The sequence below is a fragment of the Streptomyces sp. NPDC056161 genome (assembly GCF_042268025.1).
Classification (GTDB): domain Bacteria; phylum Actinomycetota; class Actinomycetes; order Streptomycetales; family Streptomycetaceae; genus Streptomyces.
Window position 1 is genome coordinate 56482 of record NZ_JBHJUV010000007.1, and the last position, 56051, is coordinate 112532.

49 protein-coding genes and 2 pseudogenes (2 of these 51 only partly in view) are annotated in these 56051 nt (G+C 73.2%); 14 read left to right on the forward strand and 37 right to left on the reverse strand.

All coding sequences use genetic code 11. The features are described from left to right. The 3 genes from ACFC09_RS08810 to ACFC09_RS08820 all read right to left on the reverse strand — a co-directional run. Window positions 1-277 carry the 5' portion of a zf-TFIIB domain-containing protein gene (locus ACFC09_RS08810; protein WP_376525130.1) on the reverse strand. 17 nt of this gene lie to the left of the window's left edge, so the window shows 277 of its 294 coding nt (coding positions 1-277); its start codon is at window positions 275-277; its stop codon lies off the left edge, out of view. A gap of 80 nt (window positions 278-357) precedes the next feature. Next, window positions 358-1329 carry a phosphotransferase gene (locus ACFC09_RS08815; protein ID WP_376525131.1) on the reverse strand — a complete coding sequence of 324 codons (972 nt, stop codon included), beginning with the start codon at window positions 1327-1329 and terminating at the stop codon, window positions 358-360. A gap of 322 nt (window positions 1330-1651) precedes the next feature. Next, entirely contained in the window at window positions 1652-1849 is a 198-nt protein-coding gene (locus ACFC09_RS08820) for a hypothetical protein (RefSeq protein WP_376525133.1), read from the reverse strand. 640 nt (window positions 1850-2489) lie between these two features. On the opposite strand from ACFC09_RS08820, the gene ACFC09_RS08825 reads away from it, so the two are divergent. Then, window positions 2490-3899 carry a protein kinase gene (locus ACFC09_RS08825; RefSeq protein ID WP_376525371.1) on the forward strand — a complete coding sequence of 470 codons (1410 nt, stop codon included), beginning with the start codon at window positions 2490-2492 and terminating at the stop codon, window positions 3897-3899. 106 nt (window positions 3900-4005) lie between these two features. On the opposite strand, the gene ACFC09_RS08830 is transcribed toward ACFC09_RS08825, so the two are convergent. The 8 genes from ACFC09_RS08830 to ACFC09_RS08865 all read right to left on the reverse strand — a co-directional run bounded on the left by ACFC09_RS08830 (window position 4006) and on the right by ACFC09_RS08865 (window position 15711). After that, window positions 4006-4824, reverse strand: a complete 819-nt coding sequence (locus ACFC09_RS08830) for a TrmH family RNA methyltransferase (protein WP_376525135.1) — start codon at window positions 4822-4824, stop codon at window positions 4006-4008. A 149-nt stretch (window positions 4825-4973) separates the two neighbouring features. Beyond that, entirely contained in the window at window positions 4974-6218 is a 1245-nt protein-coding gene (gene cobA / locus ACFC09_RS08835; protein WP_376525137.1) for a uroporphyrinogen-III C-methyltransferase, read from the reverse strand. Window positions 6219-6359: 141 nt separating this feature from the next. Further along, a complete protein-coding gene (cobT, locus tag ACFC09_RS08840; RefSeq protein ID WP_376525138.1) occupies window positions 6360-10442 on the reverse strand; it encodes a nicotinate-nucleotide--dimethylbenzimidazole phosphoribosyltransferase in 4083 nt (1360 codons plus the stop codon). 395 nt (window positions 10443-10837) lie between these two features. Beyond that, window positions 10838-12055 carry a precorrin-6y C5,15-methyltransferase (decarboxylating) subunit CbiE gene (cbiE, locus tag ACFC09_RS08845; RefSeq protein WP_376525140.1) on the reverse strand — a complete coding sequence of 406 codons (1218 nt, stop codon included), beginning with the start codon at window positions 12053-12055 and terminating at the stop codon, window positions 10838-10840. A gap of 157 nt (window positions 12056-12212) precedes the next feature. Beyond that, window positions 12213-12851 carry a GNAT family N-acetyltransferase gene (locus ACFC09_RS08850; protein WP_376525142.1) on the reverse strand — a complete coding sequence of 213 codons (639 nt, stop codon included), beginning with the start codon at window positions 12849-12851 and terminating at the stop codon, window positions 12213-12215. Between the two features lie 175 nt (window positions 12852-13026). Further along, a complete protein-coding gene (locus ACFC09_RS08855) occupies window positions 13027-13854 on the reverse strand; it encodes a MetQ/NlpA family ABC transporter substrate-binding protein (RefSeq protein WP_376525143.1) in 828 nt (275 codons plus the stop codon). A 91-nt stretch (window positions 13855-13945) separates the two neighbouring features. Continuing rightward, window positions 13946-14671 (reverse strand): methionine ABC transporter permease, encoded by a 726-nt coding sequence (locus tag ACFC09_RS08860; protein ID WP_376525145.1) that lies wholly within the window; start codon window positions 14669-14671, stop codon window positions 13946-13948. Continuing rightward, window positions 14668-15711, reverse strand: a complete 1044-nt coding sequence (locus ACFC09_RS08865) for a methionine ABC transporter ATP-binding protein (protein WP_376525147.1) — start codon at window positions 15709-15711, stop codon at window positions 14668-14670. The genes ACFC09_RS08860 and ACFC09_RS08865 overlap by 4 nt, the downstream gene beginning before the upstream one ends. Window positions 15712-16307: 596 nt before the next feature. Between ACFC09_RS08865 and ACFC09_RS08870 the strand changes: the two genes are divergently transcribed. Further along, window positions 16308-16667 carry a hypothetical protein gene (locus ACFC09_RS08870; protein WP_376525149.1) on the forward strand — a complete coding sequence of 120 codons (360 nt, stop codon included), beginning with the start codon at window positions 16308-16310 and terminating at the stop codon, window positions 16665-16667. Then, complete coding sequence (locus ACFC09_RS08875) at window positions 16648-17094, forward strand: hypothetical protein (RefSeq protein WP_376525151.1); 447 nt, start codon at window positions 16648-16650, stop codon at window positions 17092-17094. Before ACFC09_RS08870 ends, ACFC09_RS08875 begins: the two co-directional genes overlap by 20 nt. Here ACFC09_RS08875 and ACFC09_RS08880 read toward each other — a convergent pair. The 3 genes from ACFC09_RS08880 to ACFC09_RS08890 form a co-directional block, all read right to left on the reverse strand. Beyond that, window positions 17084-17581 carry a GNAT family N-acetyltransferase gene (locus tag ACFC09_RS08880; protein ID WP_376525152.1) on the reverse strand — a complete coding sequence of 166 codons (498 nt, stop codon included), beginning with the start codon at window positions 17579-17581 and terminating at the stop codon, window positions 17084-17086. The genes ACFC09_RS08875 and ACFC09_RS08880 overlap by 11 nt on opposite strands. A gap of 57 nt (window positions 17582-17638) precedes the next feature. Next, complete coding sequence (locus ACFC09_RS08885) at window positions 17639-18133, reverse strand: sigma-70 family RNA polymerase sigma factor (protein WP_376525154.1); 495 nt, start codon at window positions 18131-18133, stop codon at window positions 17639-17641. 74 nt (window positions 18134-18207) lie between these two features. Next, on the reverse strand, window positions 18208-19380 hold the full coding sequence (locus ACFC09_RS08890) for a glycerophosphodiester phosphodiesterase (protein WP_376525155.1): 1173 nt from the start codon (window positions 19378-19380) through the stop codon (window positions 18208-18210). A gap of 400 nt (window positions 19381-19780) precedes the next feature. On the opposite strand from ACFC09_RS08890, the gene ACFC09_RS08895 reads away from it, so the two are divergent. Continuing rightward, a complete protein-coding gene (locus tag ACFC09_RS08895) occupies window positions 19781-20452 on the forward strand; it encodes a lysophospholipid acyltransferase family protein (protein ID WP_376525157.1) in 672 nt (223 codons plus the stop codon). Between the two features lie 249 nt (window positions 20453-20701). Here ACFC09_RS08895 and ACFC09_RS08900 read toward each other — a convergent pair whose 3' ends face one another. The 5 genes from ACFC09_RS08900 to ACFC09_RS08920 all read right to left on the reverse strand — a co-directional run bounded on the left by ACFC09_RS08900 (window position 20702) and on the right by ACFC09_RS08920 (window position 26729). Continuing rightward, window positions 20702-22225 (reverse strand): MFS transporter, encoded by a 1524-nt coding sequence (locus ACFC09_RS08900; protein ID WP_376525158.1) that lies wholly within the window; start codon window positions 22223-22225, stop codon window positions 20702-20704. Further along, complete coding sequence (locus ACFC09_RS08905; protein ID WP_376525160.1) at window positions 22222-22773, reverse strand: TetR/AcrR family transcriptional regulator; 552 nt, start codon at window positions 22771-22773, stop codon at window positions 22222-22224. Before ACFC09_RS08905 ends, ACFC09_RS08900 begins: the two co-directional genes overlap by 4 nt. A 78-nt stretch (window positions 22774-22851) precedes the next feature. Beyond that, window positions 22852-23823 carry an aldo/keto reductase gene (locus tag ACFC09_RS08910; protein WP_376525162.1) on the reverse strand — a complete coding sequence of 324 codons (972 nt, stop codon included), beginning with the start codon at window positions 23821-23823 and terminating at the stop codon, window positions 22852-22854. A 151-nt stretch (window positions 23824-23974) separates the two neighbouring features. After that, on the reverse strand, window positions 23975-25408 hold the full coding sequence (argH, locus tag ACFC09_RS08915) for an argininosuccinate lyase (protein WP_376525164.1): 1434 nt from the start codon (window positions 25406-25408) through the stop codon (window positions 23975-23977). Window positions 25409-25535: 127 nt separating this feature from the next. Then, on the reverse strand, window positions 25536-26729 hold the full coding sequence (locus tag ACFC09_RS08920; protein ID WP_376525165.1) for an argininosuccinate synthase: 1194 nt from the start codon (window positions 26727-26729) through the stop codon (window positions 25536-25538). Window positions 26730-27010: 281 nt separating this feature from the next. Here ACFC09_RS08920 and ACFC09_RS08925 point away from each other — a divergent pair, with 281 nt between their 5' ends. Both ACFC09_RS08925 and ACFC09_RS08930 read left to right on the forward strand, forming a co-directional pair. Further along, window positions 27011-27598, forward strand: coding sequence for a pyridoxamine 5'-phosphate oxidase family protein (locus ACFC09_RS08925; protein WP_376525167.1), 588 nt, complete (start codon window positions 27011-27013; stop codon window positions 27596-27598). Between the two features lie 3 nt (window positions 27599-27601). Then, a pseudogene (locus ACFC09_RS08930) lies at window positions 27602-28316 on the forward strand (L,D-transpeptidase). A gap of 444 nt (window positions 28317-28760) precedes the next feature. Here ACFC09_RS08930 and ACFC09_RS08935 read toward each other — a convergent pair. Both ACFC09_RS08935 and ACFC09_RS08940 read right to left on the reverse strand, forming a co-directional pair. Continuing rightward, window positions 28761-30224: pseudogene (locus tag ACFC09_RS08935) on the reverse strand (sensor histidine kinase); the annotation flags it as partial. 29 nt (window positions 30225-30253) lie between these two features. Beyond that, window positions 30254-30994, reverse strand: a complete 741-nt coding sequence (locus ACFC09_RS08940; RefSeq protein WP_376525168.1) for a response regulator transcription factor — start codon at window positions 30992-30994, stop codon at window positions 30254-30256. A 171-nt stretch (window positions 30995-31165) separates the two neighbouring features. On the opposite strand from ACFC09_RS08940, the gene ACFC09_RS08945 reads away from it, so the two are divergent. The 3 genes from ACFC09_RS08945 (at window position 31166) to ACFC09_RS08955 (ending at window position 33914) form a co-directional block, all read left to right on the forward strand. After that, the gene (locus ACFC09_RS08945) at window positions 31166-32518 is read left to right on the forward strand and encodes a ferric reductase-like transmembrane domain-containing protein (protein WP_376525169.1); all 1353 of its coding nucleotides are present in this window, start codon (window positions 31166-31168) and stop codon (window positions 32516-32518) included. A 120-nt stretch (window positions 32519-32638) separates the two neighbouring features. Further along, on the forward strand, window positions 32639-33121 hold the full coding sequence (locus ACFC09_RS08950; protein WP_376525170.1) for an FMN-binding protein: 483 nt from the start codon (window positions 32639-32641) through the stop codon (window positions 33119-33121). Further along, a complete protein-coding gene (locus ACFC09_RS08955) occupies window positions 33114-33914 on the forward strand; it encodes an FAD:protein FMN transferase (protein ID WP_376525172.1) in 801 nt (266 codons plus the stop codon). Before ACFC09_RS08950 ends, ACFC09_RS08955 begins: the two co-directional genes overlap by 8 nt. 231 nt (window positions 33915-34145) lie before the next feature. On the opposite strand, the gene ACFC09_RS08960 is transcribed toward ACFC09_RS08955, so the two are convergent. From ACFC09_RS08960 to ACFC09_RS08995, 8 genes are read right to left on the reverse strand one after another with little or no spacing between them, the layout of a single operon-like run. Further along, window positions 34146-34715: an arginine repressor gene (locus ACFC09_RS08960; protein ID WP_376525174.1), complete on the reverse strand. Its 570-nt coding sequence runs from the start codon at window positions 34713-34715 to the stop codon at window positions 34146-34148. Window positions 34716-34722: 7 nt separating this feature from the next. Further along, window positions 34723-35922 (reverse strand): acetylornithine transaminase, encoded by a 1200-nt coding sequence (locus ACFC09_RS08965; RefSeq protein ID WP_376525175.1) that lies wholly within the window; start codon window positions 35920-35922, stop codon window positions 34723-34725. Then, a complete protein-coding gene (gene argB / locus ACFC09_RS08970) occupies window positions 35919-36833 on the reverse strand; it encodes an acetylglutamate kinase (RefSeq protein ID WP_376525176.1) in 915 nt (304 codons plus the stop codon). Before argB ends, ACFC09_RS08965 begins: the two co-directional genes overlap by 4 nt. Continuing rightward, window positions 36830-37981, reverse strand: coding sequence for a bifunctional glutamate N-acetyltransferase/amino-acid acetyltransferase ArgJ (gene argJ, locus ACFC09_RS08975; RefSeq protein WP_376525178.1), 1152 nt, complete (start codon window positions 37979-37981; stop codon window positions 36830-36832). Before argJ ends, argB begins: the two co-directional genes overlap by 4 nt. Beyond that, the gene (argC, locus tag ACFC09_RS08980) at window positions 37978-39006 is read right to left on the reverse strand and encodes an N-acetyl-gamma-glutamyl-phosphate reductase (protein WP_376525180.1); all 1029 of its coding nucleotides are present in this window, start codon (window positions 39004-39006) and stop codon (window positions 37978-37980) included. Before argC ends, argJ begins: the two co-directional genes overlap by 4 nt. 54 nt (window positions 39007-39060) lie before the next feature. After that, window positions 39061-39519 carry a GtrA family protein gene (locus tag ACFC09_RS08985; RefSeq protein ID WP_376525181.1) on the reverse strand — a complete coding sequence of 153 codons (459 nt, stop codon included), beginning with the start codon at window positions 39517-39519 and terminating at the stop codon, window positions 39061-39063. Continuing rightward, window positions 39519-40469 (reverse strand): glycosyltransferase family 2 protein, encoded by a 951-nt coding sequence (locus ACFC09_RS08990; protein ID WP_376525183.1) that lies wholly within the window; start codon window positions 40467-40469, stop codon window positions 39519-39521. The genes ACFC09_RS08985 and ACFC09_RS08990 overlap by 1 nt, the downstream gene beginning before the upstream one ends. A 23-nt stretch (window positions 40470-40492) precedes the next feature. Further along, the gene (locus ACFC09_RS08995) at window positions 40493-43132 is read right to left on the reverse strand and encodes a YfhO family protein (RefSeq protein ID WP_376525184.1); all 2640 of its coding nucleotides are present in this window, start codon (window positions 43130-43132) and stop codon (window positions 40493-40495) included. Between the two features lie 535 nt (window positions 43133-43667). Between ACFC09_RS08995 and ACFC09_RS09000 the strand changes: the two genes are divergently transcribed. Next, entirely contained in the window at window positions 43668-44141 is a 474-nt protein-coding gene (locus tag ACFC09_RS09000) for a DUF6314 family protein (RefSeq protein ID WP_376525186.1), read from the forward strand. On the opposite strand, the gene ACFC09_RS09005 is transcribed toward ACFC09_RS09000, so the two are convergent. From ACFC09_RS09005 to ACFC09_RS09015, 3 genes are all read right to left on the reverse strand, one after another. Then, complete coding sequence (locus ACFC09_RS09005) at window positions 44123-44716, reverse strand: histidine phosphatase family protein (RefSeq protein ID WP_376525187.1); 594 nt, start codon at window positions 44714-44716, stop codon at window positions 44123-44125. The genes ACFC09_RS09000 and ACFC09_RS09005 overlap by 19 nt on opposite strands. Before the next feature lie 73 nt (window positions 44717-44789). Beyond that, window positions 44790-45227 carry a GNAT family N-acetyltransferase gene (locus ACFC09_RS09010; protein WP_376525188.1) on the reverse strand — a complete coding sequence of 146 codons (438 nt, stop codon included), beginning with the start codon at window positions 45225-45227 and terminating at the stop codon, window positions 44790-44792. A 109-nt stretch (window positions 45228-45336) separates the two neighbouring features. Then, window positions 45337-46770, reverse strand: a complete 1434-nt coding sequence (locus ACFC09_RS09015; RefSeq protein ID WP_376525190.1) for a PLP-dependent aminotransferase family protein — start codon at window positions 46768-46770, stop codon at window positions 45337-45339. Here ACFC09_RS09015 and ACFC09_RS09020 point away from each other — a divergent pair. Further along, entirely contained in the window at window positions 46769-47716 is a 948-nt protein-coding gene (locus ACFC09_RS09020; RefSeq protein ID WP_376525191.1) for a DMT family transporter, read from the forward strand. The two genes, ACFC09_RS09015 and ACFC09_RS09020, sit on opposite strands and share 2 nt — an antisense overlap. A gap of 12 nt (window positions 47717-47728) precedes the next feature. After that, on the forward strand, window positions 47729-47932 hold the full coding sequence (locus ACFC09_RS09025) for a DUF1918 domain-containing protein (RefSeq protein ID WP_376525193.1): 204 nt from the start codon (window positions 47729-47731) through the stop codon (window positions 47930-47932). A gap of 1 nt (window position 47933) precedes the next feature. Here ACFC09_RS09025 and ACFC09_RS09030 read toward each other — a convergent pair whose 3' ends face one another. Next, window positions 47934-49199, reverse strand: coding sequence for a glycoside hydrolase family 10 protein (locus tag ACFC09_RS09030; protein ID WP_376525194.1), 1266 nt, complete (start codon window positions 49197-49199; stop codon window positions 47934-47936). Window positions 49200-49369: 170 nt separating this feature from the next. Between ACFC09_RS09030 and ACFC09_RS09035 the strand changes: the two genes are divergently transcribed. Together ACFC09_RS09035 and ACFC09_RS09040 are read left to right on the forward strand one after the other, a co-directional pair. Further along, entirely contained in the window at window positions 49370-50239 is an 870-nt protein-coding gene (locus ACFC09_RS09035) for a 3-hydroxybutyryl-CoA dehydrogenase (protein WP_376525196.1), read from the forward strand. Window positions 50240-50432: 193 nt separating this feature from the next. Further along, entirely contained in the window at window positions 50433-50690 is a 258-nt protein-coding gene (locus ACFC09_RS09040) for a hypothetical protein (protein ID WP_376525197.1), read from the forward strand. Window positions 50691-50789: 99 nt separating this feature from the next. On the opposite strand, the gene ACFC09_RS09045 is transcribed toward ACFC09_RS09040, so the two are convergent. The 4 genes from ACFC09_RS09045 to pheT form a co-directional block, all read right to left on the reverse strand. Further along, window positions 50790-51326: an NUDIX hydrolase gene (locus ACFC09_RS09045; protein ID WP_376525198.1), complete on the reverse strand. Its 537-nt coding sequence runs from the start codon at window positions 51324-51326 to the stop codon at window positions 50790-50792. Between the two features lie 57 nt (window positions 51327-51383). Then, window positions 51384-52724 carry a transcriptional regulator gene (locus ACFC09_RS09050; RefSeq protein ID WP_376525200.1) on the reverse strand — a complete coding sequence of 447 codons (1341 nt, stop codon included), beginning with the start codon at window positions 52722-52724 and terminating at the stop codon, window positions 51384-51386. Window positions 52725-52918: 194 nt separating this feature from the next. After that, window positions 52919-54025, reverse strand: coding sequence for a PP2C family protein-serine/threonine phosphatase (locus tag ACFC09_RS09055; RefSeq protein WP_376525201.1), 1107 nt, complete (start codon window positions 54023-54025; stop codon window positions 52919-52921). A gap of 320 nt (window positions 54026-54345) precedes the next feature. Continuing rightward, window positions 54346-56051: the 3' portion of a phenylalanine--tRNA ligase subunit beta gene (gene pheT / locus ACFC09_RS09060; protein WP_376525202.1), read on the reverse strand. It continues 850 nt past the right edge of the window; the window shows 1706 of its 2556 coding nt (coding positions 851-2556); its start codon lies off the right edge, out of view; its stop codon occupies window positions 54346-54348.

Sequence of the window (56051 nt, forward strand, 5' to 3'; positions counted from 1 at the left end):
TGTGGGCGAAGCCCTTGCTGCGGTGGTGGCCGTAGTGACCGCCGTGGCCGCCGTGGTGGCCGCCCGGAGCGCCCCAGGCGGGAGCGGGCGGGGCGGGGTACGCCTGCGGGGCGGGCGGAGGCGGCGGGGCCGGCTGGGACCACTGCGCCTCCATACGGGTCAGCGCCTCCAGCTCGCCGTAGTCGAGGAAGATGCCCCGGCAGCCGCTGCACTGCTCGATCTGGACGCCATTGCGGTTGTAGGTGTGCATCGGCGCATGGCACTTCGGACACTGCATGGTCGGCTCAACTCCTCGCCGGTCGGACCTGCTTCGCGGTACGCCAGGACAGACTCCGCCCGGCCCCGCTCGGTTGCAGCCTACTTCGGGATTCCGGGCGTCAACTCCGCAGGTGCGCAATCCATTCGGGCACAGGCGTCGACGAGTGCCCGCTCCACCTCGTCCAGCGGGCGGTCCGCGGCCAGCGCCTTGGTGATCGCCCGAGCGGCGGTCTGCACGGTGAGGGCGCGGGCAGGGACGTCCAGGGCGGGCCAGGGGTCCGCCCCGGCGGGGACGGCGGGCCCGCCCGCGGCGTGGTAGGCGCTCAGGAAGCGGGTCCACTCGTCGGGGGCGAGGAGCCCGCAGGCGTACCAGGCCGCGGGGCGTGCGAGATCCCAGGCCGGGACACCCACCCCCAGGTCGTCCACGTCTATGAGCCGCCATGGGCCGTCCGGCGCGGGGTACCGCACCAGCTGGCCGAGATGCAGGTCACCGTGGCAGAGGAACGCGGGGCCTGGCATGGGGGCGGCGCCACGCGCCCAGGCGGGCAGGGCGGCCCAGGCCCGCAGGACCGGGGGTGCGGCAGCACTGTCGGCGGTGGTGAGGGCGGTGCGCAGGCGGGTGATCGCGCCGGCTGCCTTGCGCGGTCCGCGCATCGGCGGTGGTGCGGGGGCCGGGCACGGGGGCGCGGGGGCGGCGGGCGCCGGGGTCCGGTGGAGACGGGCGAGGAGGGCGCCGGCCGCCTCCCACGGCGCGGCGTCCGGGGTGTCCGGGTCCACCGGAGTGCCGTACGGCCAGAGGGTGGCGAGGCGGTCGCCGAGCGTGGTCGGTGCCGTACCGAGGGGTGGGACGAAGACGTCGGGGAGGCGGGCGGCGGTGGCCAGCCGGAAGGCCAGTCCGGCCGGGTCGGTGTCGGGGGCGTGGGCCTTCGCCACCACGCCCGCGTGCCGCAGGACGGTGGCGTCGGGGCGCTCGGCGAGCGTGACGGCCGCTCCGCAGACGCACGGCGTTCCGCCCGGGTGGGCGGCTTCCCTGAGCCTCGCGGCCAACTGCGGCCGGACGGGTGCGGTCACGAGGGTTCCTGTGGACGGGTGGCCATTGCGGTGAGCCTACGCGGGCCGTCGGGGCGGAACAGGCCGTATCCCGGCGTCGGGTCCGGGGCTCGGGGCGGGGCGGCCCGGGAGCACGAGCAGGCTCGCGGGAGCACGACCGGGCAGGGGCCGGGTTTCGGCTCGGCGGGCGAGGCGCGGGCCGTCGGGTGTACGGGGAAAAGCAATGCCGGCGCAGCTCCCCAGCTGCGCCGGCATTTGTGCCGTCCGCCGCACCCCCGTCCCCACGGGGTTTCATGGGTGGATGTCCCCGCCCGGACCGCTCTTCCGGGCCTGGGGTCGCCGCTCAGCGCCCCAGCATCACGCCCACGGACGACGCCTGTGTGGCCACTGTCTCCCAGCCGTCGAAGACGACGAGGAGCAGGACCGCCAGGGGAAGGGCCATGAGCGTCGCCACCACGGGGTGGCGACGGCCCCGACGGCGGGTGCGGAACGGGGTGCGTCCCTGCGTGCGGAGCAGCGTCCGCGAAGCCGTGTGGGCCATGGTCCCTCTCCTGACCGTTCTCCGTAGTCCTTGGCAGCGGCGGGTGTCTGACCTCGGGGGACGAGTGCTGCACCCGCCGCTTGACCTCAAATCTAGGCGGGCGACGCCCCCTGGACGTCATGCCGTCGTATCGATTCACGGGCCTACGGGAGGATGAGCCATCGCCCGCTGAGTACTCCCCTGGGTGGAGACGGAGACCTAGGTCTCGGGGTCTTCCCGGAGGGGTCGCCCGGAGTGTGCGTGCTTTTCCCGGATGTCCGCGCGGGCCCTGCGAGTTCCCCGTGGTACGAGGGCGTGGCGGGGCACCGGGTGACTTCGCTCACTTCCGCCGTCCGCGGAGCGCCATCGCATCCGTCCGGTGGCCCGGCCGGCGGGCCGCCGTCCCGTGGGTACGTGTCGTGTCCCCGGCGTTCGTGGCCCGCCCGGCGCGGTCGGCCCGTGCGGAGCCAATCCCCGCTCCGTGAAGGCGGGTTGGCGCCGGTGTGCGGGCAAGGGCACTGCGGCGGCAGGGGCGCTGACCGACTTTCGGCTTCCCCCCGCCCGGCACTGACAATCCGTCGGAGCGAGAGGGCGCGGCCTCTGCGCGCGGGCGGCCCGGTAAACGTAAGCTGTGCCACGTCACACGGACCGGGCAGCGGGGATGAACATGGCGATGATGCGCCTGAGGCGCGAGGACCCGCGTGTCGTCGGCTCGTTCAGGCTTCACCGGCGGCTCGGCGCGGGCGGGATGGGCGTCGTCTACCTCGGTTCCGACAAGAAGGGGCAACGGGTCGCGCTGAAGGTGATCCGGCCCGATCTGGCGGAGGACCAGGAGTTCCGGTCGCGGTTCGCACGTGAGGTCTCGGCGGCGCGGCGGATCCGGGGCGGCTGCACGGCTCGGCTCGTCGCGGCGGACCTGGAGGCCGACCGACCGTGGTTCGCCACGCAGTACGTGCCGGGCCCCTCGCTGCACGACAAGGTCGCCGACGAGGGGCCGCTCGGCGCCGCCGAGGCCGCCGCCGTCGGTGCGGCCCTGTCCGAGGGCCTGGTCGCCGTGCACGAGGCCGGTGTGGTGCACCGGGACCTGAAGCCGTCCAACATCCTGCTGTCCCCGAAGGGGCCGCGGATCATCGACTTCGGTATCGCCTGGGCGACGGGCGCCTCCACGCTCACGCACGTCGGTACGGCGGTCGGCTCCCCGGGGTTCCTCGCGCCGGAGCAGGTGCGCGGCGCCGCGGTCACCCCGGCCACGGACGTGTTCTCGCTGGGGGCGACGCTGGCGTACGCGTCGACCGGTGACTCGCCGTTCGGGCACGGCAGTTCCGAGGTGATGCTGTACCGCGTGGTGCACGAGGAGCCGAAGCTGAGCGGGGTGCCGGACGCGCTCGCGCCGCTGGTGCGGGCCTGCTTGGCGAAGGACCCCGAGGAGCGGCCCAGCACGCTCCAACTGTCGCTCCGGCTCAAGGAGATCGCGGCCCGCGAGGCGCACGGCCTGCCCGAGGTACGGCCGCCCGCGCCGCGCGCCGCCGAGGCGGACCGGCCCACCGGACGGCTCACCGAGCCCTACCTGGAACAGCAGCGCACCCTGCGTCGTCCGCAGCCCGCGCCGGGCGGTACCCCGGCGCCGCGCGGCGGCGCTCCCGTGCGCGGCGGCGGCTCGCCCTCGCGCGGGAACGGCGCCGCGCGCGGCGGCGGGGCCCCCGCGCGGTCCGGCGGCGCGCGGCCGACGCCCGCGCCGCGCAGTACGACCCGGTCCGGCAGTGGGAGCAGGCCCGCGCCGCGCTCCGGCGCCGGTCGCCCGCAGCCGCGTCCCACGGGTACCGGGCGGCGGCCCGCCAATCCGCGGCTGCTGCGGCAGCGGCTGTTCGTGTTCGTCGTGGTGACCCTGCTGGTCGCCCTCGGCATCGCGGTGGCCCAGGGCTGTCAGGGGCCCGCGCACGGCCTGGGCCGCGTCGGGGGCGTCGTCGGCACGCGGGAGCGGCAGGTGCCGCCGCACGCCGGGGATCGGGACACCGCGCCGGCCCGGGGCGGCGTGGACGCCCCGGACATCGTGCCGCCGCGGCCGAGCTGACCGGTCCGCCGGGCGGGTCGGGGCTCCGAGCGGGCCACGACGCGCCGTGTCCGGCAGCGGCGGCGTCGTGGTCGGCGGCGCGGTGCCCGCCCTCCTTCGGGGCTGCTCAGTCGCGGGGACGTCCGGTGGCCACCGCGTAGAAGGCGACCGCCGCCGCGGCGCCGACGTTGAGCGAGTCGACCCCGTGGGACATGGGGATGCGGACCCAGGCGTCGGCGGCGACCAGGGCCTGGGTGGACAGTCCGTCGCCCTCGGCGCCGAGCATCAGCGCCACCCGCGCCATCCGGTGCGGCGCCGCCTCGTCCAGGGACTCGGCCTTCTCGTCCGGGGTCAGCGCCAGCAGGGTGAAGCCGGCCTCGCGGACCGACTCCAGGCTCTTGGGCCAGGTGTCCAGACGGGCGTACGGCACGGAGAACACCGCACCCATGGAGACCTTGACGCTGCGACGGTAAAGGGGGTCGGCGCAGTCCGGGGAGAGCAGCACCGCGTCCATGCCCAGGGCGGCGGCCGAGCGGAAGATCGCGCCGATGTTGGTGTGGTCGTTGACCGACTCCATGACCACCACCCGGCGGGCGGAGCGCAGCAGTTCGGCCGCCGTGGGCAGCGGCTTGCGCTGCATGGAGGCGAGGGCGCCGCGGTGCACGTGGTAGCCGGTGACCTGTTCCGCGAGTTCCGGGCTGACCGCGTAGACGGGAGCGGGCAGTTCGTCGATCACGTCGCGCATGACGTCGATCCACTTGGCCGAAAGGAGCATCGAGCGCATCTCGTAGCCCGCTTCCTTGGCCCGTCTGATGACCTTCTCGCCCTCGGCGATGAACAGTCCTTCGGCCGGTTCGCGCTTGCGGCGCAGTTCGACGTCGGTCAGGCCCGTGTAGTCGCTCAGGCGGGGGTCTTCGGGGTCCTCAACGGTGATGAGATCGGCCACAGAGAGATACTGCCTTGTCCTGGGTGCGGTGCCAACGGCTCGGGAAAGGTTGTGTTACCCGCGGTTACTCAGCGCTCGCGGTCACGGGGAGCAAGCGGTCGCCCGGAGCGCGCGGTCACCGGAAGCGAGCAGTCCCCGGGGAGGCGCGTTCACCGGGCGGGCTCGGCGGCCGAGCGCGGGCCGACGGCGACGACCTCGCCGATGACGACGACCGCGGGCGGCCTCACGTCCTGGGCGCGGACGGTCTCGGCGACCGTCGCGAGGGTCGCGTCGACCCGGCGCTGGGCGGCCGTCGTACCCTCCTGGACCAGGGCGACCGGGGTGTCCGGGGACTTGCCGTGGGCGACCAGTGTCTCGGCGATCCGTCCGATCTTGTCGACGCCCATGAGGACCACGAGGGTGCCGGTGAGTGAGGCCAGCGCCGCCCAGTCGACCAGGGACCGCTCGTCGTCCGGGGCGACGTGGCCGCTGACCACGGTGAACTCATGGGCGACGCCCCGGTGGGTGACCGGGATGCCGGCCACGCCGGGCACCGAGATCGAGCTGGAGATGCCGGGGACGACCGTGCACGGTATGCCGGCCTCGGCAAGCGCCTGGACCTCCTCCATGCCGCGGCCGAAGACGAACGGGTCACCGCCCTTGAGGCGGACCACCGACTTGCCCTGCCGGGCGTGCTCGACGAGCGCCCGGTTGATCGCCTCCTGGGCCATGGCGCGGCCGTAGGGGATCTTCGCCGCGTCGATCACCTCGACGTGCGGCGGGAGTTCGGCGAGCAGGTCGCGCGGTCCGAGCCGGTCGGCGACGACCACGTCCGCCTCGGCGAGCAGCCGGCGCCCGCGCACCGTGATCAGGTCGGGGTCGCCGGGTCCGCCGCCGACCAGGGCCACGCCCGGGGTGCGGGTGCGGTGGTGCGGGGCGACCAGCGTCCCGTCGCGCAGTCCCTCGACGACCGCGTCGCGGACGGCGGCGGTGTGCCGGGGGTCGCGGCCCCGCGCGTCGGTGGTGAGGACGGCGACCGTGACGCCCGCGCTGTGGCCGGTGGCGGGGGTCCAGGCGGTGGCCGCGTCCGCGTCGTCGGCGCGGACGCACCAGACGCGGTGCCGCTCCGCCTCGGCGGAGGCGGCGGCGTTCGCCACCGGGTCACTGGTGGCGATGAGCGCGTACCAGGCGTCCGCGAGGTCGCCGTCCTCGTACCGCCGCCGCACCCAGGTGATCTCCCCGGCGTCCGCCATCGCCTCGACCGAGGGGGTCGCCCCGGGGGACACGAGGAGGATCTGCGCGCCGGCCGCGGCGAGCGCCGGGAGGCGGCGCTGGGCGACCTGGCCGCCGCCGAGGACGACCACACGGCGGCCGGCGAGGCGGAGACCTACGGGGTAGGCGGGATGTACGGCCATGGCGGACGGCTCCTCGGGCGGGCGGTGCGGTGGGCACGCTGCGGCTCCGGAGCGGCCCTGACGTGCGGATTTTAAGGCGTCGGCGGGACGTACGGCACGGGTGGTCCGGCTGCCGGGCGCCGGACCACCGCGCGGGTGCGCCTACTTCTCAGTTACGCCCGCCGAGTCGAACGTCGCCACCTCGTGCATCGCCCGTGCGGTGCTCTGCACCAACGGCAGCGCCAGCAGGGCGCCGGTACCCTCGCCAAGCCGCAGATCGAGGTCGACCAGGGGACGCAGGCCCAGCTTGTTCAGGGCGGCCACATGACCGGGCTCGGCGCTGCGGTGGCCCGCGATGCAGGCCGCCAGCACCTCGGGGGCGATGGCGCGGGCCACCAGGGCGGCGGCACCCGCGCTGACCCCGTCCAGGATCACCGGCGTACGCAGCGAGGCGCCACCGAGGAGCAGGCCGACGATGGCCGCGTGCTCCAGGCCGCCGACCGCGGCGAGGACCCCGATCGGGTCGGCCGGGTCCGGCTGGTGCATGTCCAGGGCGCGGCGGACGACCTCGGTCTTGCGGGCCAGCGTCTCGTCGTTGATGCCGGTGCCGCGGCCGGTGACCTCGGCCGGGTCGGCGCCGGTGAAGACGGCGATCAGGGCGGCCGAGGCCGTGGTGTTGGCGATCCCCATCTCACCCGTGAGCAGGGCCTTGTTGCCCGCCGCGACCAGGTCGCGGGCGGTCTCGATGCCGACCTCGATGGCCTGCTTGACCTCCTCGCGGGTCATCGCCGGACCGGTGGTCATGTCGGCCGTGCCGGCGCGCACCTTGCGGGGCAGCAGGCCGGGCGTGGCCGGCAGGTCGGTGGCGACGCCGACGTCGACCACGCAGACCTCGGCGCCCACCTGGCCGGCGAACGCGTTGCAGACCGCTCCCCCGCCCAGGAAGTTGGCCACCATCTGCGCGGTGACCTCCTGCGGCCAGGGCGTGACGCCCTGCGCGTGCACGCCGTGGTCACCGGCGAAGACCGCGACGGCGGCGGGCTCCGGGATCGGCGGCGGGCACTGCCGGGACAGGCCGGCCAGCTGCGCGGAGATGATCTCCAGCATGCCGAGCGCGCCCGCGGGCTTGGTCATCCGCTTCTGGCGCTCCCATGCCTCGCCGAGCGCCTTGGCGTCCAGCGGGCGGATCCCGGCGACGGTCTCGGCGAGCAGGTCGTGCGGGTCCTCGCCGGGCAGCGCGCGGCGGCCGTACGTCTCCTCGTGCACGACCCAGGACAGCGGGCGGCGCTTGGACCAGCCGGCCTGGGCCAGCTCGGGTTCGTCCGGGAACTCGTCGACGTAGCCCACGCACAGGTAGGCCACGACCTCCAGGTGCTCGGGCAGGCCGAGGGCGCGGACCATCTCGCGCTCGTCGAAGAAGCTGACCCAGCCGACGCCGAGGCCCTCGGCCCGCGCGGCGAGCCACAGGTTCTCCACGGCGAGCGCGGAGGAGTACGGCGCCATCTGCGGCTGGGTGTGCCGGCCGAGGGTGTGCCGGCCGCCGCGGGTGGGGTCGGCGGTGACGACGATGTTCACCGGGGTGTCGAGGATGGCCTCGATCTTCAGTTCCTTGAACTGCTTCGCCCGGCCCTTGGGCAACGACTTGGCGTAGGCGTCGCGCTGACGCATCGCCAGCTCGTGCATGGTGCGGCGGGTCTCGGCGGACCGGATGACGACGAAATCCCAGGGCTGCGAGTGGCCGACGGAGGGCGCTGTGTGGGCGGCCTCCAGGACGCGCAGCAGCACCTCGTGCGGGATGGGGTCGGCGCGGAAGCCGTTGCGGATGTCGCGGCGCTCGCGCATGACCTTGAGGACGGCCTCGCGCTCGGCGTCCGCGTAGCCGGGGGCGGCCGGTCCGGCGGGCGGACGGGCCGCTTCCGTGACGGTGTCCTCCTCCTGGTCGGCGGCCCTGGTCTCCAGGTCCGCCGCCTGCTGGACGACGTCGGGGGCGTCCGGCGCGGACTGCGCGGCGGCGGGTTCGGCCTCGCGGGGTCCGGGGACCGAGGCGACCGGCTCCGGCGGGGCCGCCGGGACCGGCTGCGGTTCGCCCTGTTCCTGTGCGGGCAGGACGACGGGCTGCGGCGGCGTGGGCGCGAGGTGCGGGGTCGTCGGCACGGTGCCGTCGACCGGCACGAACTGTCCCGGGGTGTGCTCCGCGTCCGGCTCGGCCGCGGCGCCCGGCGGGGGCGTCGGCTCGCCGGACGACTCGCCGCCGGAGAGGTCGGCGGGAGCCCCGGCCGGGGTCTCGGCGGCGGGTTCGTCGGGAGCGGGCTCGGTGGGGACGGCCTCGGTGGGGACGGCCTCGGCGGGGACGGCCTCGGCGGGCGTGGGCGCCGCTGCGGTGCCGGGCTCGGCCTGCGCGGGTGGCTGGAGCTGCGCGCCGGGCGCGGTCTGCGGGCCCGGTACGGTCTGCGGCTCGGCGGTCTCGGGCGCCGGGGGCGCGGCCTGCGGTCCGGTGCCCTCGTGCGCCGGGGCGGCCGGAGCCGACGGGGTGGCCGCAGTCGGGTCCTCGGGTGCCGTGGGCACCGATCCGGCGGGGGCCGCGCCGTGCGGGTCCGCCGCGGCGGCCTGCTGCGGCGGCTGTGACGGCTGCGGTTCCTGCCCCGGCAGCCCCTGGGGTCCGTCGGTCGCCTGCTCCGGTACGGGTGCGCCGGGCGGCGCCTGCTCGGGATGCGGCCCCTCGGCCGGCGCGGGGGCGTCTGACTCGGCCTGCTGCGGGGCGCCGGGCACGGGGACGCCGGCCGCGGGCGTCGGCGTACCGAGGGCGGCGGTCGGAGTGCCGACCGCCGGTGTCGGCGTACCGAGGCCCGCCGTCGGAATGCCGGCCGCCGGTGTCGGCGTACCGAGAGCCGCCGTCGGAATGCCGACGACGGGTGTCCGGGGCGCGTCGCCGGTGGGCGCCAGCGGCGCGGGGCCGGTGGCGGGCGGCACGGGCACGACGCCGGGCTGTCCGGCGGTGGTGGCCTGTGCGTCCGGAGCGACGTGCGGGGCGGCCTCGGGGGCGAACACGTCCGGGGCGGCGTGCGGAGCCTGGGCGGCCGGGGTCCGGGCACCGTCCTCAGGACGGGCCTGCGCACCGTGGGCGGCGGCCGGATCCTGCGGGGCGGTCTCCTGGGGCACCGCGGCCTGGGCCGTCCCCGGGGCCGGAGCCGCCTCGGAACGCGACGCGTCGGGTGCCACGAGGACGGTCTGCCCACCCTGGGTGCCGTCCGGACCCGGTGCGGGGGCCGCGGACGGCGCCACGTCCAGACGGGCACCGCCGTCCGGGCCGTACCCGCTCCCGGGGCCGGCCGGCGCGGCCACCGGACCCTGCGCACCCACGGGTGCCGGGCCGTGCGCGCCCTCGGGTGCCGGGCCGTCGGTGACGGCGTGCGTCCCGTCGTGGGCGGGCCCCCGGCCGTGCCCTGGCGCGTGGGCGGTCCTGAGGTCCAAAGGTCCTTGCGGTTCGGGGCCGCTTCCCGGTGCCTCGACGGTCGCCAGGGCGGGCCCGGCCGGCTGGGTCGGGTGGGCCGCCACAGCGGTGCGACCCGCCACGACCGCTCCCGGCGCGAGCCTGGGCACGGTCGGCTGGGCGACACCGGAGAGGCCGGGTCCCGGAAGGTCGACCGGAGCAACCGTTTCCGCGACCGACGCCCTGGTGTTCGTCTGGGCCAGGGGTGCCTGCGGCGCGCTCCACGGGGCGGCGCTCTGCGGGGCCAGGTCGCGCAGCGGCTGGCCGTCGAGGTACTCGGGTCCCGCCGCGGGCACGCCCTGCTGCCGTACCGGCGCGTCCGCGGGGCCGCGGTCGGCCAGGGAGCGGACCGGGCTCGTGGAGGCGTCCGGGGTCGGCGGGCCGAGGTGCAGCGGACGGCGCGAGGCCGCGGCCTGGTCGTGCGGGGACGGCGGCGCCGACAGGACGGGGGACGCCGCGGCGGACACCGCCGCGGGGTCCGGCAGGCGCACGCCGCCGAGGTCGACGGAGCCGGTGTCCCGGCCGGCCGTCTCGTGCGGCCCCGGCTCGTGGACGGCCTCGACGACGGGCTCCGGGGCGGGCGGTGGCACTTCGTTGCCCCAGGCGCCCTGGGCGCCCGGCAGCAGCAGCTCGTCGTCCTCGGCGGGAGCACCGGAGAGGTAGTGGTACGCACCGTGCGCGGGGACGCCCGGCTGTTCCACCATGCCTGCGCTCTCCGGCAGCCCCTCGCCCGGGACCTGGCCGGTGTCGGTCATGCGTATCCCTCGCCCATCGGTTAGTGCTCCCTACGACCAGCTCACCCGGAGCGGCGCACCGACCGCTCACAGTGAAGAACGAGCGTGCGTGCCCAGCGGCACGAACGACCGCCCGGAAAAGGCGACAAAGCCATTCGATGGCATTGTCCCGGCTGTTCCACCGTCGCGACAGCATGATCCGCGACAGTCCGCTGTGGACTGCGCCACGTTGCGCGCCCTCCGGATCCGCCCTACCACACTTGCCCCCAAAACCGGCGCGTTTTCCGGACATTGACGAACGAATTTCCGGGCCACCGAGTGCGGTACAACGATCGGCCAGCCTACCGCGCGCAGTACGACAACAGGATCACGGGCCGCGGTGCGGACGGGGTCGTCCGGCGTCCGCCCACCGCTTCTCAGCGGGGCGTTTCACGCGCCGGCAGCTCTCCGGTGAGCAGGAACACGACGCTCCGCTCCGTCTCCGTCCAGGCCCTGGTGTCGAGTTCGACGGACTGGAGCAGGGCGCACTCGACCCGGTATCCGTGCTCGGTCAGGTCACGGCCGACGAGTTCGGCCGCGTCCCGGGTCGCGGCGTGCGTGACGATGCGCTGCGGGCGGCGGTCGGCGACCGCCGACACCACGGCCGCTCCGCCGCCGCCGACCCGGACGACGTCCGGCTCGGGCAGGTTCTCCAGGGCCAGCGGGGCGGTGCCGTGCACGAGCTGGAGCTGCACGCCGAAGGCGCGGGCGGCGGCCTCGGTGCGGGCGCACGCCCCGGAGCTGCGGTCCACGGCGATGACGGCGGCGCCGGCCCGCGCGGCCTCGGTGGCGAACGCCCCGCTGCCGCAGCCGATGTCCCACACCAGGTCGCCGACGCGCGGGCCGAGGCGGGCCAGTTGGGCGGACCGCAGCAGTTCCGTCTCGCCTTCGCCGAGTCCGCCGCCGTACGCCTCGTCGGGCTGGACCCAGCCGCGCCGGCCCTGGCCCGGATCGCGCCCGGCGATCCAACCACCGCTGTCCGCGGCGCCGGCCGGGCCGCCGATGACGATGACGATGTTGGGGTCGCGCCAGGCGTGGTCGGCGGCGTTGTCGGAGGTGACGACGGTGACCCGCTCGCGTTCGGTGCCCAGTTCCTCGCAGATGACGAAGGTGCGGTGCACCCCTTCCAGCAGCAGCCCGAGTTCGGCGGGCCCGGCACCGGGTGAGGTGAGCACGGCGACCTTGGTGTGGGCGCGGCACACGTTCACCGCGCGGCGCAGGGTGCGCCGGTGTGCGACCACCACCTGGGCGTCGTCCCAGGGCATCCCGGCGCGGGCGAAGGCCGCGGCCACGGCGGAGACCGCCGGGACGACTTCCACCTCCAGCCCGAACTCGGGTGCGCGCAGGCTCCGTACGACCCCGAAGAACCCCGGGTCGCCGTCGGCGAGCACCACCGCGGTGCCGCGGTGGGCGGCGATGCGGCGGGCGGCCAGGGCGACGCTGCCGAGGCGGATGCGCTCGGCGCCGGGGGGTACCTCGGGCAGGGCCAAGTGGTGGGCGGCGCCCGCGACGAGGGTCGCGGCGCCCAGCGCGGAGCGCGCGGCTGCGGTCAGCGGCGAGCCGTCCCAGCCGATCACCGTGACCCGGTCGGCCATGTCCACTGTCTCCCGTGTTGTCGCAGGTTGTTCTTGCAGGCCGGCAAGGAGCGGGCGTCCGCACGCGGGCTTGGTGAGAGTACCTGGCGGACCGGCCGGGCGCGCGGCGGGGCGGTGCCGGGGTCAGGTCCGGTCGGGCGCGGTCGCTGAAGCCGGGTCAGTTCCAGTCGGGGAACCTGGTGAAACCGCCCGTATCGGCGAGCTGCTCGCCCGCGCCCTCCAGGTCCTCCGGGAGGAGGCTCCACACGATGAAATCGGTGCGCAGGTCGGTCCAGGTGCCGTCCTCGGCGCGGACTCGGGCTATGCAGGCGTTGCGCAGCACGCCCTCGCTGATGCAGCCGATCTTCTGGGCGACCTGCTGGGACGCGGTGTTGCCCGCGGCGGTGCGCAGTTCGACGCGCTCGAACTTCTGGTCGTTGAACAGCCATCGGGCGGTGGCCAGGGCGGCCTCGGCGGCGTAGCCCTCGCCGCGGGCCCAGGGGGCGATGACGTACGTCAGTTCGACGGAACGGATGCGCCAGTCGGCCTTGGTCAGCTGGACGATGCCGACCAGGCGCTGGGTGAGGAACTCGGTGACCGCGAAGTCGAGCCCGCGGCCGGCGGCCCGCTCGGCCGGCGCGTACGAGGTGATCCAGCCGCGGGCACCCTCCTCGGTGAACGGCTGCGGGACATGGGTCCAGGCCGCGACCTGCTCGTCGTTCATCATCTCGGTCAGCTCGCGCACGTCGTCCTCGTCGAGGGGCCGCAGCACCAACCGCTCCGTGCTGATGGAGATGTTGGGGAAGGTGCTAGTCATGCGCCGCTCCGTAACCGTCGGATGAGCCTTCAGGGCCTGCTGAACTGCCCAGCATGCAGCATGGGAGCACCGAACCGCACCACGGGGGTCCGCACCCGGTGCGGGTGCGGACCCCCGTGCGGGCGATACGCGGTATACGCACCCCCGTCCGCGGCCGGCCGGCGGCGGCGGCCGCTCAGAAGGACGCGATGACGGACCCCTGATACTTGTCCTCGATGAACTTCTTGACCTCGGGCGAGGTGAGGAGCCCGGCGAGCTTCACCACCCGCGGGTCCTTCTCGTTGCCCTCCTTGACCGCGAGGAAGTTGCCGTACGGGTTGTTCTTCGCGGACTCCAGGACGAGCGCGTCCTTGGCGGGGCTCAGCCCGGCGGAGATGGCGTAGTTGCCGTTGACGACCGCGGCGTCCACGTCGTCCAGGGAGCGCGGTGTCTGGGCCGCCTCGACCTCCTTGAACGTGAGGTTCCTGGGGTTCTCGGCGATGTCCCGCGGGGTGGCCTCGTTGCCGACGCCGTCCTTGAGGGTGATGAGGCCGTTCGCGGCGAGGAGTTTCAGGGCGCGGGCCTCGTTGACGGTGTCGTTCGGGACGGCGACGGTCGCGCCGGACTTCAGGGCGTCGGCGTCCTTCACCTTGTGCGAGTAGAGGCCGAGCGGTTCCAGGTGCACGGTGACGACGGGCACGATGTGGGTGCCGCGCTTCTTGTTGAAGTCGTCGAGGTAGGGCTGGTTCTGGAAGTAGTTGGCGTCCACCGAGCCGTCCTCGGTCGCCGTGTTCGGCGTGATGTAGTCGGTGAACTCCTTGACCTCCAGGTCGAGGCCCGCCTTCTTCGCCAGGTTGTCCTTGACGTAGTTCAGGATCTCGGCGTGCGGGGTGGGGCTCGCGGCGACGACCAGGGGACCGTCGGAGGAGGAGGAGTCGTCGTTGCCCGAGCCACAGCCGGTGAGCCCGAGGGTGAGGGCTCCGGCGGCGAGGAGGGCGGCGGTGATCTTTGCGGTGTTACGCACGAAAAGTGCCTTTCCTTAGGGCGATACGGCCCCGCTGTCGGGTGTGCGGGGAGATCTGGGCGGGATCGGGTGGTCGGGCGGCGGCGCCGGGTCAGGCGGCTTCGCCGTCCGCGGCCGGATCCTTGAGCAGGCGCAGCCTCGGGGCCGGTCCCGACCTGCCGCCGCGCCGGTGCAGTCCGCGGGCCGCGTAGTCGCCGGCGAACTGGATGACGGAGATGACGACCGCGAGGACGGCGACCGTGATCCACATCAGCTGGGTCTCGAAGCGCTGGTAGCCGTAGCGGATGGCGATGTCGCCGAGGCCGCCGGCGCCCACGGTGCCGGCCATGGCGGAGTAGCCGATGAGGGCGACGATCGTGGTGGTGGTGCTGGAGACCAGCGAGGGCAGGGACTCCGGCACCAGGACCTTGCGCACCACGGTCCAGGTGTTGCCGCCCATCGCCTGTACGGCCTCGACCAGTCCGTCGTCCACTTCCCGGACGGCCGTCTCGACGAGCCGGGCGAAGAACGGGATCGCGCCGACGGCGAGCGGCACGATGGCCGCCTCACGGCCGATGGTGGTGCCGGTGACCCAGCGGGTGAAGCCCATCAGCGCCACCATCAGGATGATGAACGGCATCGAGCGGGCGATGTTCACGGTCTGCCCGATCACCTTGTTGGCGACGACGTTCTGGGCCGGACCGCCGCGGTCGGTGAGGACGAGCAGGACACCGAGCGGCAGTCCCGCGACGACGGCGACGAGCGTGGACCAGCCGACCATGTAGAGCGTGTCCCAACACGCCTGGGACAGCAGCGGCTGCATCTCCGACCAGGTCATTCGGCACCGTCCTTCACCAGGGTGGACTGCTGGCCCGCGGGGCCGACGACATCGATCTGCAGGCCCTGTTCGCGCAGGAACCCGATCGGTACGACGTTGTCCTCGTAGCGGCCGGGCAGTTCGATCCGCATCCGGCCGGTCTGCAGGCCGCCGATGGTGTCGATGGCGGCGCCGAGGATCGATATGTCGATGTTGTAGGTGCGCGACAGCTGGGAGACGACCGGCTGGGTGGCGGCCTCGCCGTGGAAGGTGATGTCGAGGACGGTGCGGTCGGCACCGGAACTCTCGCCGCCCACGGGGAACAGCGCGGCGGCCAGTTCGGAGCCCGGGGTGGCGAGGATCTCGCCGACCGTGCCGGACTCGACGATGCGGCCCCGCTCCATGAGGGCGGCCGAGTCGCAGATCGACTTCACGACGTCCATCTCGTGCGTGATGAGCAGGACGGTGAGGCCGAGCTGCCGGTTCAGGTCGCGCAGCAGGTGCAGGATCGAGCGCGTGGTCTCCGGGTCGAGGGCGCTGGTGGCCTCGTCGGAGAGCAGCACGTCGGGGTCGCCGGCCAGCGCGCGGGCGATGCCGACGCGTTGCTTCTGACCGCCGGAGAGCTGGGCGGGATAGGACCGGGCCAGGTCGGCGAGACCGACCAGGTCGAGGAGTTCGAGCGCCTTGCGGGTCCGGTCCTTCCCGGACCTGCCGAGGATTTCGAGGGGCAGTTCGACGTTGCCCTGGACCGTCCGCGAGGACAGCAGGTTGAAGTGCTGGAAGACCATGCCGATCCGGCTGCGCGCCCGGCGCAGCTCGCGGTTGGCCCCGGCACCGCGACCGGCCAGCGCGGTCAGCTCCTGGCCGGCCACGGTGACCGTCCCGGACGTGGGGCGTTCCAGCAGGTTGACGCAGCGGATGAGCGAGGACTTGCCGGCGCCTGACTGGCCGATGACGCCGTACACCTCGCCCTCGCGGACGTGCAGGTCGACGCCGTCGAGGGCGGTGACCTCGCGGCCGCGGGTGCGGTAGACCTTGGTCAGGCCCGTGGTGGTGATCACGTGGGTTTCCGTCACTGTCGGGGGCGTGGGTGTGCCCTCAGGGCGCGTTCGAGCGAGGACGCGATGCGGTTCTCGCGGTGGCGCGGGGAGAGATGGACCGGGTGCGCGGGGCCGAGCCGCTGCGCGGGCCGCACGACGACGCGCGGCCGTGCCGCGCTTCGGGGCGCGGGGCTCAGGCGGTGCGGGGGTGCGCTAGCAGGCGCACATTCGACACATACAACGAGCACCGGGCGTGCTGGTCGCCTCGGTCGCAAGGGTGCGGCTGCTCGTCATGGTCATGCGGCCAGTTAATCAGACCCACGGTGCTGACAGGCCGCCGCCGTCCGTATGCCGGACGGCGGTGGGCAGCGGCGGGCGGCGGCCGGCTGAAGCCGAAGGACCCCGTTCCACGGTCGGTGACCAGCGCGGAGAGGGCCGGCGGGGGTTCGCTGCCCGGCCCGCGGCCGGCTCGTACGCGGGGCGGGTTGTGGCCAACGCCACGGTGCCGGGGCGGACCGCGCGGCCCGCCCGGACGGCACCGCCGCCGCCCCGGCTCCGCCACCGGTCGCACCGGGCCCGGACGCGGCCGGGCACCGGCACCGTAATAGGGTCACCGCATGCTCAATCCCCTGACGCTGGTGACCGGGGTCGCCGCGCTGCTGCTGGCCGCCTGGTGCGGCTGGGCGGCCTACCGTGACCAGCCGACCAAGGACTGGCACTTCATCGGGATGGCCGTGGTGTCGCTGCTGGCCGTAGTGCAGTTGGTGGCCGGGATCGTGCAGCTGGCCCGCGGCGAGCACCCCGAGCAGGGGACGACGATCTTCGTGGCCTATCTGCTGGGCGCGTTCGCGTGCATCCCGGCGGCGGGTTTCATGTCACTGACCGAACGCACTCGGTGGGGCTCGGTGACGGTCGCCGCGGGCGGCGTCGTGCTCGCCGTCCTGGAGGTACGGCTCTATGACATCTGGGGAGGCTGAGTTGACCACGACCGAGGGCAAGCCGGCGAAAGCGCGGCTGATCAGCGGGCCCGGGATGCTGCTCGTCTGGTTCTACGGCGTGATGGTCGTCGGCGCCGTCTCGCGGTCCGTCTACCAGATCGCGACCGAGTTCGACCGGGCGCCGCTCGCCTACTCGTTGTCGGCGGTGGCGGGCGTGGTCTACGGATTCATCACGTACTCGCTGGTGCGTGGCGGGGAACGGGCGCGCAGGGCGGCGCTGGTGTGCTGCGCCGCCGAACTCGCGGGTGTGCTGACCGTCGGGACCTGGACGCTGGTCGACCCGTCCGCCTTCCCGGACTCGACGGTCTGGTCCGACTACGGCATGGGGTACGTCTTCATTCCGGTGCTGCTGCCCCTGACGGCCCTGTACTGGCTGCGCCGGGCGCGGGCCGGTGTCACGCCGTAGTCGCGTAGGTCCCGGCCGGCTTCTCCAGGACGATCATCGGCACGCCGTCCGAGCCCTCGGAGGTGCCGACCCTCTGGTAGCCCACCCGCCGGTACAGCCGCAGGTTGCTCTCGCTGCGGTGGCCGGTCTGCAGCCGGAACGTGGTGGCGCCGCGTTCCTCGGCCAGCGCGGCCTCGGCGGCGCGCAGCAGCCGGGCGCCGATGCCGTGGCCCTGAAGCCGCGGGTGGACGCAGAGTTTGCCGATGGCGGCCGCGCCGTCCTCGCTGATCGTGCCGCGGACCGAGCCGACCACCTCGTCGCCGAGCCGGGCGACGAAGACGCAGTCGGCCGCGACCTCCTCACGGACCGAGTCGAGGGTCTCGACGAGCGGGTCGATGCGGTAGTTCCCGTACAGTGCCGCCTCGCTCTGAAAGCACAGGTACTGAAGCCTGAAGATCTGCTCCGTATCCCGCTCGGTCGCCGCCGAGATGGTCACGCTCATGCCCATGTGCGCACGCCTCCCGCTCACCTGATCGCCAATGGTTCCCCACTCCTATCCCCGCGCTCAGCGGCCCGCAACCTCCGCCGACAGCAATCGCCGCAGACATCCCAGACATCTGGAACGTTCCGGCCCCAGACTGCCCTGTGAGATACCCAACTCCCCCGCGATCTCCCGGTAGGTGAGGTCCTTCGGGGACAGCAGCGCCTCCAACAGCCGCGGGCAGCGGCCGGGCAGCCTGCGGACCGCCTCCCGCAGCGCGCGGTGGCGTGCCGCGGTGAGCGCCGCCTGTTCGGGCCCGTCGGCCGCGCCGTCGGCGGGCTCCGTCTCGTACGGCCGCTCCACGCGGGCCCTGCGCCTGCTGCGCCGTGCCTCCGCACGCACGGCCCGGCGCAGCCAGACCTGCGGGTCCGGCGGTGGCCCTGCGGCCTCCAGGCGTTCCAGGAGGCGCAGCCAGACCGCCTGCTCCAGATCCGCGGGTTCGGTTCCCGTGGCATGTGCTTCGGCACCGGCTTCGGCGGTGAGGAGCGGGCGCAGCGCGGCAACAAGATCGTGCGTCATATGCGCAACGACGTGGCCGCCCCGGCACCAGTTGCCGGGGCGGCCGGGGATCGACCCGAACGGGCGTCGGGCGCTCAGCCGTTGACGAAGTCCGCGCGGGCGAGCAGACCGGTGTCCGTGTTGTCGGTGAACACACCGTCGATGCCGGTCGCGAAGTACGCCTTGAACGCGCCGAACGCGTCTCCGTAGGCGTCCGCGTCGGTGCCCTTGCGGAACTCCTTCGGCAGGAAGGGGTTCTCGTTGCGCATGGTGTAGGGGTGCAGGACCAGGCCCACCTTGTGCGCGTCCGCGACGAGCGTGGTCGTCCTGTCCAGGCTGCCGTCGGCCTTCTTCGTGATGATCAGGTCCAGGGTCGGACCGATGCCCTGCGCGTAGCCGGCCAGCTCCCGCAGGCCCTTCGGGGTGATCAGGTCCGCGGTCGTGCGCGGGTCGCCCGCGTCGACGAAGTCGTAGGGGCGGCTGTCCGCCGACGAGAGCAGGACGACCAGCGGGTTGTCGACCAGCTCGTTCAGCCGCTGGATGCTGGTCGGCTCGAAGGACTGCAGGATGACCGGCGAGTTCCGCTTGTCCTTGCCGTACTTGCGCAGCAGCTTGGCGACCCGCTCCTCCAGGCCGAGGCCGAGCTTGCGGAAGTAGGTGGGGTGCTTGGTCTCCGGGTAGATCCAGACCTGCTTGCCGCGCTTGCGGGTCTGCTCGTCCTGCCACTGCAGGACCTCTTCGAACGTGGGGATCTCCCAGCGTCCGTCGTAGAGGGTGTTGTGCGGGCGGTTGGCCGGGATGCGCTCGACGGCACGCAGGGTCTTCAGCTCGGCGAGGGTGAAGTCCTCGGTGAACCAGCCGGTGGTGGAGACGCCGTCGAGGACCTTGGTGGTCTTGCGGGCGGCGAACTCGGGGTGGGCCGCGACGTCCGTGGTGCCGCCGATCTCCGGCTCGTGCCGGCACACCAGGTGGCCGTCCTTGGTGGGCACCAGGTCACCGGCCTCGACTATGTCGGCGCCGAGGTCGAGGGCCAGCTGGTAGGAGCCGAAGGTGTGCTCGGGGCGGTAGCCGCTGGCACCCCGGTGGCCGATGATCGTCGGCACGGGCAAACTCTTCAGGCCGGCGCCCTGTCCGGCGGACCGGGAGTCCGCCGCCCGAGCGGCGCCGGGCAGTCCGAGGACCGCTCCGCCCGCGCCGAGCACCGCGGCGCCGAGGAGCGCTCGCCGTCCCGTTCCCTGCGTCTGACCGTTCGACTCGTGCGTGTTCATGAACGCCTTCCTGCCATCCGCTCGGCCGCTGTGTCCGGCACCCCGCCGCGGGGCGCCCGGCCGGAATCATCGTCGGTGCGCGCCGATCGTAGGGGCGTGGACATGACGCAGGGGAGACTCCGGGCCCAACACCCGGGTGATGTCAGATGTCACCCGGGAAGCCGGGGGTGACGGGCCGTCCGGGGCGGGACGAACGGGTGTCCGGCGGACGGCCGGGCGATGTCCGTCACATCGACACGCGCGCGCCGCCCGGTCCCGTGGCACGCCACCGCAGGTAAACCCACGTCAATTGTGAGTAAGACATCGGTGAACGGGACACACGTGATGTGCGCTTCGCCCATGCCACGAGTATCGTCCTCACCTGCAAAGACTCATACCGCCCTCGACATCGGAGGACCCGTTGTCCCGCTTCGCGCTCATCAAGGCAGTGCTCGGACCGATCATGCGCCTGATGTTCCGCCCGCAGGTGGAGGGCGTGGAGCACATCCCGGCGGACGGTCCGGTCATCATGGCGGGCAACCATCTCACGTTCATCGACTCGATCGTGCTGCCGCTGGTGTCCAAACGGCAGGTGTTCTTCATCGGCAAGGACGAGTACGTCACCGGCAAGGGGTTCAAGGGCCGCCTGATGGCGTGGTTCTTCACCGGTGTCGGCATGATCCCGGTGGACCGGGACGGGGCGAGCGGGGGCGTGGCCGCGCTGATGACCGGGCGGCGGGTCCTGGAGGAGGGGAAGGTGTTCGGCATCTACCCCGAGGGCACCCGCTCCCCCGACGGGCGGCTCTACCGCGGCCGTACCGGCATCGCCCGGCTGACCCTGATGACGGGCGCGCCGGTGGTGCCGTTCGCCATGATCGGCACGGACAAGCTGCAGCCGGGCGGGCGGGGCATTCCGCGTCCGGGGCGGGTGACCGTGCGGTTCGGTGAGGCGATGGAGTTCTCCCGGTACGAGGGGATGGACCGGGACCGCTATGTGCTGCGGGCGGTGACCGATTCCGTGATGACGGAGGTCATGCGGTTGTCGGGGCAGGAGTACGTGGACATGTACGCCACCAAGGCGAAGGCCGCCTGACGGGGGCCTCCGGCGGTTGGGGCGGGTTGGGTGGCAGTGGGGACTGCGGTCCTTCAGGTGCGGGTTCGTCGTGGTTGCTCGCGCAGTTCCCCGCGCCCCTGAAGGGGGTTGCCGGTCAGGTCCGGCGGACCGGCTCGGTGAACCTGCGGGCCTTCAGATGCGGGTTCGTCGTGGTCGCTCGCGCAGTTCCCCGCGCCCCTGAAGGGGGTTGTCGTGCTGGGGTTTGCTGGTGCACAGGGTGGGTTTTTCTCAGGGGGAGTTTTCCAGTTTCTGGTTCTTCAGGAGGAACCAGGCTGCCGCCGAGGTGGCCAGGAGGACCACCGCTCCGGCGCCGGCGGCCAGGTGGAGGCCCTGTACGAAGGAGTCGCGGGCCGCGGTCAGCAGGGCCTGCGCGGTGTGGGCCGGCAGGTCCGACGCCGCCTCCACCGCGCCGCCCAGTGACTCGTGGGCCGCGGCGGGGGTGCCCGCCGGGCCGGTGAAGCCCCGGTAGACGCCCGTCACGATGGAGCCGAGCAGCGCGATGCCGAGGGCGGCGCCGAGTTCGTATGCCGTCTCGGAGACCGCGGAGGCGGCGCCCGCCTGCTCCTTGGGCACGCTGGAGAGGATCACGTCGGCGGTCACCGTGAAGGAGAAGCCCGCGCCCACGCCGACGACCAGGAGCGCGGCGCCGAGGAGCGGATAGCCGGTCGTCCGGGTCAGGGTGGTCAGCGCGGCGAGCGCCAGGCCCACCGCGGCGAGGCCGCCGGAGACCACGGCCCGCACCGAGAAGCGCCGCGCCGCCCGGCCTGCGACCAGTCCGGTCACCACCGCGCCGACGGCGGCCGGCAGCTCGGCGAGGCCCGCCTCGAACGGGCGTCTGCCCTGGACGAGTTGCAGGTACTGGGAGAGGAAGAACACCAGCCCGGACATGCCGAGCACGGTCAGCAGGTCGGCGAGGACCGCCCCGCTGAACCCGCGCCGCCAAAACAGCCGCATGTCCAGCAGCGGGACCGGCAGGGTGAACTGGCGGCGCACGAACCCGGACAGCGCCGCCACGCCCAGCAGGCCCGTGCCGAGGACGGCCGGGGAGAAGCCGTGCGAGGCGGCCTCCTTGATCGCGTAGACGACACCGATCATGCCGGCCAGTGACAGGACCACGCTCGCCAGGTCCCACGGGCCGGGGTGCGGGTTGCGGGACTCGGGCAGCGTCCTCGCGCCGACCAGGACGAGCACCGCCATCACCGGCAGGTTGATGAGGAAGACCGAACCCCACCAGAAGTGCTCCAGCAGGAATCCGCCCACGATCGGGCCGACGGCCGTACCGGCGGAGGCCATGGCGCCCCAGACGCCGACGGCAAGGCTGCGCTCGCGCGGATCGTGGAAGAGGTTGCGGATCAGCGCGAGCGTGGCGGGCATCAGGGTGGCGCCCGCGACACCGAGCAGCGCCCGCGCCAGGATCATCAGCTCGGGGGTGGTGGCGTAGGCGTTGAGCACGGAGACCGCGCCGAACGCCGTGGCACCGCCGAGCAGGATCCGCTTGCGGCCGATGCGGTCGCCGAGGCCGCCCATGGTGACGAGCAGACCGGCGATGACGAAGGAGTAGACGTCACCGATCCACAGCAGCTGGTTGCCGGAGGGCCTGAGGTCCTCGCTGATGAAGGGGGTCGCGAGGCCGAGGACGGTCGCGTCGACGGCCACCAGCAGCACGGCCAGTACAAGGACGGAGAGCGCGAGCCAGCGGCCCGGGCGCCGCTCCGTCTCCGTCGGCCGGGCAGCCCGCAGGGTGGTGCTCATGATTCCGCTCTCCGTACGGCACCGCCGAGCAGCAGCTCGACGATCATGTGGCTGAAGTCCTTGGGGGCGACCCGGCCTGCCAGGACCGCCCAGGCGCCGGAGGCCAGCAGGCCGTACAGCGCCTCGGTGAGCCAGGCTGGGGTCAGATCGATACGGAACTCCCCTTCCGCCTGGCCCCTGCGGAACAGGGCCGCGATCCGCTCGTCGATCCGGGCCCAGCCCTGGTTCTGGTCCTCGCCCTCGAACAGCTGGCTCTCGGAGTAGAGGAAGGCCAGCAGGCCCGCGGCGGGCTCGATCTCCCGCACCAGCCGGCGTACCGCGTCGCTCGCCGGGCCCTCGTCCGGGCGGGCCGCGTCCAGCGCGGCCCGGCACTCCTCGATGCCGAGCGTTTCCAGCGCCCGCACCAGTGCGTCACGCCCGGCGAAGTGACGGTGCAGGGTGGCCCGGCTGATCCCGGCGGCCTTGGCGACCTCGTCCATGGTCGCGGTGGATCTGCGGGTCAGCAGGGCGGCTGCGCTGCGCAGCACACGGTCGCGGTCCAGAGCCATGAGACGAGGGTAAGTCATGTGAGACGTAAATGTCTCATCGCAGGCATGGCGGTATCAGGAGTGCGGGATCGGTGGGGTTCAGTGCCAGGGGAGCTGTCCGCGCTGCTCCCAGTAGACGGCCGGTTCCTCGGCGAGCGGGGCGAGCCGGTCCAGTTGCTCCTCGTCCAGGTCGCCGGCCGCCGCCTGGAGATTGGAGGCGAGCTGGCCGGCGGTCGCGGCGCCGGACAGGACGACGCCCGCCCAGGGCCGGCGCAGGATCACCGCGAGGGCGACGGCGTCGCACCCCAGGGACGTCTCCTCGGCCACGGCCCGCAGCACCTGCGGTGCCTGCGCGGCGGCCAGCCGCCCGTTGGCCATACCCTCCTTCACGATCACCGTGAGCCCGGCGTCGTGCGCCTCGGCGAGGGCCGGAGCGGCCGACGTCTCCAGGAGGTTGTACGTCGACTGGACGGTACGGAACAGGGGCTCGCCGTCGACCGTCACGGCGAGGGCGGCGCGGACCGCGTCCGCCTGGGCCGGGCCGCTGGTGGAGAACCCGATGGTCAGGCCGCCGGCGGCGGCCTCGGCGAGCCTCGCGTGGAGTTCCTTGTCGGCGAGGGCAGGGCTGTGGGGGGTCACCGAGTGGATCTGGTAGAGGTCGAGCCGGTCGCCGAGCAGCGCGTCCGTCTCGGCGCGCTGGCGCTCGTACGTCCGCAGGCTGTGGTCCTTGACCTCGTGCTGCGCCGCGTCGGTGGACCAGTCGGCGGTGTAGGTGTAGCCCCACTTGCTGCCGACGACGACGTCGGTGACGTCCGGACGGGCGCGCAGCCAGTCGGCGAGGAACTCCTCGGAGCGGCCGTAGGAGCGGGCGGCGTCGAAGTAGCGCACGCCCTGGGCGTAGGCGGCGTCGAGGAGTTCGTGGGTGCGCTCGCGCAGGGCGTCGACGGTGCGGTCGGCCGGGAGGTCCCGCTCCCGGCCGAGGTTGATGTACCCGGGACGTCCGACGGCGGCGAGCCCCAGGCCGATGTGGCACGTGGCCGTCGTCGCTGAGGCCAGTCGGGCGAAGGACATCGCGGGCTCCGTTCGGTCGGCTGTGACACGCGTGCACGACCAACGTAACCGCGACGGCCGGGCCGCACGCGCGCGTGGTGGCCGTGATCACGCGCGCGGGGCCGGTGAACCGTGATCACGAGCGCGGGGCGGGCCGGTGCCCGCCCCGGTGTCACTTCGCGTTCTTGGCGACGGCCCACGCGTGCTGGGCCACCACGTCCGCCTTGACCTCGGCCAACTGGACGGCGACCGCGGCCGGTGCCGTCCCGCCGCGGCCGTCGCGGGAGGCAAGGGCGCCGGGGACGTCGAGGACCGTGCGGACCTCGGGGGTGAGGTGGGCGGAGATCTTCGCGAACTGCTCGTCGGTCAGTTCGTCCAGCTCCTTGCCCTCGGCCTCGGCGGTCTTCACGCACTCGCCGGCCACCTCGTGCGCGACCCGGAAGGGCACGCCCTGCTTGACCAGCCACTCGGCGATGTCGGTGGCGAGTGAGAAACCGGCCGGGGCCAGCTCCTGCATGCGCTCGCGGTTGACCGTGAGGGTGGCCATCATGCCGGTGAAGGCCGGCAGCAGCACTTCGAGCTGGTCGCAGGAGTCGAAGACCGGCTCCTTGTCCTCCTGGAGGTCGCGGTTGTAGGCCAGCGGGAGCGCCTTGAGGGTGGCGAGGAGGCCGGTCAGGTTGCCGATCAGCCGGCCGGACTTGCCGCGGGCCAGCTCGGCGATGTCCGGGTTCTTCTTCTGCGGCATGATCGACGAGCCGGTGGAGAACGCGTCGTGCAGCGTCACGAAGGAGAACTCCTTCGTGTTCCAGATGATGACCTCCTCCGCGATCCGGGAGAGGTCGACGCCGATCATCGCGGTGATGAAGGCGAACTCGGCCACGAAGTCGCGGGAGGCCGTGCCGTCGATGGAGTTGCCCACGCTGCCGTGCTCGAAGCCCAGGTCCGCGGCCACCGCCTCCGGGTCGAGACCGAGCGAGGAGCCAGCCAGGGCCCCCGCGCCGTACGGCGACACGGCCGTCCGCTCGTCCCACTGGCGCAGCCGCTCGGCGTCCCGGGACAGGGCCTGGACGTGCGCGAGGACATGGTGGGCGAACAGCACCGGCTGGGCGTGCTGGAGGTGGGTGCGACCGGGCATCGCCACGTCGGGGTGGGCCTCGGCCAGGCCGATCAGCGCGTCCTGGAGCCCGGCGATCAGGCCGCCGATGATCCGGGCGTGGTCCCGCAGATACATCCGGAACAGCGTGGCGATCTGGTCGTTGCGCGAGCGGCCCGCGCGGAGCTTGCCGCCGAGGTCCGGGCCGAGCCGCTCCAGCAGGCCGCGTTCCAGAGCGGTGTGGACGTCCTCGTCGGCGATGGTGCCGACGAAGGAGCCGTCCGCCACGTCCGCCTCCAGCCGGTCGAGACCGGCGGTCATCCGGGTCAGCTCGTCCTCGGTGAGGAGCCCCGCCTTGTGCAGCACGCGCGCGTGGGCACGCGAACCGGCGATGTCGTAGGGGGCGAGCCGCCAGTCGAAGTGGACGGACGCGGACAGCTTCGCCAGGGCCTCGGCGGGACCGTCCGCGAACCGGCCGCCCCAGAGCCGGACGTCACCGCTGTTGCTGCTCACTTGCGTTGCTCCTAGGAGAGACCTGTGGGAGAGGTGGATGTGGATGTGGATGTGCCGCCGCCTCCCCACTCGGACACAAGTGAGGAGGCGGGTGTCAGGCCGGTGCGGCTGGGGTGCCGTCAGGCGCTCACGCCAGGTCGCGCTTGGCCGCGATCTTCGACGACAGACTGTAGATGTCGATGAAGCCCCGGGCGGCGGACTGGTCGAACGAGTCGCCCGTGTCGTAGGTCGCCAGGTTGAAGTCGTACAGCGACTGGTCGGAGCGGCGGCCGGTGACCACGGCGCGGCCGCCGTGCAGGGTCATCCGGACGTCGCCGGAGACGCACTGGTTGGCCTCGTCGATGAAGCCGTCCAGGGCGCGCTTGAGCGGGGAGAACCACTGGCCGTCGTAGACCAGCTCGCCCCAGCGCTGCTCGACCTGGCGCTTGTAGCGGGCCAGTTCGCGCTCGACGGTGACGTTCTCCAGCTCCTGGTGGGCGGTGATCAGGGCGATGGCGCCCGGAGCCTCGTACACCTCGCGGGACTTGATGCCCACGAGCCGGTCCTCGACCATGTCGATCCGGCCGATGCCCTGGGCGCCGGCGCGCTCGTTGAGCTGCTGGATGGCCTGGAGGACGGTGACGGGCTTGCCGTCGACGGCGACCGGGACGCCCTCCTTGAAGGTGACGATCACCTCGTCGGCCTCGCGGGGCTCGGCCGGGTTGGAGGTGTACTCGTAGATGTCCTCGATCGGGGCGTTCCAGATGTCCTCCAGGAAGCCCGTCTCGACGGCGCGTCCGAAGACGTTCTGGTCGATGGAGTACGGGGACTTCTTGGTGGTGGCGATCGGGAGCTGCTTCTGCTCGCAGAAGGCGATCGCCTTGTCGCGGGTCATCGCGTAGTCGCGGACCGGGGCGATGCACTTGAGGTCGGGGGCGAGGGCGACGATGCCGGCCTCGAAGCGGACCTGGTCGTTGCCCTTGCCGGTGCAGCCGTGGGCGACCGTGGTCGCGCCGTGCTTCTTGGCCGCGGCCACCAGGTGCTTGACGATCGTCGGCCGGGACAGCGCGGACACCAGCGGGTAGCGGTCCATGTACAGCGCGTTGGCCTTGATCGCCGGGAGGCAGTAGCCGTCGGCGAACTCGTCCTTGGCGTCCGCGACCTCGGCCTCGACGGCGCCGCAGGCGAGGGCGCGCTTGCGGATGACGTCCAGGTCCTCGCCGCCCTGGCCGACGTCGACCGCAACGGCGATGACCTCGGCGCCCGTCTCCTCGGCGATCCAGCCGATGGCGACAGAGGTGTCCAGACCGCCTGAGTAGGCGAGTACGACGCGCTCGGTCACGGGTTTCTCCTCACAGTGCACTGGCTGACATGCATGAGTATGCAGCACTCTGCATGATTCGTCAATCCGGGTGGGGGGAGGTGGCGCGTCGCACGGCTCGGGGCGCACCGGACACCGGAGAGCGGATGCCGGGCACCGGGTGACGGGCGCCGTGCTGCCGGCTCCGGGCCCCCGTGCGCCGGGGACCGCGGCGGGGACGGCGCCGGCCACCATCCACTCCCGGCCGGATGGCGCGTTTTTTTCTTCGACCTCCGAACGGATTACGGCAATACTCGGCAGACATGGGAAAGACTTATGAACGCATCGACGGCAGACTCCGCACGTTCATCGAGGAACAGCCCCTCTTCTTCACCGCCACCGCCCCACTCTCCGGCGAGGGCACGGTGAACCTCTCCCCCAAGGGCCTCAAGGGCTCCTTCGTGGTGGTCGACGCGCACACCGTCGCCTACCTCGACTTCGCCGGGTCGAACGCCGAGACGGTCGCCCATCTGCGGGAGAACGGCCGCATCACGCTGATGTGGTGCGCCTTCCAGGGCCCGCCGAACATCGTCCGGGTGCACGGGCGGGGCGAACCGGTCTTCCGCGACGACCCGCGGTTCAAGGAACTGCTCGGGTACTTCCCGGACATCGACCCGACCCCGCACGGCCTGCGCGCGATCATCGTCGTACACGCCGAACTCGTCCGGGACACCTGCGGCTACGCGGTCCCCCTCATGGCGTACGAGGCCGACCGGGATCTGCACGAACGGCGCTTCGCGCGCGAGGACGACGCCTCACTGAACGACTACTTCACCAGGAAGGACCACGTGGCGAGCAGCCTGGACGGCCTGCCCGGACTGCCGTTGCCGCTGCCGCCGTCTACCGTCTGAGCCATGCGCCCAGGTGTCGTCGCCACCCTCGTCTCCGCGTCCCTCCTCGCGCTCGGTGCGGCGCCCGCCACCGCCGGGGCGCGCCCGCTGCCGGCCGGCATGGCCGACACCGGGGGCGGCACCCAGCTGATCACCGCCGAGGCGCCGCGCACCGGCGCGACCAAGGGCACCGTCACCTGGTGGGACCGCCGGGGCGGGCGGTGGGTGCGGGCCGGATCGGCGCCGGCCCGGTTCGGCGCCGGGGGACTCGTCGAGGGCACGGCCCGCAAGCAGGGCACGAACACCACCCCGACCGGGCTGTACGACCTGCCGTTCGCCTTCGGCGTGCGGCCGGCACCGGCCGGCACCGGCCGGCACCTCCGTGCGGTACCGGCGGGTCCACGAGGATTCCTGGTGGTGCCAGGACACCGCGTCCCTCGCCTACAACCGCTGGACCGAACCCCGGCCGGCCGACTGCCGCGCCGCCGAGTCGGAGCACCTGATGGCGTACGGCACGCAGTACGCGCACGCGCTCGTCATCGGCTTCAACTACCGGCATCCCGTGCGCGGCCGGGGTGCCGGGATCTTCCTGCACGTCAACGGGCCGGGAGCGACCGCCGGCTGCGTGTCGGTGCCCGCCGACGCCATGCGCCGGATCCTCCGCTGGGCCCGCCCGGCGGCCCGGCCGCACATGGCGATCGGCACGACGGGCGGGGCCACGGCGATCACCCGGTACTGACACCGGCGCGCGCGGCCCCCGACGGTCGACCGGCACGGACACCGACCCACGCGGCCCCGACGATCAACCGGCACGGACACCGGCCCACGCGGCCCCGACGATCAACTGGCACCGGCGCCGGCCCGCGCGGCCGAGGGGTGACATGCCTCACCGCCGCCGGTCGGCCGGATCGCGGGCCGGACGCGGGACGCCGGTCGGCGGTGCCGACTCGGGGACCTGGTCAGGAACATCGGACGACGGTGCCGCGTGGCGGAGCGGACCGGGAACACCGGACGAGGACGCCGCGTCACGCACCCGATCAGGAACACCGGGCGGGGACGTCGAATCACGGACCCGATCAGGAACACCGGACGATCCAGCCGCGTAGGCACCACCCTCCGCAGGCGCGTCGTGGACCGCACCGGAAGCACCAGCCGGCCCTGGCGCGGTACCCCCCTGGCCCGCGGCCGGCAGCCGGACCGTGAACGTCGTGGCGCCCGGCCCGCTCTCCAGGTCCACGGCGCCGCCGTGCGCCTCGGTCACGGCCGCCACGATCGAGAGGCCGAGACCGGCGCCGCCGCCCGTGGCGTCCGTGCGGCGGCGGTGCTCGGCGCGGGTGAAACGTTCGAAGACGCCGGGGCGGATCTCCTCGGGCACGCCCGGCCCGGTGTCGTGGACGTGCAGCCGGACGGTCTCGCCGTCGGTCCGCAGGGACACCGTCACCTTCGTGCCGGCCGGTGTGTGCGACCGCGCGTTGGCCAGCAGGTTGGCCAGCACCTGTTGCAGGCGGTGGGCGTCCCCGGTCACCGTCACCGGTTCCTCGGGCAGCTCCAGCGCCCAGCCGTGGCCGGGGCCCGCGGCCCGCGCGTCCGCGACGGCATCCAGGACGAGGCGGGTGAGGTCGACGGGACGGCGCTCCAGGGGCCGTCCGGCGTCCAGCCGGGCGAGCAGCAGCATCTCGTCGACGATCTCGCCCATGCGCGCCGACTCGGCGGCGATCCGTTCCAGCGCCCGCGTCACTTCCGGGGGCACCGGTCCCGGATGCAGCAGGGCGAGTTCGGCGTGGCCGCGCACCGAGGCGACCGGGGTGCGCAGCTCGTGGCTGGCGTCGGCGGCGAAGCCGCGCAGCCGTTCCTCGCTCGCCTGCCGCTTGGTCAGCGCGTTCTCGACGTGGCCCAGCATGCGGTTGAAGGCGGTGGCGACCTGCCCCACCTCGCCGTGCGGGTCGGTCTGCGGGGCCCGCGCGGGCAGGGCGACCTCACCGCTGGCCAGCGGCAGCTCGCTGACCCGGGTGGCGGTCGCGGCGACCCGGGTCAGCGGCCGCAGCGACCAGCGCACCCACAGGGCGCCGGCCACGCCGGTGATCACCAGGGCACCGCCGAAGACGATCCCGGCGACCAGTTCGAGCTGGTGCACGGCGGACTGCAACGGTTCCAGCGGCAGCCCGGTGACCAGTACGTCACCGTCCTGGCCCGAGCAGGCGGCGACCCGGTAGGCGGCGTGCAGGGAGCCGAGGTCGACGGTGCGGGCCCGGCTGTCGAGGGGCAGGGCCGCGAGCCGCGCCTGGTCCGCGCCGGACAGGGCGACGGGGCGCAGGTTGGCGGTGGCGCTGCCGGAGGTCACGACGGCCGCGTTGGTGACGTGGCCGTCGACCAGGCGGGCGCCGAAGGTACCGGTCGCCTGGCGCCGGGTGTCGCCGTACTCGTCGCCGTCGTGGTCGTTGGGCGCCAGACCCTGGCCCTGATGCTCCAGGCTGGCCGGGAGCCGGCTCCCGACGTCGGTCAGCTGCTGATCGAGGCGGCGGGTGAGAAAGCCGTCCAGTTCGACGACCGCGGCCACCCCCACGGCGGCGCAGCTCACGGCGAGCAGCACCACGAGTCCGGCGATGAGCCGTGCCCGCAGGGTGCGCGGCCAGGACAGCCGCCGCAGCCCGCGCGCCACACCCCGCGCGATGGGCCTCACGGCAGCGCCGGCTTGATCAGATAGCCCGCACCGCGCACGGTGTGGATCATGGGCGCGCGGCCCGCGTCGATCTTCTTGCGCAGGTACGAGATGTACAGCTCGACCACATGGGCCTGACCGCCGAAGTCGTAGGACCACACCCGGTCGAGTATCTGCGCCTTGCTGAGCACCCGGCGCGGGTTGCGCATCAAAAAGCGCAGCAGTTCGAACTCGGTCGGGGACAGTTCGATCAGTTCGCCGGCCCGGGTCACCTCGCGGGCCTCCTCGTCCATCACCAGGTCGCCCACGGTCAGGCGCGGGCCCTCCTCCTGCTGCCGGGCCATGCCCGCGCGGCGCAGCACTCCGCGCAGCCGGGCGACGACCTCCTCCAGGCTGAACGGCTTGGTGACGTAGTCGTCGCCGCCCGCGGTGATCCCGGCGATGCGGTCCTCCACGGCGTCCCGCGCGGTGAGGAAGAGCACACAGACGTCGGGCTTCACCTCGTGCAGACCGCGCAGCACGGCGAAGCCGTCGGTGTCCGGGAGCAGCACGTCGAGGACGACCGCGTCCGGCCCGAGGTCGCGGGCCGCCGCGAGCGCCGACGCGCCGTCGCCGGCCGCGCGGACCTGCCAGCCCTCGTAGCGCAGCGCGCCGGTGAGCACCTCTGCGAGATCGGGGTCGTCGTCGACGACGAGGACACGCAGGGGGGTGCCGTCGGGACGGGTCAGGGCGGGGCGGCCGGAGCGGGTGGTGTTCATCTCGCCCTCCAGCATCGCCGGTGCCGCGCGGCGGCGGAAACCGGTGAAGCTCTGAGTTTCCTCTGAGTCCGCTGCGCGCGGCCGAGCTCTCAGGAGGCTCAGAGGTTCGGGCGGCATAGTGACGGCCCCGGCGGGAGAGCACGCTCGGCCCCGCGGACGAAAGGACGCAGCATGGCAGCGGTGCACGAGCGGCGGACGGCACGGCCGGCTCCGCCCGCTCACCGGCGCTCCCCCGCGGTCCGGGTCCTGGTGCCGCTGTGGGCCGGCGCGGCGGCCGTGCTCGCCCTGTGGTGGACGGGCACGGGCTCGGTCATCGGCGCGGCGGGCTGGCTCACCGGAGGCGGGCGGATCGCCGGACTGCTGTGCGGTTACACCTGCGCGGTGCTGGTCGGGCTGATGGCGCGGGTGCCGTTCCTTGAGGTGCGGGTCGGCTCGGACCGGGTGGCGCGCTGGCACGCGATGGCGGGCCGGTACACGGTCTGTCTGCTGGTCGCGCACGTCGTGCTGGTCCTGGCCGGGTACGCCGCGCAGGACCACGCCTCCCTGGTCAAGGAGGCGGTCGGCGTCGTCCTGGACTACCCGGACATGCTGAAGGCGACCACCGGCGGGGTGCTGCTGTGCGCGGTGGGCGTCGTCTCGGCCCCTGCCGTGCGCCGCCGCACCGGATACGAGTTCTGGTACTACACGCACCTGCTGACGTACGCCGCCGTCTTCCTCGCCTTCTTCCACCAGCTGACGCTGGGCGAGGCGTTCATCGGCAGGCCCGCGGCGGCCGCCGCCTGGTACGTGCTCTACCTGGGGGTGGCCGCGCTGGTGGGGTGGTACCGGATCCTCACCCCGATCCGGCTCAACCTGCGGCACCGGCTGCGGGTGGAGTCGGTGCACAAGGAGGCACCGGGTGTGTACTCCGTCGTCGTCCGCGGCCGACGGCTGGACGACCTGGGCGCACGGCCGGGGCAGTTCCTGCGCTGGCGGTTCCTCGGCGCCGGTCTGGGCTGGACGTCGACGCCGTACTCCCTGTCGGCGCCGCCGCGCCCGGACCTGCTGCGGGTCACGGTCAAGGCGCTGGGCGGGCACAGCGGCGCGGTACGGCGGCTGCGTCCGGGCACCCGGGTGTGGGCGGAGGGTCCGTACGGCTCCCTGACCGCGGACCGGCGCACCGCGCACCGGTCACTGCTGATCGCCGGCGGCGTCGGCATCACCCCGCTGCGGGCGCTGTTCGAGACGCTGCCCGGTGATGTCACGCTGCTCTACCGGGCGCGCACGGCCGAGGACCTCGCCCTGGGCGGCGAGCTGGAGGCCATCGCACGGTGGCGCGGGGCGACGGTGCACTACGCGCTCAACGGGGCCGACGGCGCGCGCCCCGGACTGACCGCGGACGCGCTGCGCACCGCGTATCCGGGGCTCGCCGGGCACGACGTGTACCTGTGCGGTCCGCCGGGCTTCGCGGAGGACGTGTACGCGCAACTGCGTGCCGCGGGGGTGCCGGACCGCCGTATCCATCACGAGTCGTTCGAGCTGTGACAGGAGTGCGTGAGAGGAGTGCGTGAGAGGAGTGCGTGAGAGGAGTGGGAGGACAGTGAGCGACACGAGGGCACCCGGAGTCATGGGGGCCGTGCGCGGCCCAGGTGCGGTGAGGCCGCCGTGCACGGGCTGAGGAGGACCCGGCCGCTGCGCCGCGTGGTGCTGGCGAGCGTGGCGACCGTGTGCGGCACGGTGCTGCTGCTGGCCCTGAAGCCGCACACGAACCACCCGGTGGCGGCCGGTGCCCCGGTGGCAGGCGCCCCCGCGCCCCCGGCGCCCGTGCCGTCGGGCGGGGCGAGCGGGTCGGCGACGGCTCCGGCCACCGGCAGCAGGACCGTCACCGGTGACACGGCGCAGACCCGCTACGGCCCGGTCCAGGTGCGCGTCGTCGTGCGCAGCGGCCGGCTCACCGACGTCACGGCCGTCGTGTACCCGCAGGAGAGCCCGCGCGACGCGCAGATCAGCGCCGACGCCCTGCCCCAGCTGCGGCAGGAGGCGCTGGCCGCGCAGAGCGCGCAGATCGACACCGTCTCGGGCGCGACCTACACCAGCGACGGCTACCGGCAGTCCCTCCAGTCGGCGCTGGACAAGGCCGATGGCTGACCCGTCGGAGGGACCCGCACAGGCTCCCGCCGCGATACGGCACGCGGAGGAGGTCATGGGCACGGTCTTCTCCTTCGACGTCCGCGGCGGGCGGCCCGGTGCGGTACGGGCGGCCCTGGACGAGGCGGTCGCCGGGCTGCACCGGGTCGACGCGGTGTTCAGCACGTACCGCGAGGACAGCCAGATCTCCCGGCTGGCCCGGACCGAACTGGCCGTGGCCGAGTGCGTTCCCGAGGTCGCCGAGGTGCTGGAACTGGCGGCCGAGGCGGAGCGGTTGAGCGCGGGATGGTTCAGCCCGACATACCGGGGACCGCTCGATCCGACCGGGATCGTCAAGGGCTGGGCCGCCGAGCGGGCCGCGCGGCGGATCGCCGCGACCGGTGTGCACGGGGTGAGCGTGAACGGCGGCGGGGACGTCCAGGTCTTCGGCACGCCCGAACCGCAGCGGCCCTGGCGGATCGGGGTGGCCGATCCGCTGCGGCCGGGCGGCCTTGCGGCGGTGGTGTCGGCCGCCGGGGCGGACCGGCTGGCGGTGGCGACCTCCGGGACGGCGGAGCGCGGGGCGCACATCACGGATCCGCGGACCGGGGAGCCCGCGGTGACCGACCTGGTGGCGGTGACCGTGGTGGCTCCCTGTCTGACCTGGGCGGACTGCTGGGCCACCGCGGCCTTCGCGATGGGTTCCCGAGCCGCTCTGCCGTGGCTCGCATCCCTGCCGCAGGTGGAGGCCCTGCTGATCACGGCCGACGGGGAGGCACACCGCACGGAGGGTCTGGCACCACACCTCCGGTGACCGCTAAGGGCACCGCCCTCAGCGGCACGGGGAACTGCGCGACCGGCTCCCGGCGCCCCGCATCCGACCGCAGGACACCACCACCGCCCCCTCCCGACCACCTCACCCCGCCCAGGGGCGCGGGGAGCTGTGCGGCCGACCCCCGACGCCCCGCACCCGCCGACGGCGCAGCCGCAGCAGTCCCCGCCCCGACTCCCCCGGTCCGCCAACTGCTCGCCCCGCCCGAAACCCTCAGTGACCGTTCTGCGCCAACCGCAGCAAGTGCCCCGCGAGCGCCTGTCCCCCGGTGGGCTCCCGGCTGATCAGCAGCACCGTGTCGTCGCCCGCGATCGTCCCGAGGATGTCGTGCAGTTCGGCCTGGTCGATGGCGGACGCGAGGAACTGCGCGGCCCCTGGAGGGGTCCGCAGGACCACGAGGTTGGCCGATGCCTCCGCGGAGATCAGCAGCTCCTGGGACAGGCGCCGCATCCGCTCCTCCTTGGCCGACCCCCCGAGCGGCGCGCGGGGCGTGCGGAACCCGCCCTCGCTCGGCACCGCGTAGATCAGGTCGCCGTCGGTGTTGCGGATCTTCACCGCGTTCAGCTCGTCCAGGTCCCGGGAGAGCGTCGCCTGGGTGACGCTCAGCCCGTCGTCGGACAGGAGCTTCGCCAACTGGCTCTGCGACCGCACCGGCTGCCGGTTGAGGATGTCCACGATCCGGCGGTGGCGTGCGGTGCGGGTCTGTGGCACGGCGGGCCCGGCGGCCTGCTCGGTGTCCTGCCCCTGCCCCTGGTCCTGCCCGTGGTCCTGCTCCTGACTCATCGTCGTCTCATTCTCCGGATCGTCCGTCCCCGCCCACTGCGTCGAGGATGCCGGGAAGCACCCGGAGGAACGCCTGCACCTCTTCGTCACCGACGATCAGCGGCGGCATCAGCCGCACGATGTCGGGGACGGGCGCGTTCACCAGGAGACCGGCCTCCTGAGCCGCCTGCTGGACCTGGGGCGCGAGCGGCTCGGTGAGCACGATACCCAGGAGCAGTCCGGCCCCCCGGACGTGGGCGATCAACGGGTGGCCGAGCGCCTCGATACCGTCCCGCAACCGCTCGCTCTGCCGCTTGACGTTCGCCAGCAACCCGTCGTTCGCGATGGTGTCGAGGACGGCGAGTCCGGCGGCGCAGGCCACCGGGTTGCCGCCGAAGGTCGTACCGTGCTGGCCGGGCCCGAGCAGGTCTGCGGCGCGGCCGAAGGCGACGGTGGCGCCCAGCGGCAGCCCGCCGCCGAGTCCCTTGGCGAGGGTGACGACGTCCGGCAGCACGCCTTCGTGGGCCTGGTACTCGAACCAGGTCCCGGTGCGGCCGACACCGGTCTGCACCTCGTCCAGGACCAGCAGCGCGCCGGTGGCCGCGGTGATCGCGCGGGCGGCCTTCAGATACCCGGCGGGCGGGACCACGACGCCGTTCTCGCCCTGGATCGGTTCGATGACGACGAGGGCGGTCTCCTCGGTGACCGCGGCGGCCAGTGCCTGCGCGTCGCCGTAGGGCACATGGGTGACGTCGCCGGGCAGCGGCCGGAACGGGTCCTGCTTGCCGGGCTGGCCGGTGAGGGCGAGGGCGCCCATCGTCCGGCCGTGGAAACCGCCGTCGGTGGCGACCATGTGGGTCCGCCCGGTGCGCCGGCCGATCTTGAACGCGCCTTCGTTGGCCTCGGCGCCGGAGTTGCAGAAGTACACCTTGCCGTCGCGGCCGAAGAGGTGCAGGAGCCGTTCGGCGAGGGCGACGGGCGGCTCGGCGATGAACAGGTTGGAGACATGGCCGAGGGAGGCGATCTGCCGGCTCACCGCCTCGACTACGGCCGGGTGGGCGTGGCCGAGCGCGTTGACCGCGATGCCGCCGACGAAGTCCAGGTACTCCTTGCCGTCGGCGTCCCACAGTCTGGCGCCGGCGCCGCGCACCAGCGGCAGCCGCGGGGTGCCGTAGTTGTTCATGAGCGCGCCCTGCCACCGCGCGGTCAGTTCCTGGTTGCCCGTCATGAGGCGTCCCCCTCCTGCTCGTCGGGCACGACCATGGTGCCGATGCCCTCGTCGGTGAAGATCTCCAGCAGGATCGAGTGCTGGACCCGGCCGTCGATGACCCGGGCGGTCCGCACACCGCCGCGCACGGCGTGCAGACAGCCCTCCATCTTCGGCACCATGCCGGCGGAGAGTTCCGGCAGCAGCTTCTCCAGTTGGGAAGCGGTGAGGCGGCTGATCACCTCATCGGAGTTCGGCCAGTCCTCGTACAGTCCCTCGACGTCCGTGAGGACCATGAGGGTTTCGGCGCCCAGTGCCGCGGCGAGCGCCGCGGCCACCGTGTCGGCGTTGACGTTGTAGACGTGCCCGTCGTCCTGGCTGCGGGCGATGGAGGAGACCACCGGGATCCGGCCGTCGGCGAGCAGTGCCTCGATCGCGCCCGTGTCGATCGCGGTGATCTCGCCCACCCGTCCGATGTCGATGCGTTCGCCGTCGATCTCCGGCCAGTGCTTGGTGGCGGTGATGGTGTGCGCGTCCTCGCCGGTGAGTCCCACGGCGAGCGGCCCGTGCTGGTTGAGCAGCCCCACCAGTTCGCGCTGCACCTGCCCGGCGAGCACCATGCGGACGACGTCCATGGCCTCCTCGGTGGTGACCCTCAGGCCCGCCTTGAACTCGCTGGCGATGCCGTGCTGGTCGAGCGCCGCGCTGATCTGCGGGCCGCCGCCGTGCACCACGACCGGCCTGAGGCCGGCGTGCCGCAGGAAGACCACGTCCTGGGCGAACGCGGCCTTCAGCTCCTCGTTCACCATGGCGTGGCCGCCGAACTTGACGACGATGGTCTTTCCATGGTGCCGGGTCAGCCAGGGCAGTGCCTCGACGAGGATCCGTGCCTTGGGCAGCGCGCTGTGTTTGCGGTTGGTTCCGGTGCTCATGAGCTGTAGGCGCTGTTCTCGTGTACGTAGTCGGCGGTCAGGTCGTTGGTCCAGATGGTGGCGGTCTCGGTGCCGGCCGACAGGTCGGCGACGATGTGCACCTCGCGGTAGCGCATGTCGACCAGCTCGCGGTCCTCGCCGACGCCGCCGTTCTTGCACACCCATACGCCGTTGATGGCGACGTTCAGCCGGTCGGGCTCGAAGGCGGCGGCCGTCGTGCCGATGGCGGACAGGACGCGGCCCCAGTTGGGGTCCTCGCCGTGGAGGGCGCACTTCAGGAGGTTGTTGCGGGCGATGGAACGGCCCACCTCGACGGCGTCGTCCTCGGTCGCGGCACCCACCACCTCGACCTTGATGTCCTTGCTCGCGCCCTCGGCGTCCCGGATGAGCTGCCGGCCGAGGTCGTCGCAGACCTGCCGTACGGCCTCGGCGAACTCCGGGTACCCAGGGGTGACGCCGGATGCACCGGAGGCGAGCAGCAGCACGGTGTCGTTGGTGGACATGCAGCCGTCGGAGTCGACCCGGTCGAAGGTGACCCGGGTGGCGGCGCGCAGCGCCCGGTCCAGGGTCTCGGCGTCGGCGTCGGCGTCGGTGGTGAGGACGACCAGCATGGTGGCGAGGCCGGGGGCGAGCATGCCGGCGCCCTTGGCCATGCCGCCGACGGTCCACCCTCCCCGGGTGACGACGGCCGTCTTGTGCACGGTGTCGGTGGTCTTGATGGCGATGGCGGCCTTCTCACCGCCGTGCTCGGACAGCTGGGCGGCGGCGGCCTCGACGCCCGGCAGGACCTTGTCCATGGGCAGGAGTTCGCCGATCAGGCCGGTGGAGCAGACCGCCACCTCGACGGCGCCCCGGCCGAGGACCTCGGCCGTCTTCTCGGCGGTGGCGTGCGTGTCCTGGAAGCCCTGAGGACCGGTGCAGGCGTTGGCGCCACCGGAATTGAGGACGACGGCCGACACCTGGCCGCTCCTGAGGACCTGCTCGGACCAGAGCACCGGTGCGGCCTTCACGCGGTTGGAGGTGAAGACGCCCGCGGCGGAGCGGCGGGGCCCGTCGTTGACCACGAGGGCCAGGTCCGGGTTGCCGTTCTCCTTGATCCCGGCGGCGACACCCGCCGCCGTGAATCCCTTGGCTGCCGTGACACTCACGGTGCGACTCCGATCGTGGAAAGCCCCGTGGTCTCGTCGAGCCCCAGGGCGATGTTCATGCTCTGGACGGCACCGCCCGCGGTGCCCTTGGTCAGATTGTCGATGGCGCTGATCGCGATGATGCGTCCCACGGCGGCGTCGTACGCGACCTGTACCTGAACGGCGTTGGAACCGTGGACGGACGCCGTGGCCGGCCACTGTCCCGCGGGCAGCAGGTGGACGAAGGGTTCGTCGGCGAATGCCTTCTCGTAGACGGAGCGCACCGACTCGGCGGTGACCCCCTCGTGCGCCTTCGCGCTGCACGTGGCGAGGATGCCGCGGGGCATCGGCGCGAGGGTCGGCGTGAAGGAGACGGCGACCCGCTCGCCCGCCGCGGCGCTGAGGTTCTGGATCATCTCGGGCGTGTGCCGGTGGCCGCCCCCGACGCCGTACGGCGACATGGACCCCATGACCTCGCTGCCCAGCAGGTGCGGCTTGGGGGTCCGGCCCGCGCCGGAGGTGCCGGAGGCGGCGACGATCACGGCCTCGGGCTCGGCGAGGCCCGCCGTGTACGCGGGGAAGAGGGCGAGGGAGACGGCGGTCGGGTAGCAGCCGGGCACCGCGATCCGCTTGGACCCGGTGAGCGCGGCGCGGGCACCCGGCAGTTCGGGCAGTCCGTAGGGCCAGGTGCCGGCGTGTTCGGAGGCGTAGAACCGCTCCCAGTCGGCGGGGTCGTGCAGCCTGAAGTCGGCGCCCATGTCGATGACGAGGACGTCGGGTCCCAGTTGCTCGGCGACGGCGGCGGACTGCCCGTGGGGCAGTGCGAGGAACACCACGTCGTGTCCGGCCAGGGCCGCCGGGGTGGTCGCCGTCAGCACCCGGTCGGCCAGCGGCGGCAGGTGCGGCTGGAGCGCGCCGAGCCGCTGGCCCGCGTTGGTGTTGGCGGTCAGGGCACCGATCTCGACCTCGGGGTGCGCCAGGAGCAGCCGCAGGACCTCTCCGCCCGCATACCCGCTCGCTCCGGCCACCGCCGCACGTACCGTCATGTCACCCTCCTCTGGATGGCATGACTATACGTTTCTTTGCACGTTTATGCAATCCTATGCAGCGGCGTCCCCCTCGGACGCCCGCGGCATCATGACCCAGCGGGAGACCACGAAGGTCACCGGAATCGCCGCCATGGAGGCGAGCAGCGGCGCGAACCGGCTGCCCGCGTGCAACACGTCGACGATCACGTACACACCTACCGTGGTGATCACGAAATTCGTGGCATTGGTCAGCGGGAACAGCAGGAATTTCCGCCAGGTCGGCCGTGTCCGATAGGTGAAGCGGGCATTGAGGAAAAAGGACCCGACCATGCTGAGCAGGAATGCCAGCACATGCGCGAAGAGGTAGGGCAGTCGCATGAGGAACAGCAGATAGAGGCCGTAGTACGTGCCCGTGTTCACGACGCCGACGGCGGCGAAGGTGATGATCTGCCGCGGCAGGGGGCGGGTGGCGGGGCCGGTTCCGGGCCGGGGCGCCGGACGGGGCGTGCGGCGGGTCGTCGCGGTACGCATCAGGGGATGAGGTCTTTCGTCCGTTCCACGTTGGTCGCCTTCACCAGGAAGTGCGGGCGCCGCTTGACCTCGTAGTAGATCCGGCCGATGTACTCACCGATGACCCCGAGCATGATCATCTGTACTCCGGCGAGGGCGGTCACGGCGGTGATCGTGGTGACGTAGCCGGGTGCGGTCACGCCGTTGACGAGCGCGGAGCCCACGATCCAGGCCGTGTATACACCCGCCAGCAGCACCAGGCCAAGCCCGAGGTGGAGAGCGGCGCGCAGCGGACGGTTGTTGAAGGACAGCAGGCCGTCGAGACCGTAGTTGAGCAGGCTGCGCAGCGTCCAGGAGCTGCGGCCGTGTTCGCGCAGCGCGTTCTCGTACTCGAAGGTGGTGCTGGGGAAGCCCACCCAGGCGAACAGGCCCTTGGAGAAGCGGTTGTACTCGGTGAGGTCCAGCACCGCGTCCACCACGCGCCGGGACATCAGCCGGAAGTCGCCGACGCCGTCCACGAGTTCCACGTCGACGAGCCGGTTGATCAGCCGGTAGTACAGGCGGGCGGTGAAGGTGCGGGTGAACCGGTCACCGGCTCGGGTCCGCCTGGCTATGACCTGGTCGTAGCCCTGGCCGCGCAGCTCCACCATGCGCTTGATCAGCTCCGGCGGGTGCTGGAGGTCGGCGTCCATGACGATCACGCAGTCCCCGGTGGCGTGCCGCAGACCGGCGAGCAGCGCCGACTCCTTGCCGAAGTTGCGGCTGAAGGAGACGTAGCGCACCCGGGCGTCCAGGTCGGCCAGTTCCTTCAGGACGGTGAGCGTGCGGTCGCGGCTGCCGTCGTCGACGTACACGAACTCCATGTCGTGGCCGAGCGGCAGCAGTTCCTCCGCGATCTTCTGCACCGCCTCGTGGAAGCGCCCGAGGACGTCCTCCTCGTTGTAACAGGGCGCGACGATCGAGATGAGCATGGGTTCTTTCCCCCTGGTGCGGGTCACGGAGCGTGGGTGAGGGGCTCGGACGGTCGGACGGTGGCCGGCTGCGGTGCCGTGGCACGCCGCCGGCGGACGGCGCCGAAGACGCCGAGGACGATCAGGCCCAGCAGCGCGGCGCCGCCCACCGCCGAGCCCAGCCGCAGTCCCGGCGGGTGGAACGTGCAGGTGAGGCTGGTCGCGGAGCCGTCCAGGGGAACCGCGATCAGCCCGTAGTACTCACCGGCCGGCCGCTGCTCGGCGTCGCCCGCCGCGCACCGCCAGCCGGCGATCCGGGGCGCCGCGACGACGGCCGTCCCCTTGCTGCCCGCGGGGAGTTCGGCGTGGATGGTGCCGTCGTCGACCCTCACCTCGGTGGCGGCGGTGGCCCGGAGCCCGTCGACCGCGGTGCGCAGGGCGGCGGTGTCCAGGCAGCCGACCGCGCCGTCCGGTATCCGGCTGGGCCGGTTCGGGGACAGCTCGATCTGCACCCGCCCGGAGGCCGGGACCCGGCCGAGCGGCTGCATGGCGGCGATCTTGGCGCCCTGGACGTCGGACCGGTACAGGGAGTCCGGGCCGCCGGTCAGCCGCGCCATGCCCGAGAAGTGCGGCGCCCACAGGAACACCTGGTCGCCGGGTGTGCAGCGAGCGGTGATCGCGGGCGGCGGCACGTCGGAGCCGCGGGCGGGGGCGGCGACGAGCAGCCCCGGCTGCGCGGCGCCACCGTGCTGCGGCGGCTTGCCGGTGCCGGTGCGCACCGTCTGGCGGGGCAGGGTGTAGACCCGGCTGCCGAGCAGGCGTTCCTGGTTGCGGTACGGCGACGGCCCGAAGGCGGAGACGTCGGCGCGCGCGGAGGTGCCGACAGGACGCACCGTCACCAGGGGCGGCACCTCCTGGCGGGAGACGGTCACCGGGCCGCCGCCCTTCGGCAGCCAGTGCTGGTGCGGGTCCGGCGGGTTGTGCACCCGCGCCCCGACGGAGAACACCGCGTCCGTGACCGGGTTGTCCAGGCTCTGCACGCTCCGGGCGTGCGAGGTCCAGCCGTCGCCGAGGGCGGTGAGCATGCGGCTGAGGACGTCGGAGGTGAGGCTGCTGTAGTACTGGGCGCCCTCGCCGCCCACCATCAGCGCGTCGTTGCCGACGGTCTGGTAGCGGCCCGGCTCGGTGCGGTAGCGGGGCCAGGCGTCGGCGCTCGCGATGGCGTCGGCCTCCCGCTGCTGCCGCTGGCCCCAGGGCGTGTAGTCGTCCAGGTGGTTCAGGCGCAGCCTGGTGGCCACGGCGGAGGTGGCGGCGGTCTCGCCGAGTTGCCCGCCGACGAGCAGGACGACGGCGCAGCCGGCCAGCACGGTGCGGCGGCGGGCGGCGGACGCGCCCCGGTCCGCCAGGACGAGCAGGGCGAGTCCGCCCAGCGCGCCCATCACGGCCAGCAGCAGCACCGCCCAGGTGTACGAGTGCACCAGTGCGCTGCCGCTCGCGATGGCGCAGATCAGGGCGAGCAGCGCGCTCGCCGCGCCCAGCGCCCGCCAGTCCGGCAGACCGTGGGAGAGCGCCTGCCAGCCGGCCATCACCAGCAGGGCGCACACGACGAACGCCTCCCGGTACGCGCTGCCCTGGGGGGTGGCGAAGGCGTGCCAGACCAGTTGCGTGGGGGCCCATTGCAGCGACAGGGTCACCGCGACCACCAGCACCGTCCATCCGGCGCGCACCCGGCGGGGCACCCCGCGGTGGAACGGCAGGGCGAGGGCGAGCAGCAGCGCGACGGCACTCACGTACAGGGCGGGGCTGCCGAAGCTGTACGTCGTCGGCAGCAGCCGGGCCAGCAGGTCCCGCAGCGCCACCGGGACGAACTGTCCCTCCTGGCCGGGGTAGGCGTGTTTGGTGCCGAAGTAGACGACCGCCACCAGCGGTGCGGCCAGGCCCATGCCGAGCGCGACCGTGCGGACCGCCCGGCCGACCGCGGCGAGGGCCTGGCGGCGGTCGAGTCCGGCGAGCAGCAGCCGCAGCAACAGCACCAGTCCCGCGGCGAGGGTGGCCATGTAGGCGGTGTAGAAGTTGGCGATCCAGGCGAGCGCGACGATCACCACGCCGAGCAGCGGGCGTCTGCGCTCCAGCGCCCACTCGCCGACCAGGCACAGCAGGGGCAGCGCGATCAGGCCGTCGAGCCACATCGGGTTGTAGTTGGCGACGGCGACGGCCCAGCCGCACAGGGCGTAGGAGGCGCCCAGCAGGCCCGCCGTCCACCAGCGGCCGCGGCGCAGCGCGAGCAGCAGGCAGGTCATGGCGGCGGCCGCGGCGGCCGTCTTCAGCACGGTGACGACGTACACCGCGAGATCGATCCGGTCCCGCGGGAACAGGCCGACGAGCAGGGCGAACGGGCTGCCGAGGTAGGTGCCGAGGTCGGGCAGGAAACTCGCGCCGAAGCCCGACTGCCAGTTGATGAGGAGCCCGCCCTGGGCCCGGCCGTGCAGCAGGTCCCAGAGGTGGGCGTGGAAGGGCACGTACTGGTTGCCCAGGTCGTTGACGTTGCGCGTACGGGGGCCGAACGGGTAGCTGCGGGCGATGGTGTCGGCCGCGCACAGCGCGGTGACGGTGATGGCCGCGGCTAGCAGGGCTGCGGTGCGCCCGGTGACGCGGCTGTCACCGGGCGGGGTCGGGCGGTGCATTCTCGGGAGGCCCCCAGGGCAATGACGGGACGCACACAGCGTCTCGGCCGGGGGCAGGAGTCCCCCGTATCTCGCTGATTCGCCGACTTAGACGGTCCCGGATTCCGGATGGTTGTGTCACTCCCGAAAAGTTATGCACAGAATTCCGAAAGCCCGCGCCAAGGGAAATCGCCAGCGACTTTCGATAAAACTATGGTTTTCGTAATGGTGTAGGGCAGATGAATAAGGGCGGGTCCGAGACGGGTCCGAGACGGGCCCGAGACGGGTCCGAGACGGGTCCGAGACGGGTCCACGGGGATGGAGCCCCTCGATGGGAACGGCGACGCGGACGTAGGGTCGACGGCATGGCCGCGCCGCCGCCGCACCGCCGGGGCCGCCCGGATGTCGCGGTGCGCGGGACGGCTCGTGGCGGGCGGCAGGGCAAGTGGCGGGCGGCACGGCAAGTGGCGGGCGGCACAGTTGTGGCGGGTCCGGCGAGGGCAGGAGACCCGCCGAGGGCGGGAGGCCCGGCTAGGGCACCGGGCCCGACGACGACATGACCAAGATCGAGGACGGTATGACGACGGGTGACGGGTTCTGGCCGGTGCCGGACGTGCTGGCGTACCTGGCCGGGCGCTGGCACGTGGAACGCACCGCGCGGGATCTGGCCGGCGGCGACGAGGGGCGTTTCGCGGGGAGCACCGTCTTCAGCGCGCTCCCGGACGGCGGGCTGCTGCACGAGGAGTCCGGCACGTTCACCTGGCGCGGGGTGTCGCGGCCCGCGGAGCGGACCCTGCGTTTCCTGCCGGGCGCCGCCGCGGGCACCGCGGACGTCCGCTTCGCCGACGGACGGCCCTTCCACGACCTGGACCTGGGCTCCGGCCGGCACGTCGCCGACCACCCGTGCGCGGCGGACCTCTACCGGGGCGAGTTCACCGTGCGGGACCACGACCACTGGCGCACGGTGTGGCGGGTCGGCGGGCCCGCGAAGGAGCTTCTCCTCGTCACCGACTACAGGCGCGACGGCTGAGCCGGCGGGCCGTCGACACGGAGGTTCCAGCGGCCCGCCCGGCCCGTGACCGTGGTCGCGGACAGCGGGCGGACGTCGATGTTCCAGTAGGTCGCGGGCGGCGCCTTGAGCACGTAGACAAGGGCCGCCCGGATCACGGAGGGCTCGGCCACGGCGACGATCCGGCCGCCGTCGTCGGCGGGACGGGTGTCCAGCCAGCCGCCGACCCGGGAGATGAAGGCCAGCAGCGACTCGCCGCCGTGCGGCGTGGAGCGCGGGTCGGCGAGCCAGGAGTCCACCGCGCCGGACTCCCGGGCCATCGCCTCGCCCAGGGTGAGCCCGCGCCAGCGGCCCATGTCGCAGTCGCGCAGGGCGAGTTGCACGAGCGGCGCGTATCCCAGGGCGTCGCCGGTGGCCCGGCTGCGGGGAGTCGGCGAGCAGTAGCGCAGCTCGGCCATGGCCAGCGGGCTCAGTTCCCCTGCGACCCGCAGCACCTCGTCCCAGCCCGCCCGGTCCAGCGGCCGGTCGTCCTCGAAGCGCTCCGCCAGCAGCGGTGAGTTGCGCGCGGCGGCGACGAACGTGACCCGAAGCGGCATGCCGTGATGGTGTGCCGTCCGCGCACCCGGGTCAAGGGGGGTCACCTGTGGGATACCGAGGGTGTCCGGGTCCTCACTCGAAGCCGTACGCCATCCACTGGTCCGGCCGGTCGAGCGGGGCGAAGCCGAGCTTCGCGTAGACGCCGTGCGCGTCGTGGGTGGCCAGCAGCAGACGGCGCAGGCCGTACGGCCGCAGGTGCTCGACCACGGCCCCGGCCAGTGCCGTGCCGACGCCCCTGCCGCGCACCGACGGCTCGACGTAGACGTCGGCGAGCCAGCCGAACAGCGCCTGGTCGGTCACCACGCGCGCGTACGCCACCTGCTCGCCCGAGGCCGTGTCGTACACCCCGAAGTTGAGCGAGGTCGCGACCGCGGTGTCGTGCTTCTCACGGGAACGCCCCTTCGCCCAGTACGCGTCGGTCGACAGCCACCGGTGCACCCGGTCGACGTCGATGCGCGCGCGGTCGGCGGAGAACTCGTATCCCTCGGGCATCCCGAATGCATCGCTCATGCATCGATGATCCCAGCGCTCCGGACGGGCCCGGACGCGCCCTCCCCCGCGGTGGCAGGTGTCCGGACAAGGCGACGTGAGCGCCGGGGTGGTGGCCGCCGGTCCTCGATCAGAGGATTTCGTCGCAGGCCGCGCGCAGGCGGCGTACGCCCTCCGTGATGTCCGCGGTCCCGGAGACCGCCGCGAAGCTCACCCGGATGTGTGCCGCGGAAGGTTCGGCGCTGAAGTAGGGGCGGCCGGGGATGACGGCGACGCCCGCGCGCAGCGCCGCGGTGGTCAGGGCCGACTCGTCGGCGCCGTCGGGCAGCCGGAGCCAGAGGTGATAGCCGCCGGACGGCACATGGGGCAGGGCGAGTTCGGGCAGCCGCAGGCGCAGCGCGGCCGTCATGGCGGTGCGGCGGGTGGTCAACTCGGCCGACAGGGCCCGTAGATGACGCGGCCAGGCCGGTGAGCCGACGAGTTCGAGCGCGGCCTCCTGGAGCGGGCGGGGCACGAAGAACGTGTCGACCACCTGGATCGCGCGCAGCCGTTCCAGCACCGGCCCGCGGGCGGCCAGCGCGCTCACCCGGAAGCTCGGCGAGGTCGCCTTGGTCAGCGAGGCGACGTGCACGACCACGCCGTCCGGGTCGTCCGCGGCCAGCGGCGGCGGCAGCGGACCCGAGTCCGTGTGCGCCAGCCTGCGGATGAAGTCGTCCTCGATCACGAACGCGCCGGCCTCCCGGGCGATCCGCAGCACCTCGGCCCGCCGGCCGGGGGCGAGTACGGCGCCGGTCGGGTTCTGGAACAGGGGCTGGCAGACGAAGACGCGGGCGCCGCTGCCGCGGAACGCGTCGGCGAGCAGCGCGGGCCGCACGCCGTCCTGGTCCACCGGCACGGGCACGGGCCGCAGCCCGGCCGCGCGGGCGAGCGCGAGCATCCCGGGGTAGGTGGGGGACTCGACGAGCACCGGCGCACCGGGCGGCGCGAGCGCCCGCAGCGCGGTGGCCAGCGCCGTCTGCCCGCCCGCCGCGATCAGTACCTCGGCCGCCGTGACGCCGCCGCCGATGCCGCGCGCGAACCACTCCCGCAGCTCCGGCAGTCCCTCCAGGGGCGGGCGCTCCCAGGCGCCGGGGCGCCGTCCGGCGCGGGCGAGCGCCGCCGCCATGGCCCGCTCGGGCTGGAGCGAGGGGTGCGGGTAGCCGCCGCTGAACTCCAGCACACCGGGTGGCGGCGCGGCGAGACAGATCGTGACACCGGAGGCGTCGACGGTGCGCGGTACGAGGTCGGCGGAGCCGTCGGCGCTCAGCGCCACCTCCTGCCAGGAGGTGTCCCCGGCGGGCGCGGCCGCGGCGCGGGGGTGGGCCCGGAAGGCTCCGGCGCCGGGCCGGGTCACCACCAGTCCCTCGGCGGCCAGCTGCGCCAGGGCCCGCGACACCGTCACCGGACTGACCCGGAACCGCTCGACAAGGGACCGACTCGACGGAAGCTTTCCGTCCGGAGAGTAGCGGTCCAGCTCACCCCTCAGCCGTTTCGCCAGTTCATCCACGCTGCTACGCTCTTGCATGAGAACACAGAGTAGCGCTACTACCCCTACTGGGATAGCGGTCACCGCTCCCCGCGAGCGCGTCCGTCTCGGCACGGCCCAGGCCGCCCTGGGCGTCGTCGTCTTCTCGCTCACCTTCCCGGCCACCGCCTGGGGCCTGGAGGGCTTCGGCCCCTGGTCGCTGGTGGCCGTCCGCAGCGTCCTGGCGGCGCTGATCGCGGGCTGCTGTCTGTGTGCGGCGGGCGCCCCCGGACGGCAGGGCCCGCTACGGCGCATCCCGCTGCCCGACCGCCGCCAGTTGCCCGGCCTCGCCGTGGTGGCCGCCGGAGTGGTGATCGGCTTCCCGCTGCTGTCCACGCTCGCCCTCAAGACCTCCACCACCGCGCACGCCGCCGTCGTCGTCGGCCTGCTGCCGCTGGTCACGGCGCTGGTGGCGGCCCTGCGCACGGGTATCCGGCCCTCCCGTACCTTCTGGGCGGCGGCACTCGCGGGCGCCGCCGCGGTGGCCGCCTTCACCGTGCAGCAGAGCGGCGGGGCGCTCACGGCCGCCGACGGCTATCTGTTCGCGGCGCTGCTGGTGTGCGCGGCCGGCTACGCCGAGGGCGGCCGGCTGGCCCGGGTCATGCCGGGCTGGCAGGTGATCGGCTGGGCGCTGGTGCTGTGCCTGCCGCTGTCCGTGCCGGCCGCGGCGCTGGCCCTGGCGTACGAGCCCGTGCGGCTGACCGCGCACAGCGTGGCCGGGCTGCTGTGGGTCGCGGTGGGCTCGCAGTTCCTCGGCATGGTCATGTGGTACCGGGGCATGGCCGCCATCGGCGTCCCGAAGGCCAGCCAGTTGCAGTTGGCCCAGCCACTGCTCACACTGGTGTCGTCGGTACTGCTGCTGGGCGAGCACCTGACGGTGGCTGCTCCGGTGACCGCCGTCGCGGTGCTCGTGTGCATCGCCGTCACCCAGCGATCACGATCGTGAGGAGGCCCGCAGATGCGTGCAACCGTGGGCGACCAGCTTGTTCAGCACGGCAGGGTGGTCGGCCAGCACGACCAGGTCTCGGAAGTCGTCGAAGTGATGGGCACGGAGGGCAACCCGCCCTACCGCGTGCGCTTCCCGGACGGCCACGAGGCCGTGATGGCTCCTGGCCCCGACTGCGAAATCCGCCACCGGAGCCAGGAACCTCAGGTCCAGTAGGTCAGCGCGGGGGATCCACCGGCCGCCCGTAGTGGTCGGCGACGACCCGCGCCATGGCCCCGATCGGGTCCTTCGCCACCTCCCGACCGGCGAAGAAGACGTGCCCGCGCACCTGCGCGTGGCGCGCGGCGAGGGTGAGGTGCCGGGACAGCTCGGCCGGGTCCTGCCACTCGGCGGGCTGCCCGGCGGCGCCCGCCTTGTAGAGGGCCTCGCCGATGTAGAGCCGGGTCCGCGACCCCGCGGCGACCGCCGCCCACCAGGGGACGAGTTCGGCGTAGTCGGCGGCGCCGAAGCCGATGTGCCAGTAGAGCTGCGGGACGATGTAATCGATCCAGCCCTCCCGCACCCAGGTGCGGGTGTCCGCGTACAGGTCGTCGTACGTCTGCACGCCCGCCCGGGTGTCGGAGCCGCGGCTGTCGGTTGCGGCGTTGCGCCACACGCCGAACGGGCTGATCCCGAACTGGGTGCCGGGCCGGATCCGCCGGATCCGCTCGGCCGTCTCGCGCACCAGCTTGTCGATGTTGTCGCGGCGCCAGGCCGCCCGGTCGTCGAAGGCGCCGCCGTACCTGTCGTACGCGGCGTCGTCGTCGAAGCTCTGCCCGGCGACCGGATACGGGTAGAAGTAGTCGTCGAAGTGGACGGCGTCCACGGGGTACCTGGCCACCGCGTCGAGCATGGCGTCCTGCACGAAGGCGCGGACCTGCGGCAGGCCGGGGTTGTAGTAGAGCTTGCCGCCGTAGCGCACCACCCAGTCGGGGTGCTTGCGGGCCGGGTGCGAGGCGATGAGTCTCGCCGGGTCGGAGTGGTTGGCGATCCGGTACGGGTTGAACCAGGCGTGCAGTTGCAGTCCGCGGGCGTGGGCCTCGGCGACGGCGGTGCCCAGCGGGTCCCAGCCCGGGGACCTGCCCTGGGTGCCGGTCAGGCACCGGGACCAGGGTTCGTGGGGCGAGGGCCACAGCGCGTCCGCCGTGGGCCGCACCTGGAGGATCACCGTGTTGAGGCGGTCGCGGACGGCCCGGTCCAGGTGGGCGATCAGTTCCTTCCGCTGTGCGGCGGCGCTCAGGCCGGGCTTCGACGGCCAGTCGCGGTTGTCGACCGTCGCCAGCCAGACGCCCCGCAGCTCGGTGCTGTACCGCCGGCCCGGTGCCCCGCCCGCACCCACGGCGCCCAGCGGTGACTGGGCACCGGGAGCCGCCGCCGCGCCCGGCGCCGTCACCAGTGCTGACAGCGCCGCCGCCGCAAACGTCCGCCGTGACACTTGCCTCATCTGTATGTACTCCCCCACACCCGGTGGATCCTTGCCGTCGTCGGATCGTACGGGCCCCGGGGGGCCCGCCCGCACGATCGATCATCGATACTTGGGGGTAACGTGCACGATCGGAGCAGGCATGCGACCAGCGGCCCGCGCGCCGGCCGTGGAACAGCGAAAGGGACGATGTGACGGGCAGCTCGGATATCGCACGTGTCGGGGTGGTCGGCTGCGGTCAGATGGGGGCGGGCATCGCCGAAGTCTGTGCCCGCGCCGGACTGGACGTCAAGGTCGCGGAGACCACCGGAGAGGCCCTGGAGATCGGTCGCACCCGGCTGTTCAACTCCCTGGCCAAGGCCGCCGAGCGCGGCAAGATCAGCGAGGCGGACCGGGACGCCGCGCAGTCGGCCCTCGACTTCACCACCGACCTCGGCGAGCTGTCGGACCGTGACCTGGTCATCGAGGCCGTCGTGGAGAACGAGCAGGTGAAGACGGAGATCTTCCAGGTGCTCGACCAGGTGGTGACCCGGCAGGACGCGATCCTCGCCTCCAACACCTCCTCCATCCCGCTGGTGAAGCTCGCGGTCGCCACGTCACGCCCCGACCACGTCGTCGGCATCCACTTCTTCAACCCGGCCCCCGTGCAGCAGCTCGTCGAGCTGATCCCGGCGCTCACCACCTCCGAGGGCACGCTCAGCCGGGCGCAGCTGTTCGCGGAGAAGGTGCTGGGCAAGCACGCCATCCGCGCCCAGGACCGGTCCGGTTTCGTCGTCAACGCGCTGCTCGTGCCGTACCTGCTGTCCGCGGTCCGCATGTTCGAGTCCGGCATCGCGGGCCGCGAGGACATCGACAACGGCATGGAGCTGGGCTGCGCCCACCCGATGGGCCCGCTGAAGCTGTCCGACCTGATCGGACTGGACACCATCGTCTCCATCGCCGACTCGATGTACGAGGAGTACAAGGAGCCGCTGTACGCCGCTCCCCCGCTGCTCCAGCGCATGGTCGAGGCGGGCCGCCTCGGCCGCAAGACCGGCTCGGGTTTCTACACCTACGGCTGATTACCCGCAGCGACGGCGTACGGGCCCGGCACCGGATTCGGTGCCGGGCCCTCGCGTTTCACACACCGTGTGCGTACCGGACCCGCGTATGCCCTTCACACACGCTCCCCACGCACCCACCAGGCGAGTTGACTCCTCATGCGCATGCAAGGGATGCGGAACCCCCCGTTCGACTACGGAAAGGAGTGGACCCGTGACCGCCGATCCGAAGCATCCCGTGGTCCATGGAGAACTCGCAGAGTTACGGCGCCGCCTCGACGTGGCCTACGCACGTGTCGAGGGCGGCCTGGCGCTGCTCAGCCATCGCACCGAGGAGACCGCCAAGGAACTGGACGATCTGAACACCCGGATGACCTCGCTGGAACACACCCGCTGGCCGGTGTCCTCGGTCGCCGCGCTCACGTCCCTGGGCGCGCTCGTCGTGACGGTCTGGCAACTGCTGTCCCGCTGAGCGGACCGGACGCCTTCCGCTGCCGCCGGGGCCGAGGCGGGGACCGGGCGCTTTGCCGGAGGGACGCTGCCGGACCGAAGGGGACGTCGCCCGTTCGGCTCAGGCACCGGCACTCCTGAGATGGTGCAGCAGCAGTAGCGCGGCCGCCATGTTGGCGGCCGGGACCTCGCCGCGGGCGATCAGGTCGGGGACGAGCTTGAGCGGGACCCACTCCCGGCGGTCCGACTCGAAGTCGTCCACGGGGTGTCCGACGTACTCGCCCTCGTCGGCCCAGTAGACGTGGTGCCGCGCGTCGGTGAGACCGTTGGACGGCTCCACGCTCATCAGATGGTGCAGGGGTCCCGGCCGCCAGCCCGTTTCCTCCTCCAGTTCCCTGGCGGCCGCGTGGGCGATGTCCTCGCCGTCCTCCACGACTCCCGCGGCGAGTTCCCAGCCCCAGCTGTCCGTGATGAACCGGTGGCGCCACAGCAGGAGCACCTCGTCCGCCTCGTTCACCACCGTCGCCACGGCCACGGGCCGCAGCCTTATCAGGAAGTGGTCGAGGTGCCGGCCGTCCGGCAGCTCGACATCTGCGAGATTGACGCTGAACCAGCGGTTTGCATACACAGTTTGTTCGTTCTGTTTCATCCACTGCACGGTTCTGCCACCTTCCGCCGAGTAAGTGGCAATATCGCAGCAGTGACGTGGGGCGGCCTACAGCGGCACGCGCAGCGCTCCGTCGATGAGTTCGGCTGCTTCGGCGGTTCCGGCGCAGCCGCTGCGCGCCAGGTGCTCGCGCACCGCGCGCAGTCTGTCCCGCAGCCGCTGGGACTCCATGCCCCGGGCCTGCTCCGCCATCTGCACCGCCGTGGCCACCGCGGTGTCGGCGTTGCCCCGGCGGAGCTCGATCGTGCTGAGCATGGCCAGCCGGTGCACCCGGCCCCGGTCGTGGGCCGGGTTGCCCACGGCGGCCGCGGCGTGCTCCCGGGCCGCCGCCAGTTCACCGAGGCTGAGCAGCGCCTCGGCCACCTGGACGTTGACGAGGCCCGGCTGGACATAGCCGGTCTCGTCGGGTTCGTGTCCGCGCCGGATGCGTTCGGCGGCCGTCTCGGCCCGCCGGATGCAGGACAGGGCGCTCGTGCCGTCGCCCAGGTGGGCATATGCCTTGGCCTGCATCGCGTACAGGTCGGAGGCCAGGGCGGGGGTGATGTGCTTGCCCGCGGCGCGCAGCGCGGCCTCCGCGAAGGCCACGGCCTGCCGGAACTCCCGCATGAACAGCGCCTGGTTGACCAGCAGCGCGATGACGTACGCCCCGAGTCCGCGGTCTCCGCTGGCCTTCGCCAGCCGGAGCGCCTGGTGGAAGTAGCGCTGGGCGAGTCCGTGCGCGTCGGAGTCGTAGGCGCAGATGCCCGCGATCGCCACCAGTCCGCCGGTGGCCCGGTGCAGTTGGCGGCCGGTGGCGTCGGCGTAGCTGCCGCGCAGCAGCGGGGCCGCCTCGGCGTTCAGGAAGCCGACGATGCGGGTGCGGGTCGCGATGCCACCGGCCTTGCGGTACATCTGCTCGTAGTGCGCGCGGGCGGCGCGCAGCGTGTCGAGGTCGCCGGCGGTGACCCGGTGTCTGCCGCCGCGTGAGACGTCCACGTCCTCGGGCGGGTTCTCCCACTCCCAGACCGGCATCACCGCGGGCGTGCCGGTGACCGCGGGGGCGCCGAGCACGTGCGGGCGCTGCTGTTCGTCGGAGCGCCACAACGCGGTGGCGCGTTCGACGAAGCCGGACAGCGAGGTGGCGTGCGGGGTCGGGGGCCCGCCCGGGACCCCGAGGCCGATGTCGTCGAGGGTGACGGCCCGGTGGAGACGGGCGGCGAGCACCTCGCAGATCAGGTCGGGCACCTGGCCGCGTGGCCGCTGTCCCTTCAACCACCGTGCCACGGCGGTGTGTTCGTAACGGAGCGCGAGGCCCCGTGCCCGGCCCGCCTGGTTGACGTGGGCGGCGAGACCGGCGTGCGAGATCCCGGCCTCGTCCAGGATCGCGTCGAGCAGAGTGTTGGGCTGCATGGATGCCCCCCCGGTGGCCTGGTGTCGACAGCGTAGTGCGTACGGATTCACACGGGGTGTGAACGGAGTGCGCGAATCCGGGCGGTACGCGCGCTGTTGCGGAGAGTGGTGTGCCGATTGACTGAAATACCTCGCAAGAGGCCGGCCGGGCCGCCGGCTCCCCCTCGTACAGTACGGCGGCCTGGCCCCGCGGCTCATGCGGTGGGCCGACTGTGCCGGGGCGGCTGCCGGTCGGCGCCGCCGGGGCCGGCCCCCTGGGACAGGCTCAACCGGGCCTCGTCCCGGTCGTCGCACAGGACCAGCAGGGCGATGTCGTCCGCCGGGGTGCCGGAGATGTGCCGGTGCAGGGACGTGAGGACCGTGCGCAGGATCGACTGGGCGGAGACCGGGTGGTCGCGGGCCGCCTCGGCCAGTGCCCCGGGCAGGGAGAAGAACCGGCCCTGTGCGTCCCGCGCGTCCTCCGCCCCGTCCGTGTACAGGACCAGGGACTCACCGGCGAGCAACTGACCGCAGAGCGGGTCCACGTCGCGCGGCAGCGGGAACGGGCCGAGCGGCGGCAGGGGTTCGGCGTCGGCGAGCGGCTCGACGCCGTGGCCGCCGAGCAGATACGGCCAGGGGTGCCCGCAGCTGAGCGCCCGCAGTTCGCCGTCCCGGCGGATCTCCAGCAGCAGGACGGTGACGAACTCCTCGGCGACCGGGTTCTCGGGGCCCTGACCGGCCGAGAGGTGTTCGGCGCGGGCCCGCTCCCGCAGATGGCGGGCCAGGGCCCTCTCCAGCCGGCGCAGCACCCGGCCGAGGTCCGGCTCGTCGTGGACGGCCTCGCGGAAACTGCCGAGGACGGCCGCGGCGGTGGCGAGGGCGGCGAGTCCGTGTCCGCGTACGTCGCCCATCACCACCCGGACTCCGTGCTCGGTGGCGATCGCCTCGTACAGGTCGCCGCCGATGGCCGCGCTGCGGTCGGCGGACAGCTGGGCGGCGGCGACCCGGAGGCCGTCGAGCCGGGCGGGCGGGGGCCGCAGCAGCGCGCTCTGCGCGGCGCCCGCGACCTTGCGGACCTGCCGCAGCTCGCGCACCAGGGCCCGGCGGACATGGACGATCAGTCCGGTGCCGACCGCGAAGAACACGGCGCTGGTGACGATCCGCGCGCCGAACCCGTTCTGCTGGGCGAGCGGGCAGGCCAGTTTGTACGCGACGGCCGCGCCGCCCCAGAGCGTGGGCAGCGCCAAGGCGCGGGCGCGGCGCAGACCGGGCCCGGTGGCGGATCCTCGTCGCATGGGTGCCCGTGCCTCGATACGGATCATGCCGATGCCCCCATGGAATACCCGACAGAGCAGACGGACCGACCCCGAAAGGCCGGTCCGATTCTGTCGACGCCATGGTCCGGAAAGACCAGATCACCGGCAGTTCCCACCCGAACGAGTGAGCCCCCTTCGGCCTCCCCGCATTTATGCGGGAAGCAGCGCCCCGAAAGGGCGTGAGGAGACAGGGGTCCCTGTTCAAGCGAAGCCGCGAAGGCCGCGGGCCCGAGGCGGAGCGACCGGCCACGACACCGGGGCGGGCGCAGCACTCCACCGCGCCCGCCCCGGCCGCCGCGCCGAAGCACTCACCCCGGCCCAAGCGCTCAGCCCCGCAGTACCGCCCCCACGCGCCCGCCCGCGAGGGCAACCGCCGCGTCCCGCGCGGCCGACGCCTCGTCCACTGTCAGTGTGCGGTCCGCCGCGCGGAACCGCAGCGCGTACGCCAGCGACTTCTTGCCCGCGCCGAGCTGCTCGGCGCTCTCGTAGACGTCGAACAGCCGGATGGACTCAAGGAGTTCGCCCGCTCCCTCGCGCAACGCGGCCTCGACGTCGGCGCTCGGCACGTCCGTGTCGACCACGAGGGCGACGTCCTGGGTGGCCACGGGGAACGCCGAGATGCGCGGGCCCTGCACGAGCGGGGTCCCCGCCTGCTCCAGGACGTCGAGGTCCAGCTCCATCGCGCAGCTGCGCTCGGGCAGCCCCAGCGTCTTCAGGACGCCGGGGTGCAGTTCCCCCGCGTACCCGATGACCCGCTCGGCGCCGTCGACGACGACCGCCAGTTCGGCGCAGCGGCCCGGGTGCCAGGGCCCGTACTGCCCCTTGCGGACGATCAGGTCGGTCCCGGTCTCGCGGGCGAGCAGGCGCGCGGCCTCGACGGCGTCCGCCCAGTCGGCCGGGCGGCCCTTGCCCCACCAGCCGGCCTGCTCGCGGGCCCCGGCGAGGACGACGGCGGCGTGCCGCGGCTGCTCGGGCAGCGCCAGGTCGAGCGAGGCGATCTCCTCGTCGGTGGGCCGCCGGTCGACGGGCAGCCGGACGGCGAGGGCCCGCTCCGCGCGCGGCTCGAAGACCAGCCCGGTCTCGAACAGCGCGAGATCGTGCGAGCCGCGGCCGTCGTTGCGGCGCAGCGCGCCGAGCAGGCCCGGCAGCAGCATCGTGCGCAGCGCGGGCTCCTCGTCGGAGAGCGGGTTGACCAGCTTGACCACCCGGCGGTTCGGGTCGTCGGCCGCGAGGTTGAACTGGTCGAAGACCTGCTCGCCGATGAACGGGTAGTTCAGCGCCTCGACATAGCCCGCGCCGGCCAGCGCGCGCCCGGCCCTGCGGTACATGCGCTGCCGGTCGGTCAGGCCGAGGCCCGCCGGGGGCTTGGGCAGCGTCGAGGGCAGGTTCTCGTAGCCTTCGAGGCGGATGACCTCCTCCGCCAGGTCGTTCGGGTCGGTCAGGTCGGACCGCCAGGACGGGACGGTGACGACCAGCTCGTCCGGCCCGCCCGTCTCCCGGCCGACCCTCGACGACGCGTCCCACGCGGCGGAGTCCCCGAAGACGTCGCAGCCGATCTCCTGGAGCCGCCGGACGACCGTCTCCCGGCCGTAGTCGACGCCCGCGACCCGGTCCGGGTGGTTCGCCGGGATGGTGATGGTGCGCGGTGCGGACGGCGCGACGACCTCGGTGACGCCGGCGTCCGCGGTGCCGCCCGCGAGCAGCACCAGCAGGTCGACGGTGCGCTGGGCGGCGGCCGACGCGGCCTGCGGGTCGACACCCCGTTCGAAGCGGCGGGACGCCTCGGAGGACAGCTTGTGGCGGCGGGCCGTGCGCGCGATGGTGATCGCGTCGAAGTGCGCGGCCTCGACGACGACCTCGGTGGTGGTGCCGTCGGTGTCGTCGATCTCGGTGTTGGCGCCGCCCATGACACCGGCCAGGCCGATCGGACCGCGGTCGTCGGTGATGACCAGGTCCTCCGCGTCGAGGGTGCGGGTCACCCCGTCGAGCGTGGTCAGTTCCTCGCCCGGCTCGGCCCGGCGCACGCCGACGG

Excerpts from the sequence above, each read along its gene's own strand:
- ACFC09_RS08820 (WP_376525133.1), bottom strand. The coding sequence starts at position 1,849 with ATGGCCCACACGGCTTCGCGGACGCTGCTCCGCACGCAGGGACGCACC.
- ACFC09_RS08825 (WP_376525371.1), top strand. The coding sequence starts at position 2,490 with ATGAACATGGCGATGATGCGCCTGAGGCGCGAGGACCCGCGTGTCGTC.
- cobA (WP_376525137.1), bottom strand. The coding sequence starts at position 6,218 with ATGGCCGTACATCCCGCCTACCCCGTAGGTCTCCGCCTCGCCGGCCGC.
- cobT (WP_376525138.1), bottom strand. The coding sequence starts at position 10,442 with ATGACCGACACCGGCCAGGTCCCGGGCGAGGGGCTGCCGGAGAGCGCA.
- cbiE (WP_376525140.1), bottom strand. The coding sequence starts at position 12,055 with ATGGCCGACCGGGTCACGGTGATCGGCTGGGACGGCTCGCCGCTGACC.
- ACFC09_RS08850 (WP_376525142.1), bottom strand. The coding sequence starts at position 12,851 with ATGACTAGCACCTTCCCCAACATCTCCATCAGCACGGAGCGGTTGGTG.
- ACFC09_RS08860 (WP_376525145.1), bottom strand. The coding sequence starts at position 14,671 with ATGACCTGGTCGGAGATGCAGCCGCTGCTGTCCCAGGCGTGTTGGGAC.
- ACFC09_RS08870 (WP_376525149.1), top strand. The coding sequence starts at position 16,308 with ATGCTCAATCCCCTGACGCTGGTGACCGGGGTCGCCGCGCTGCTGCTG.
- ACFC09_RS08875 (WP_376525151.1), top strand. The coding sequence starts at position 16,648 with ATGACATCTGGGGAGGCTGAGTTGACCACGACCGAGGGCAAGCCGGCG.
- ACFC09_RS08880 (WP_376525152.1), bottom strand. The coding sequence starts at position 17,581 with ATGGGCATGAGCGTGACCATCTCGGCGGCGACCGAGCGGGATACGGAG.
- ACFC09_RS08885 (WP_376525154.1), bottom strand. The coding sequence starts at position 18,133 with ATGACGCACGATCTTGTTGCCGCGCTGCGCCCGCTCCTCACCGCCGAA.
- ACFC09_RS08890 (WP_376525155.1), bottom strand. The coding sequence starts at position 19,380 with ATGAACACGCACGAGTCGAACGGTCAGACGCAGGGAACGGGACGGCGA.
- ACFC09_RS08900 (WP_376525158.1), bottom strand. The coding sequence starts at position 22,225 with ATGAGCACCACCCTGCGGGCTGCCCGGCCGACGGAGACGGAGCGGCGC.
- ACFC09_RS08905 (WP_376525160.1), bottom strand. The coding sequence starts at position 22,773 with ATGGCTCTGGACCGCGACCGTGTGCTGCGCAGCGCAGCCGCCCTGCTG.
- ACFC09_RS08910 (WP_376525162.1), bottom strand. The coding sequence starts at position 23,823 with ATGTCCTTCGCCCGACTGGCCTCAGCGACGACGGCCACGTGCCACATC.
- ACFC09_RS08925 (WP_376525167.1), top strand. The coding sequence starts at position 27,011 with ATGGGAAAGACTTATGAACGCATCGACGGCAGACTCCGCACGTTCATC.
- ACFC09_RS08940 (WP_376525168.1), bottom strand. The coding sequence starts at position 30,994 with ATGAACACCACCCGCTCCGGCCGCCCCGCCCTGACCCGTCCCGACGGC.
- ACFC09_RS08945 (WP_376525169.1), top strand. The coding sequence starts at position 31,166 with ATGGCAGCGGTGCACGAGCGGCGGACGGCACGGCCGGCTCCGCCCGCT.
- ACFC09_RS08955 (WP_376525172.1), top strand. The coding sequence starts at position 33,114 with ATGGCTGACCCGTCGGAGGGACCCGCACAGGCTCCCGCCGCGATACGG.
- ACFC09_RS08960 (WP_376525174.1), bottom strand. The coding sequence starts at position 34,715 with ATGAGTCAGGAGCAGGACCACGGGCAGGACCAGGGGCAGGGGCAGGAC.
- ACFC09_RS08965 (WP_376525175.1), bottom strand. The coding sequence starts at position 35,922 with ATGACGGGCAACCAGGAACTGACCGCGCGGTGGCAGGGCGCGCTCATG.
- argB (WP_376525176.1), bottom strand. The coding sequence starts at position 36,833 with ATGAGCACCGGAACCAACCGCAAACACAGCGCGCTGCCCAAGGCACGG.
- argC (WP_376525180.1), bottom strand. The coding sequence starts at position 39,006 with ATGACGGTACGTGCGGCGGTGGCCGGAGCGAGCGGGTATGCGGGCGGA.
- ACFC09_RS08985 (WP_376525181.1), bottom strand. The coding sequence starts at position 39,519 with ATGCGTACCGCGACGACCCGCCGCACGCCCCGTCCGGCGCCCCGGCCC.
- ACFC09_RS08990 (WP_376525183.1), bottom strand. The coding sequence starts at position 40,469 with ATGCTCATCTCGATCGTCGCGCCCTGTTACAACGAGGAGGACGTCCTC.
- ACFC09_RS08995 (WP_376525184.1), bottom strand. The coding sequence starts at position 43,132 with ATGCACCGCCCGACCCCGCCCGGTGACAGCCGCGTCACCGGGCGCACC.
- ACFC09_RS09000 (WP_376525186.1), top strand. The coding sequence starts at position 43,668 with ATGACCAAGATCGAGGACGGTATGACGACGGGTGACGGGTTCTGGCCG.
- ACFC09_RS09005 (WP_376525187.1), bottom strand. The coding sequence starts at position 44,716 with ATGCCGCTTCGGGTCACGTTCGTCGCCGCCGCGCGCAACTCACCGCTG.
- ACFC09_RS09010 (WP_376525188.1), bottom strand. The coding sequence starts at position 45,227 with ATGAGCGATGCATTCGGGATGCCCGAGGGATACGAGTTCTCCGCCGAC.
- ACFC09_RS09020 (WP_376525191.1), top strand. The coding sequence starts at position 46,769 with ATGAGAACACAGAGTAGCGCTACTACCCCTACTGGGATAGCGGTCACC.
- ACFC09_RS09015 (WP_376525190.1), bottom strand. The coding sequence starts at position 46,770 with ATGCAAGAGCGTAGCAGCGTGGATGAACTGGCGAAACGGCTGAGGGGT.
- ACFC09_RS09025 (WP_376525193.1), top strand. The coding sequence starts at position 47,729 with ATGCGTGCAACCGTGGGCGACCAGCTTGTTCAGCACGGCAGGGTGGTC.
- ACFC09_RS09030 (WP_376525194.1), bottom strand. The coding sequence starts at position 49,199 with ATGAGGCAAGTGTCACGGCGGACGTTTGCGGCGGCGGCGCTGTCAGCA.
- ACFC09_RS09050 (WP_376525200.1), bottom strand. The coding sequence starts at position 52,724 with ATGCAGCCCAACACTCTGCTCGACGCGATCCTGGACGAGGCCGGGATC.
- ACFC09_RS09055 (WP_376525201.1), bottom strand. The coding sequence starts at position 54,025 with ATGATCCGTATCGAGGCACGGGCACCCATGCGACGAGGATCCGCCACC.